The sequence below is a fragment of the uncultured Rhodococcus sp. genome (assembly GCF_963525155.1).
Classification (GTDB): Bacteria; Actinomycetota; Actinomycetes; order Mycobacteriales; family Mycobacteriaceae; genus Rhodococcus_F; species Rhodococcus_F qingshengii.
The window spans coordinates 1-57,095 of the sequence record NZ_CAURKP010000018.1 but is presented as its reverse complement, the minus strand read 5'-3'; the positions used below and the strand labels follow the sequence as shown (position 1 = coordinate 57,095).

At 62.4% G+C, this 57,095-nt stretch carries 52 protein-coding genes and 1 pseudogene (1 of these 53 running past the window's edge); 27 read left to right on the top strand and 26 right to left on the bottom strand.

The window, feature by feature from the left end; all coding sequences use genetic code 11:
* Together RWT78_RS06800 and RWT78_RS06795 are read left to right on the top strand one after the other, a co-directional pair.
* Positions 1 to 300, top strand: partial view of a class I SAM-dependent methyltransferase gene (locus RWT78_RS06800; protein WP_314674866.1) — the end only. 321 nt of this gene lie to the left of the window's left edge; the window shows 300 of its 621 coding nt (coding positions 322–621); its start codon lies beyond the left edge, outside the window; the stop codon is at positions 298 to 300.
* A 459-nt stretch (positions 301 to 759) separates the two neighbouring features.
* Entirely contained in the window at positions 760 to 2,049 is a 1,290-nt protein-coding gene (locus RWT78_RS06795; RefSeq protein WP_314674858.1) for an MFS transporter, read from the top strand.
* 347 nt (positions 2,050 to 2,396) lie between these two features.
* Here RWT78_RS06795 and RWT78_RS06790 read toward each other — a convergent pair whose 3' ends face one another.
* The 3 genes from RWT78_RS06790 to RWT78_RS06780 form a co-directional block, all read right to left on the bottom strand.
* Positions 2,397 to 3,095: a VOC family protein gene (locus RWT78_RS06790; RefSeq protein WP_314674857.1), complete on the bottom strand. Its 699-nt coding sequence runs from the start codon at positions 3,093 to 3,095 to the stop codon at positions 2,397 to 2,399.
* Positions 3,096 to 3,702: 607 nt separating this feature from the next.
* Positions 3,703 to 4,383 (bottom strand): hypothetical protein, encoded by a 681-nt coding sequence (locus RWT78_RS06785; protein WP_314674855.1) that lies wholly within the window; start codon positions 4,381 to 4,383, stop codon positions 3,703 to 3,705.
* Entirely contained in the window at positions 4,376 to 4,987 is a 612-nt protein-coding gene (locus RWT78_RS06780) for a TetR/AcrR family transcriptional regulator (protein WP_314674853.1), read from the bottom strand. Before RWT78_RS06780 ends, RWT78_RS06785 begins: the two co-directional genes overlap by 8 nt.
* Before the next feature lie 541 nt (positions 4,988 to 5,528).
* Between RWT78_RS06780 and RWT78_RS29180 the strand changes: the two genes are divergently transcribed.
* Positions 5,529 to 6,062, top strand: coding sequence for an SRPBCC domain-containing protein (locus RWT78_RS29180; RefSeq protein WP_399551433.1), 534 nt, complete (start codon positions 5,529 to 5,531; stop codon positions 6,060 to 6,062).
* Positions 6,063 to 6,088: 26 nt separating this feature from the next.
* Here RWT78_RS29180 and RWT78_RS06775 read toward each other — a convergent pair whose 3' ends face one another.
* From RWT78_RS06775 to RWT78_RS06755, 5 genes and pseudogenes are all read right to left on the bottom strand, one after another.
* Entirely contained in the window at positions 6,089 to 6,628 is a 540-nt protein-coding gene (locus tag RWT78_RS06775; RefSeq protein WP_314674851.1) for a phosphoribosyltransferase family protein, read from the bottom strand.
* Between the two features lie 114 nt (positions 6,629 to 6,742).
* The gene (locus RWT78_RS06770) at positions 6,743 to 7,108 is read right to left on the bottom strand and encodes a pyridoxamine 5'-phosphate oxidase family protein (protein WP_314674849.1); all 366 of its coding nucleotides are present in this window, start codon (positions 7,106 to 7,108) and stop codon (positions 6,743 to 6,745) included.
* Positions 7,109 to 7,280: 172 nt separating this feature from the next.
* Positions 7,281 to 9,761, bottom strand: a complete 2,481-nt coding sequence (locus RWT78_RS06765; protein ID WP_314674847.1) for a site-specific integrase — start codon at positions 9,759 to 9,761, stop codon at positions 7,281 to 7,283.
* Entirely contained in the window at positions 9,761 to 10,549 is a 789-nt protein-coding gene (locus RWT78_RS06760) for a tyrosine-type recombinase/integrase (protein WP_314674864.1), read from the bottom strand. The genes RWT78_RS06765 and RWT78_RS06760 overlap by 1 nt, the downstream gene beginning before the upstream one ends.
* Before the next feature lie 204 nt (positions 10,550 to 10,753).
* A pseudogene (locus RWT78_RS06755) lies at positions 10,754 to 11,044 on the bottom strand (site-specific integrase); the annotation flags it as partial.
* A gap of 205 nt (positions 11,045 to 11,249) precedes the next feature.
* Here RWT78_RS06755 and RWT78_RS06750 point away from each other — a divergent pair.
* Both RWT78_RS06750 and RWT78_RS06745 read left to right on the top strand, forming a co-directional pair.
* Positions 11,250 to 11,414 carry a hypothetical protein gene (locus tag RWT78_RS06750; protein WP_314674845.1) on the top strand — a complete coding sequence of 55 codons (165 nt, stop codon included), beginning with the start codon at positions 11,250 to 11,252 and terminating at the stop codon, positions 11,412 to 11,414.
* Positions 11,415 to 11,823: 409 nt separating this feature from the next.
* Positions 11,824 to 13,032 carry an IS110 family transposase gene (locus RWT78_RS06745; RefSeq protein WP_083059711.1) on the top strand — a complete coding sequence of 403 codons (1,209 nt, stop codon included), beginning with the start codon at positions 11,824 to 11,826 and terminating at the stop codon, positions 13,030 to 13,032.
* 97 nt (positions 13,033 to 13,129) lie between these two features.
* Here RWT78_RS06745 and RWT78_RS06740 read toward each other — a convergent pair whose 3' ends face one another.
* A complete protein-coding gene (locus tag RWT78_RS06740; protein WP_083059709.1) occupies positions 13,130 to 13,564 on the bottom strand; it encodes a MarR family winged helix-turn-helix transcriptional regulator in 435 nt (144 codons plus the stop codon).
* A 69-nt stretch (positions 13,565 to 13,633) separates the two neighbouring features.
* Here RWT78_RS06740 and RWT78_RS06735 point away from each other — a divergent pair, with 69 nt between their 5' ends.
* Positions 13,634 to 14,182, top strand: coding sequence for a hypothetical protein (locus tag RWT78_RS06735; protein WP_083059706.1), 549 nt, complete (start codon positions 13,634 to 13,636; stop codon positions 14,180 to 14,182).
* 122 nt (positions 14,183 to 14,304) lie between these two features.
* Here the strand turns inward: RWT78_RS06735 and RWT78_RS06730 are convergent, their stop codons facing one another.
* The 12 genes from RWT78_RS06730 to RWT78_RS06675 all read right to left on the bottom strand — a co-directional run bounded on the left by RWT78_RS06730 (position 14,305) and on the right by RWT78_RS06675 (position 27,060).
* Positions 14,305 to 14,646 (bottom strand): hypothetical protein, encoded by a 342-nt coding sequence (locus RWT78_RS06730; RefSeq protein ID WP_139799866.1) that lies wholly within the window; start codon positions 14,644 to 14,646, stop codon positions 14,305 to 14,307.
* A 97-nt stretch (positions 14,647 to 14,743) separates the two neighbouring features.
* A complete protein-coding gene (locus tag RWT78_RS06725) occupies positions 14,744 to 15,397 on the bottom strand; it encodes a TetR/AcrR family transcriptional regulator (RefSeq protein WP_242430871.1) in 654 nt (217 codons plus the stop codon).
* A 296-nt stretch (positions 15,398 to 15,693) separates the two neighbouring features.
* Positions 15,694 to 16,356 (bottom strand): TetR/AcrR family transcriptional regulator, encoded by a 663-nt coding sequence (locus RWT78_RS06720; protein ID WP_314674839.1) that lies wholly within the window; start codon positions 16,354 to 16,356, stop codon positions 15,694 to 15,696.
* Between the two features lie 80 nt (positions 16,357 to 16,436).
* Positions 16,437 to 17,531, bottom strand: a complete 1,095-nt coding sequence (locus RWT78_RS06715; protein WP_314674837.1) for a DUF2637 domain-containing protein — start codon at positions 17,529 to 17,531, stop codon at positions 16,437 to 16,439.
* Between the two features lie 98 nt (positions 17,532 to 17,629).
* Positions 17,630 to 17,917, bottom strand: a complete 288-nt coding sequence (locus RWT78_RS06710) for a hypothetical protein (protein WP_063316328.1) — start codon at positions 17,915 to 17,917, stop codon at positions 17,630 to 17,632.
* A 129-nt stretch (positions 17,918 to 18,046) separates the two neighbouring features.
* Positions 18,047 to 18,808 (bottom strand): ParA family protein, encoded by a 762-nt coding sequence (locus tag RWT78_RS06705; RefSeq protein ID WP_242430879.1) that lies wholly within the window; start codon positions 18,806 to 18,808, stop codon positions 18,047 to 18,049.
* Positions 18,809 to 19,056: 248 nt separating this feature from the next.
* On the bottom strand, positions 19,057 to 19,635 hold the full coding sequence (locus tag RWT78_RS06700; protein ID WP_063316330.1) for a hypothetical protein: 579 nt from the start codon (positions 19,633 to 19,635) through the stop codon (positions 19,057 to 19,059).
* Positions 19,632 to 20,831, bottom strand: a complete 1,200-nt coding sequence (locus tag RWT78_RS06695) for a replication protein (RefSeq protein ID WP_242430869.1) — start codon at positions 20,829 to 20,831, stop codon at positions 19,632 to 19,634. Before RWT78_RS06695 ends, RWT78_RS06700 begins: the two co-directional genes overlap by 4 nt.
* Before the next feature lie 334 nt (positions 20,832 to 21,165).
* Positions 21,166 to 21,366, bottom strand: coding sequence for a hypothetical protein (locus RWT78_RS06690; protein ID WP_128638045.1), 201 nt, complete (start codon positions 21,364 to 21,366; stop codon positions 21,166 to 21,168).
* 121 nt (positions 21,367 to 21,487) lie between these two features.
* Positions 21,488 to 22,462: an asparagine synthase-related protein gene (locus RWT78_RS06685; RefSeq protein WP_063316331.1), complete on the bottom strand. Its 975-nt coding sequence runs from the start codon at positions 22,460 to 22,462 to the stop codon at positions 21,488 to 21,490.
* A gap of 57 nt (positions 22,463 to 22,519) precedes the next feature.
* A complete protein-coding gene (locus RWT78_RS06680) occupies positions 22,520 to 26,158 on the bottom strand; it encodes a hypothetical protein (protein WP_399551421.1) in 3,639 nt (1,212 codons plus the stop codon).
* A gap of 485 nt (positions 26,159 to 26,643) precedes the next feature.
* On the bottom strand, positions 26,644 to 27,060 hold the full coding sequence (locus RWT78_RS06675) for a helix-turn-helix transcriptional regulator (protein WP_257216792.1): 417 nt from the start codon (positions 27,058 to 27,060) through the stop codon (positions 26,644 to 26,646).
* A 499-nt stretch (positions 27,061 to 27,559) separates the two neighbouring features.
* Between RWT78_RS06675 and RWT78_RS06670 the strand changes: the two genes are divergently transcribed.
* From RWT78_RS06670 to RWT78_RS06590, 17 genes are all read left to right on the top strand, one after another.
* On the top strand, positions 27,560 to 28,756 hold the full coding sequence (locus RWT78_RS06670) for an insoluble domain protein (protein WP_083059692.1): 1,197 nt from the start codon (positions 27,560 to 27,562) through the stop codon (positions 28,754 to 28,756).
* 220 nt (positions 28,757 to 28,976) lie between these two features.
* Positions 28,977 to 29,474, top strand: coding sequence for a hypothetical protein (locus RWT78_RS06665; RefSeq protein ID WP_314674827.1), 498 nt, complete (start codon positions 28,977 to 28,979; stop codon positions 29,472 to 29,474).
* Positions 29,474 to 31,561 carry a cutinase family protein gene (locus RWT78_RS06660; RefSeq protein ID WP_314674825.1) on the top strand — a complete coding sequence of 696 codons (2,088 nt, stop codon included), beginning with the start codon at positions 29,474 to 29,476 and terminating at the stop codon, positions 31,559 to 31,561. The genes RWT78_RS06665 and RWT78_RS06660 overlap by 1 nt, the downstream gene beginning before the upstream one ends.
* Positions 31,562 to 31,711: 150 nt before the next feature.
* Entirely contained in the window at positions 31,712 to 33,355 is a 1,644-nt protein-coding gene (locus RWT78_RS06655) for a peptidoglycan DD-metalloendopeptidase family protein (protein ID WP_314674824.1), read from the top strand.
* Between the two features lie 81 nt (positions 33,356 to 33,436).
* On the top strand, positions 33,437 to 34,084 hold the full coding sequence (locus RWT78_RS06650; RefSeq protein WP_050655181.1) for a hypothetical protein: 648 nt from the start codon (positions 33,437 to 33,439) through the stop codon (positions 34,082 to 34,084).
* Positions 34,081 to 34,695, top strand: coding sequence for a hypothetical protein (locus RWT78_RS06645; RefSeq protein WP_083059687.1), 615 nt, complete (start codon positions 34,081 to 34,083; stop codon positions 34,693 to 34,695). The genes RWT78_RS06650 and RWT78_RS06645 overlap by 4 nt, the downstream gene beginning before the upstream one ends.
* Before the next feature lie 50 nt (positions 34,696 to 34,745).
* Complete coding sequence (locus RWT78_RS06640; protein ID WP_088295439.1) at positions 34,746 to 36,149, top strand: hypothetical protein; 1,404 nt, start codon at positions 34,746 to 34,748, stop codon at positions 36,147 to 36,149.
* A gap of 44 nt (positions 36,150 to 36,193) precedes the next feature.
* On the top strand, positions 36,194 to 36,613 hold the full coding sequence (locus RWT78_RS06635; protein WP_050655179.1) for a hypothetical protein: 420 nt from the start codon (positions 36,194 to 36,196) through the stop codon (positions 36,611 to 36,613).
* A gap of 49 nt (positions 36,614 to 36,662) precedes the next feature.
* Positions 36,663 to 37,394, top strand: coding sequence for a hypothetical protein (locus RWT78_RS06630; protein ID WP_050655178.1), 732 nt, complete (start codon positions 36,663 to 36,665; stop codon positions 37,392 to 37,394).
* Between the two features lie 14 nt (positions 37,395 to 37,408).
* Positions 37,409 to 39,712: a hypothetical protein gene (locus RWT78_RS06625; protein ID WP_314674816.1), complete on the top strand. Its 2,304-nt coding sequence runs from the start codon at positions 37,409 to 37,411 to the stop codon at positions 39,710 to 39,712.
* On the top strand, positions 39,712 to 41,298 hold the full coding sequence (locus tag RWT78_RS06620; protein ID WP_050655176.1) for a hypothetical protein: 1,587 nt from the start codon (positions 39,712 to 39,714) through the stop codon (positions 41,296 to 41,298). The genes RWT78_RS06625 and RWT78_RS06620 overlap by 1 nt, the downstream gene beginning before the upstream one ends.
* 7 nt (positions 41,299 to 41,305) lie before the next feature.
* Positions 41,306 to 42,808 carry a hypothetical protein gene (locus tag RWT78_RS06615; RefSeq protein ID WP_064074504.1) on the top strand — a complete coding sequence of 501 codons (1,503 nt, stop codon included), beginning with the start codon at positions 41,306 to 41,308 and terminating at the stop codon, positions 42,806 to 42,808.
* Positions 42,805 to 43,059: a hypothetical protein gene (locus RWT78_RS06610; protein ID WP_314674813.1), complete on the top strand. Its 255-nt coding sequence runs from the start codon at positions 42,805 to 42,807 to the stop codon at positions 43,057 to 43,059. The genes RWT78_RS06615 and RWT78_RS06610 overlap by 4 nt, the downstream gene beginning before the upstream one ends.
* Positions 43,056 to 44,819: a TraM recognition domain-containing protein gene (locus RWT78_RS06605; protein WP_314674812.1), complete on the top strand. Its 1,764-nt coding sequence runs from the start codon at positions 43,056 to 43,058 to the stop codon at positions 44,817 to 44,819. The genes RWT78_RS06610 and RWT78_RS06605 overlap by 4 nt, the downstream gene beginning before the upstream one ends.
* Positions 44,816 to 45,085 carry a hypothetical protein gene (locus RWT78_RS06600; protein ID WP_064074506.1) on the top strand — a complete coding sequence of 90 codons (270 nt, stop codon included), beginning with the start codon at positions 44,816 to 44,818 and terminating at the stop codon, positions 45,083 to 45,085. The genes RWT78_RS06605 and RWT78_RS06600 overlap by 4 nt, the downstream gene beginning before the upstream one ends.
* Positions 45,085 to 45,711 (top strand): hypothetical protein, encoded by a 627-nt coding sequence (locus RWT78_RS06595; RefSeq protein WP_064074507.1) that lies wholly within the window; start codon positions 45,085 to 45,087, stop codon positions 45,709 to 45,711. Before RWT78_RS06600 ends, RWT78_RS06595 begins: the two co-directional genes overlap by 1 nt.
* A 218-nt stretch (positions 45,712 to 45,929) precedes the next feature.
* Complete coding sequence (locus tag RWT78_RS06590; protein WP_064074508.1) at positions 45,930 to 46,163, top strand: hypothetical protein; 234 nt, start codon at positions 45,930 to 45,932, stop codon at positions 46,161 to 46,163.
* Positions 46,164 to 46,236: 73 nt separating this feature from the next.
* On the opposite strand, the gene RWT78_RS06585 is transcribed toward RWT78_RS06590, so the two are convergent.
* Both RWT78_RS06585 and RWT78_RS06580 read right to left on the bottom strand, forming a co-directional pair.
* Entirely contained in the window at positions 46,237 to 46,557 is a 321-nt protein-coding gene (locus RWT78_RS06585) for a type II toxin-antitoxin system PemK/MazF family toxin (RefSeq protein WP_064074509.1), read from the bottom strand.
* Positions 46,554 to 46,865, bottom strand: coding sequence for a hypothetical protein (locus tag RWT78_RS06580; protein ID WP_314674805.1), 312 nt, complete (start codon positions 46,863 to 46,865; stop codon positions 46,554 to 46,556). Before RWT78_RS06580 ends, RWT78_RS06585 begins: the two co-directional genes overlap by 4 nt.
* A gap of 90 nt (positions 46,866 to 46,955) precedes the next feature.
* Between RWT78_RS06580 and RWT78_RS06575 the strand changes: the two genes are divergently transcribed.
* Together RWT78_RS06575 and RWT78_RS06570 are read left to right on the top strand one after the other, a co-directional pair.
* Complete coding sequence (locus RWT78_RS06575) at positions 46,956 to 47,138, top strand: hypothetical protein (RefSeq protein WP_083059660.1); 183 nt, start codon at positions 46,956 to 46,958, stop codon at positions 47,136 to 47,138.
* A gap of 101 nt (positions 47,139 to 47,239) precedes the next feature.
* The gene (locus RWT78_RS06570) at positions 47,240 to 48,034 is read left to right on the top strand and encodes a DUF5710 domain-containing protein (protein ID WP_314674804.1); all 795 of its coding nucleotides are present in this window, start codon (positions 47,240 to 47,242) and stop codon (positions 48,032 to 48,034) included.
* Positions 48,035 to 48,082: 48 nt separating this feature from the next.
* Here RWT78_RS06570 and mobF read toward each other — a convergent pair whose 3' ends face one another.
* On the bottom strand, positions 48,083 to 52,600 hold the full coding sequence (gene mobF, locus RWT78_RS06565; protein ID WP_314674802.1) for a MobF family relaxase: 4,518 nt from the start codon (positions 52,598 to 52,600) through the stop codon (positions 48,083 to 48,085).
* Between the two features lie 324 nt (positions 52,601 to 52,924).
* Between mobF and RWT78_RS06560 the strand changes: the two genes are divergently transcribed.
* Positions 52,925 to 53,371: a hypothetical protein gene (locus RWT78_RS06560; RefSeq protein WP_314674801.1), complete on the top strand. Its 447-nt coding sequence runs from the start codon at positions 52,925 to 52,927 to the stop codon at positions 53,369 to 53,371.
* A gap of 372 nt (positions 53,372 to 53,743) precedes the next feature.
* On the opposite strand, the gene RWT78_RS06555 is transcribed toward RWT78_RS06560, so the two are convergent.
* Both RWT78_RS06555 and RWT78_RS06550 read right to left on the bottom strand, forming a co-directional pair.
* Positions 53,744 to 53,977, bottom strand: coding sequence for a hypothetical protein (locus RWT78_RS06555; protein WP_314674799.1), 234 nt, complete (start codon positions 53,975 to 53,977; stop codon positions 53,744 to 53,746).
* Between the two features lie 84 nt (positions 53,978 to 54,061).
* On the bottom strand, positions 54,062 to 55,582 hold the full coding sequence (locus RWT78_RS06550) for a DUF6578 domain-containing protein (RefSeq protein WP_314674797.1): 1,521 nt from the start codon (positions 55,580 to 55,582) through the stop codon (positions 54,062 to 54,064).
* Positions 55,583 to 55,799: 217 nt separating this feature from the next.
* Between RWT78_RS06550 and RWT78_RS06545 the strand changes: the two genes are divergently transcribed.
* Positions 55,800 to 57,064, top strand: a protein-coding gene (locus RWT78_RS06545) for an IS3 family transposase (RefSeq protein ID WP_314674795.1) whose coding sequence is annotated in 2 segments (ribosomal slippage) — positions 55,800 to 56,103 and positions 56,103 to 57,064 — 1,266 coding nt in all. Because the reading frame shifts where the segments join, the coding sequence is not laid out codon by codon here.
* Positions 57,065 to 57,095: the final 31 nt, after the last annotated feature.

The window sequence follows — 57,095 nt, the reverse complement described above, 5'->3', positions numbered from 1 at the left end:
GGCTCCCTTGGCGGAGTGCTCACCTGGTACACGACCATCCATCATCAGCCGGACAATCTGCCAGCTGCACTCACCGAGTTCGCACGCGTAATCCGGCCTGGCGGCGGGCTCCTGGTCGGGTTCTTCGAGTGGCCCAACCTCGAACCGTTCGAGCATGTCGTTACCCAGGCGTATCGCTGGCCGGCACAAGAGATGCGTGAACTCATCGAGGCTGCAGGGTTCGACGCCCTGGAAACACACACCCGGACCGAGAAGGATGTGCGGCCACACGGCGCGATCGTTGCCCGACGCACGCTATGAATAGGTACACCTACGACACTCGCACCGGCGAGCCGCCTCCTCCTGGGCCGAGTCAGAGTGGGCTGCGCATCTACCACCTTGCGCTATCCGAAGGGTCAGCGAATGACGCTCACATTCATTAATAGCCGACGCTCTGATTGGTGGACACAACCACACAAGCGGTGATCGGAATATCACCGCCAGACTTGCTTCCCGCATCGAGATCCACAGCCACTCTCTGGCAGGTTGCGGAAACGGGCTCCAGTACAACCACCAATTGTCCATCGTGACCCTTCCTCAATTGGGCTGTTGCTCTGAGTCAGTGACGACCTGGCGGGTTGACTGGCGGATGAGCAGTGTCCGAAAACGTGTCAATCGTCAATCAAAGTCGTCGCGAGCTCGAATATTCGTTAGGTGTCGTCTGCGAGGATGGTCATTTCGTCAAATGGCATCCTCGAACAGAATCAGGTGACACCCCACGTGAGCGACATCGGCACGGCCACACGGCTCCCCAGGTTTTGGGGTGTCCTCGCCCAACGCGACTTCCGTCTGCTCTGGACCGGCGATGTCATCAGCGGGATCGGCAACGGGATCACCACCGTCGTGCTCCCGATCCTGGCCCTCACCAACCTCAATGCCACCAACTTCGAAGTCGGACTACTGGCCGCCGCCGTCTGGTTGCCGTGGCTGATCGTGGGGTTGCCCGCCGGCGCCTGGATCGACAGGTTGCGGCGCCGGCCGATCATGATGGCCTGCCACGGCGTATCGGCCGTCCTGTTCGCGAGCGTCACCGTGGCGTGGTGGTTCGAGGTGATGACGTACTGGCATCTACTCGCGGTCGCATTGCTGACCGGCACAGCCACCGTGTTCTTTCAAACCGCCTACCACTCGTATCTGCCTACGATTCTTGCTCGCGAAGATTTAACGGAAGGCAACGCGACGATTCAAGGGGCAGAGGCTGCCACCCGGGTGGCGGGGCCCACCATCGGCGGCGTGGTGGTCTCGGCGTTCGGGGCTGCGGTGGGTCTGTTTGTCGACGCGTGGACGTTCGTGATCTGCCTGGTGTGCATTCTGCTGATCCGCACCCGCGAACCCGCCACCGTCCGCGAAACAAGCCGAGAACCACAGGAGCCGCTGACACGTCAGATCGCGATCGGGATGCGGTTCGTCTTCCGCGACCCCTACCTCAGGCCGATAATCATCTACGGAACCGTGCTCAACCTCGGATTAACCGGCTTCACGACCATCCAGATCATTTTCCTTCTCAAGTCACTCGAGGTCGATACCGCGATCGTCGGCGTTCTCATAGCTGTCACCGGCATGGGTGGGATCGTCGGATCGCTCATCGCCCGCCCCCTGGGCCGGCGATTCGGCACCGCCCGGAGTGTCCTGGTGTGTCAATTGGTCACCGGCCCCTTCGCCCTGCTGGCCCCACTCGCCGAACCCGGAATCAGGCTCCTGCTGTTTTGTGTCGGTGGATTCGTCATGGTCGCCGGAGTCGTCTCCTGCAATGTCGTCCTCGGGAGCTTCCGGCAGACCTACTGCCCACCTGAGCTTCTCGGCCGTGTGGTCGCGACGAGCATGTTCGTCCTGCACAGCAGCATCCCCCTCGGTGCCCTCCTGGCCGGGTTTCTCGGCGACCGCGTCGGCCCCGCCTCAACCATGTGGATCATGGCAATGCTGATCGCCCCGTGCGGCCTCATCCTGCTGGTCAGCCCTATGCGAAAGCGACGAGACCTTCCGAGCCTGGCCCGCGACATTCACTCCTGAACGTGCGAGGTCTTCATTCTCAGCTCGGCCGAACTTGCGCCGCAATCATCCATAGCCGCTCTCGGACAGGTGGCGGAAAGGGCACCAGTACAGCCACCAATTGTCCGCAATGAACCTTCCTCAATTGTGCTGTTGCACTGACTCAGTGACGACCCGGTAGGTCGACTGGCGGATGTGCAGTATTCGAAAGGATGGGTGCCGCAGGCTGCCGCCGGTGAATACCGGTGGACGGTAAGTATTCGACCCCTGTGCTATTCGTTGGATTCTCGCGGCTATAGGCAGAGCGTCCTTAGATCACATGCCAACTGCTGACTACAGCCTCAGCCCGCCTGGCACCTGGATTCGGTTCACAGCCCGGCCTCAAGTTCCGCAGCTCTTCGCAAGTCATCGGCAAGTTCCGGTCCACCGATCCCCGCCTGCCCCACGCGACCCAACAGTTCTCGAGCCACGTCCAGCTCACCCTGCCGGACCGCCACGTCAGCCCGCAGCACCAGTAACTTCACGAGCTGCACGGCGGTCGGCTCCTCGTCGCTCCGATGAAGCGCCCGGTCGAGGACCTTCACCGCCAGACCCAGATCCTGCTTGGAATCGGCGAACAGAGAGCCCATATGAATCGCCCGATCAAAAGTCTCCTGCGGCAATGACCGGTGCCGTTGATCTTCACTGATCGGCTGGGCGATCTGGATGGTGTTCCCACCCGGATCGGTCATCAGAAACTGCCGAACCCCGTAGCTCATATCCTTCAACGCACCCACCCGCGGAACCCCCTGCGTGGGCACTGACCCGAAAGTCTCCTTAAGTCCCTGTGTGAAGACCGCGTACAGGTAGTCGACGTCATCGGTGTTGACCAGGCACCCATGCGAGGAGGATACCGGATCGAAGTCTTTGTCTCCGTAGAAGTTCAACTCGATACCCCCACGCTGCACAGTCAGAAACTGGTACGGCGCACTCTGCCGGAACGTGATCTCAAACCCCAAAGCCGTGTAGAAATCGGCCACCGGATCAACCGAGCGGGCCATCAACGCGGGAATCGTCTTCTCAGTCATGACCCCGACGGTAGAGCTCGAATAGTCCTGGCGCACATATTAGTGAGAACCCCAACTTTCCCTGGTCATCCGCTGATCAGCGCTATCTAGCGGACTCCGGCACTGCCGACCACTACATCAACAATTCGTCGATTAGTAGCACCTGTTCAGATTGGTACGTAGACCACGACAATCTCGGGGAACGATCCGCTGATGTTATCGCCGATGCGTGACCACAGAAACGGGAACGTGAAACTTGGTGTAGCTATAGCTCTTTGGCCAGCGCATTTCGACTCGAAGGCCCTTAACTGCACTAGGCAGAGAGCATCTGCCCTTGGTGAAAGCCTTCAAACGACAAGACATCGTCAGAATCGGCAACACTGCGGGACGCGTGCCCGCACTCTGGTAGCGAAGCTGCCACTCGATACTGACGATGCACTTCGCATGTGAACATAATTCGTTGCAGTGCAGCGCATTTCATCGACTATTGGCAACCCTGCGTACCAAGACTCGTCGTATTGCCCAACCGGCGTGGACAGTACGTCCCACCCGGCCGCAGCGCTGCACGTCGCGGAAATTCGAGACTGGCAAGCCTGTGATTGACGTGAGCTCGAATGAAGCACAGGCTTCACGGAATGGCCCGGTACTGCTGGGTGTCGTGGCGGTCCCGCACTGCGATGCCGAGGTCACAGAGTTCGTCTCGGGCGTCTTCAGCGGCGCCGGGACGTTTGTCGGCCAACGCTCGCTGCCGGGTGCGCAGGAGATCGTGCGCACGATCATCCAGAGACCCACTTCCATCGATCCATGTCTCGAAGGCATGGTCGCGGGGGTCTCGTGTGCCCTGCCAGGGGTACGCGAAGTGCTCGAAGGCGGCGCGCAGTCTGCCCACGAGAACCTTGTCAGTCGGGACGCGAAGCATCTCGTTGGAGGCGCTGTCGATGACGACAAGGTCGCGGCCGTCGGTGAACACGCCGCCGATGCGTCCGCGGGCGACATGACGGCTGCTCCCGGCACGGTGCACCGTCACCCCTTCCGAAGTGATCGCGGTAGTGCCATTCTCCTTTTGCCACACTCTGGAGAACCAGGCCCCGACACCGAGCCCGACCAGAGTAAGTACCGGGATCGCCCAGACGAGGGGTAGTCCTGCTGCCAAGCGCAGCGGACCGGGCGCATCGCCGGCGAACCCGAGTAGCCAGGTCACGAGCGGCCCGATGAGGAAGGCGGCGCCGAACCCGAGCAACGCACCCGACACGTGCATGCCGACGATCCATCGTCGCGGGATCGAGACGTTGATGGAGTTTTCAGCCATGACGTTCCTCCTGACGGTCTCGCGGGGGCTCGAGGTAACCGAGCACGGTGCGGTGCAACTCGGTATGTGGGGAGTGCCCTGGCCGGGCATTGAGATAGGTCGCATCGACGATCGCCAGCAGCCAAGTTGCTGTCTCGGTCGCGTCCAGGTTCGAGTCGATGGCGCCGTCGGCGATCCCGCGAGCGATCAGAGCGGCAAGTCCTTCACCGAGGACGTCTGCGGTACGCTCCACCACCGCCAGCAGCTCGGGGTCATCCCCGACGCGGCGTAACAGCTCGATCAGCATGCCCGAGGCCGAGGGGTCGGCAGCGTCTTGGGTCAGGGCGTCGAGTATGTCCAAGATCGCCGCCGCCGAGTCGGGGCCCGCACTGTGCCGGGCGATCAACGCCTCGGCGGTGGGCAGGTCTCGTTCGAACACAGCTCGGAACAAAGAGGCCTTGTCCTCGAAGTAGTAGAAGACACTGGCCGGACTGGTGCCGACCGCCTTGGCGACCTCGGCGACGCTCGTGCGGTCGTATCCCTGAGCTGCGAACAGGCGACCAGCCTCGACGGCGATCTGCTCCCGCTTCTGCGCGATCCGTTCCGGATCAGCCCGTCTCGACACACCGCTCCTTTATATTGTCTGATCAGTCAATCAAATAGTAGGCCTCAGTGGTGCCGCCCGCAAGAAGCATGCCTTGCTGGAACCGGCCTGAACGTGCGCGAGGTCTCGACGTTCCCGGTCGCCGAGGAAATACCGGACCTAGGACAACGCTGGGGTCATCATGAGGATGACCACCATCAAATATTCTCGTAAGCTACTGCAATATAAGAGCATTCAGATCAAGAGCGACAGCGCACGCAAATGATGTCGATGTCTGTCTGATTTCATCAGATGTAACATGCCGATGCAGAAACTCGGACACAATGCACCGAAGCTGCTGCGCGCATCAATGAGCGGCCGGCCCCTGGGATGATGTTCCCGAACGAGTAGCCTCCTGCGATGGAAATCCCAGCAATCTCCGTCATGAGATCGCCTTCGTCGATCCCCTCCTAGGCGGTTTGCCCGGCTGGCCGTGGACGATCGACTGGAGGCGCGGCGGAAAGATGACAGGTGACTCAGGGCTGTGCGATTACTTTCTGCTGTGCCGGGAGTCAGTATCAGCATGACGTCATCACCCATCATTCGCGACACCTTGACTTTCGAACGAAAAATTTCGGCGACACCAGACGTCGTATGGAGGGCTTACATGGATCCCTCCGCACGGGCCATGTGGTCGGCGCCAGCTGGCGAAGCACTGGTCTTCGACCGTACCGATTTTCGCCCAGGCGGGCGGGACGAATACCGATGCGGGCCGGTTGACTCACTACCGTTCCATGGAGTGCTTGACTATCTACACATCGAATCTCCAATGCTCATCGTCCACACCGACACAGTGACCACGAACGGGCACCTGCTGGCCGCCGCACTGCTGACGTGGGAGTTCGCGGACGATCACGACGGCTGTACGACAGTCAAAGTCACAAACCAGGTCACCTCATTCGTTGGGAACAGCATGATCGACGGACACCGCAACGGTCACCTCAAAGCACTCGGCCAACTCAACGATTTCGTACTACTCAACCCAACAGAGCCCCGCACTGGCCCGGCGAATCATCGAAGCGATGAGTCAGCTCTCAACTCGCCGTCGGGCCCCTGACCGTGGCCCTCGGGTCACTAGGATTCTCACTCGCCCGCGAGTGCCGAATCCAGGAATTCTTTCGTGAATACAGACTGAATACTCACGTCGACATCCGCGAGTGCAGTTCCGTGCGAACCTGATCGGTCGATCGCACACAGCACTACCGAAACATCAGCTCCCAGCTCCCGGAGCGCGAGGGTTGCGTTTCGAACAGCGCCGCCAGTGGTGATCACATCCTCGACCAAGGTGATGACCTTCCCCTTGACGTCGATGCCCTCCGCCAATTTGCTCGTCCCGTACTCTTTCGATTCTTTCCGGACAAAGACTGCAGGGAGCCCGGTTGCCTGGCTGAGCATCGTGACGAGGGGAATGCCTCCCATCTCGAGACCCCCGAGGACCTCGGTCTGATCCGGAATCAACGGAACCATGCGTTCGACGATGCGGCGCAGAAGGGCTGGATCGGTCTCGAACAAGTACTTGTCGAAGTACTCGGTTGCGGTGATCCCGGAACGGAGCTCAAATGTGCCCGTCAACCGACATTTTCGGTCCACGTCGCGGGCTAGATTCTGCAATTCCTCGGCCATACTGACCATTGTTTCGTGTACTCGCCGACCGCATTCGACCGGCCATCATTTCCGTCCGGCCGATCCGGTAGCAGCCGGAACCAGCGCTCCTGCGTATCCACTGCGGGTGGCTGATCAGTCTGGTCGCAGAAGCCACCGCTTGACTGCAACTTCGATGAGCACGCGCGGGCCGTCTTGAGTCTCGTCCGTGGCGTCCCAACCGTCGTACTTGTCCGCAAATAGCCCGATGAGGTCACCATATCTGTCGAGGTCGTGATGAATCGTGGCGAGTCCTTGGGCGACCCATGGGTCTCGAGCGGTTCCGTCGACCGCGAGTGAGATCCGCGGTTCCCTCAGCATGTTGCGGACCTTCAGGTTCACAGTCGAGCTTGCAATCCAAAATGTGTTGTCGCGCAAGAGAAACCAGGCGGGCGTGGTGTGCGGCGATCCGTCTCGGCGAAGGGTCGTCAGCCACACACAGCGAGCGTCAGCAATAGTCACAAACCCAGTATCGACCTACCCGCCGGGCGTCGGAGGAAACGCGCCCTTCGCCACCGCTCGGATCACGGACCAGCGTGGGCGCCTTTCAACTTGGCTCACGGTGGCGCGCTAAACCGCTAAACAGTGACTGTAATGAGGAGATGATGCGTTCGAACTTCGATTACAAGGTGATTCAATCCGATTTTCTGGGGTGGGTGCGTACGGCGACGGCGGGGAAGCTGGGCATGTTGAGTTGAACGGCACGACGAGCTCGCCGATCGATGTGGTCAAGTTTTTCCTCGGTAGCCGCGAGGCTCACGCGGAGTCCTTCTGCTTCACCGATCCAGCCTTCGCTGTCCGCCTCGGCAATTCGGGCAGCAAGGTTGTCGCGTATCTCGACCAGTCGGAAACGTTGGGCGGGATCCACACGTAAGACGGGGCACCGGATGCAACTGTGTTCATGCTGGCAGCTGGTGCCGTAGGCGCGGCCGCATTCGCCGAGGGCGAGTTTGCGGCGCTCGAAGTGTCCGAGAAACTCATCCCATTCGGCATCTGTCGGGGTGCGGTATTCCTCGCTCGGGCGGAGGGCGCGTCGGCGCGAGATGAAGGCGCGGTGTCCGTTGATCGCTTCCTCCGGGTAGATGGCTTTGTATCCCATGGTTGTGTTGATATCCTTGTGCCCCAACAGAACTTGAGCGATATGCGGAGGCATGCCGTTCATGATGGCGTCGGTAGCGAAGATTCGGCGCAGATCGTGGGGCTGGAAGTACAGTGGTTCGCCTGCTGCGTCCTTCACTCCTGCCGCATCGATGAGTTCGGTCAGTGCATTGCGGATCAGGCCTGCGGATACCGCGCGGTGGTGGCCACCGCATTTCCATTGGAACAAGAGTGGGGCGGGTGCTACCCAGATACGTTCGTTCCGGTCGTAGAGAGGCACAAGGGGCACTCCTCCGTCCGCGCCGCGTATTCGGGACACGATTGTCGACAGCATGTCGGCGAGGTCCGGACTGACCACAAGTAGGCGTTCCTCGTCTGTCTTCGAGGGCGCAATCTGCAGTAGCGGGATGAGCTCTCCGGTGGTGGGTAATCGATATTGGGTGATGCTGTGATGGCTGATTTCGAGCATCTCTTCGATTCGAACGCCTGTGTGTCGCAGGACTTCCACAGTTGCCAGAGCCCAGAATGCCCGGTTCTCGGCTTCTCGGAGCCGGATGGGTCGTCCCTCGGAGTCGTAGATCACCGGAATGCCGTCAGCGCTTGCTTTCAACCATGGGTCCGACTTGGTGTAGGTCTTGCCGAGGACGGTGAATTTCGAGCCCGGCGATGCCGCAATAGCAGCCTCGAGGAGCATCTTGGCGTCATGGGCTCGTTGTTCGGCGATCCGCACCAGTTCAGGCAGTCGAGGTAGTCGCTCTCGTGTGCGCTGATCCATGCGTGCTTTGCGTCGGCGTCCGATTTTCTTCGCGCTCGTCTCTCCTGGGCCGATCGGACACGGCACTACCCACCGCGCCCACCGTGCGGGGTCGAGTGCTGCCCACGCCGCCAGGTCGAGATAGAACGCGCGCACAGCTGTCAGCATGTCGGTGTAGTTCATTCGTGGACTACGGGTCTCGGCGTACGTTCCGTCGGGGAGTCGGCGGCGGCTGACCTTCCAATGCATGCGTTCTTTCCACGCCTGGGCTACGCCGCGGTCGAGCTCGAGCGAGTTGATTCCCGGATGGGTGGTCTCCAGGTTTTTCCAGAAATGCAGCGCCAAATGTCGTGAGAGATTGTCCAGCGTCGTGTAATCCAACGAAGGGTGACGTTCGGACAGATAGTCCACGAGGAGATTCCGGACGTCGGAATTTGCGATGTCGAAGCGATCGACGAGTTCCGCGACGGTGCTCTGCCCTCGATACACCGTGACGAATCGTAAAGTCGGTGGCGCGTCTGGTGGGAAGATCCCGATGTCGTGGAGAAGTTTGTAGAAGAGGTAGCGCGTTTTACCTCTCGAGCAAACGGCGAGCTCCGCCTGGCGAAGTTCGACGCAGTCGCCGACGGTGATGTCGGAGAGGCCGCCGCCTTTGGACAGGATCAACATGGAGATTTGCCATCGTGCAGTTCGACCTTGCATTGCTTGGGCAGTCTCTGCACCGGCCGCGGTCTCCAGTCGCTCGAATCCTTTCGGATCTCGGCTGATTGCCGCCCAGTCGCGCCAGTAGTGCGACCGGTGCAGTTGGACTACGAAACGTAAATCGGGGCGAATCAGATCCGCGACGAACAATCCGATCAGGGCATGGGTCAGGACTGTGGAGCGGACCGATGGCACCCCCTGTTCGTCCAGCCACGTTTCCGGTATCGAAACCCATCCGAGACCGTGTTCGGCGACGCCACTGCCGTTCCAGCGGTCTTGCCAGCTCTTTCCCGGAAACGAGTTCAGCCACCGCAGAAGCTGCCCAGCACCTCGGACAGCGTCGCGCTGAAAGCTCTCACTACCCTGAGCCCGGATCATGAGTGCTTCCACCCGCTTCAGGGCGGCCGCTCGGCCGAGTTCGGTCGTCTTCCACGACGATGGCACCACACGCGGTGGATACCGATCGAGGAGGGTGTCGATGACACTGCGATTCGCACCTTCGCGGGCATCGACGTTCAGGCTCCAACTGGCAGGCACTTTGGAGACACGTGCAGAAACCATCAGCGTCGACCTCCGAAAAGTACGTCCAGTACCGCCGGGTTGTAGCCCGGCGCTGGCGGTGCGGGCATCGCTTGGGTGTTGCCAGGGTATCGAGCGTGGTGGGCTCGGACGTGTGCGAAAACTTCGTCGCGACTCGGAGTCAGATACAGCTGAGTGGTTGTCAGGTGCACGTGGCCCAGGATCCACTGCACATCGGACAACGGCATGTCAGGATCGCTCGTCATCCGAAAGGCGGCGGTGTGGCGCAGGTCGTGAATGGTCCAATTGGATCCCAACATCGACTGCGCCCGTGAGAACATCGCGCGCGCTCCCGAATATGTCAGTTGCCGCCACGGCCTTCGCAACGTCATCCACAAGGGATGATCGCAGCCGCGAGGGGCATCCTTTCCCCATGCCTCTTCTTGATAGATCCGCAACCACACGAACGCATCTGGCGACGCCGGCAACTGTTGGACCTCCCGGGTCCCCTTCCTTGTTACCGTGATCAATTGCTGGCCCGGGTCCGCGCTCTTCTGGGACATCGACAGGAGTTCGTCGGCGCGGGCACCGGTCGAGACCCAAAAGGCCAACATTGCCCGATCTCGGTTAGAGGACAACGCCGCGAATAGTTCGTTGAAACGGTCGTCGGGAATGCGCTTGGGTATCCGTTTCGGAACCTTGGGTCGGTATCGGCCCTTCCGCTCGTTACGAAACGGATCGTGCGGATCGTGATGCGCGTTCGACCGAAAAGCGCGGGGCGAGCGATCCACCGGGAACGGATTGACGACCGGCCCAGCACCGATGCTCATCTGAAAATCGTAGAACGCCCGCAACACCGTTTCCGCATGCGCTCGAGTGGCCGGGGAGAATTTCTGTCCCTGTCGCGGCTTGCCGGTGACCTCGTTGACCATCCAATGACCACTCTTGGCCGCGTTGCCCCCTACAGGTGTTGTGCCGGAGACTTTTTCGCCCCGTCTCCGCCAGTGTTCACGCCTGGGTTTATCCGCAATCTTCATCCAACGCGCAAAATCACGGCCCTCCGTGGGAGTGGCTCTCTCCCATCCCACGTCGACCGCTGCGAGAAATCTCCACCACCGCAACAAGTCATGTCCGTACGATCGGATCGTCGCCGATGACCGGTCACACGCGTGAAGTTCCTCGAAAAATATTGTCGCAGTGCCGATTACCTCACCTGTCGCATCGAGCAACCTGTACGGCTCTGCTTCGGAACCTGTCGAAATCAGCCGCCCGACATCGGGAACGACCAGCCCTGCAAGATCAGCCCGGCGCGTCTCGCTGCACATACTGAGGAAAGTATCAGCACGCACCCTGACCTGCAATGATGCGATTCGTTAGTTCAGTTAATACGCCAGCGCTCCCCCGTTGGGGGATGCCCGAGTGTGGCGAGCATCGGCGGCACTGGTTTTCCCGTGGCGGCGCTCATGCCTTCTACTGTGCGCGGGTTTGTACTGGTTCGGGCGGGTTTTCGGAGGTTGAGACAATAGCGAGATGAGCGAGAATGCAGAACCCGATGAGGTTCGAGGGTGGAGTCCGGCCCCGGACGACGGCCAGGCCGGCACGGTGATGACGAAGGATGGTCAGTGGGCCTACCGGTACAAGGACGGCGCCGATTTGATCATCATGAAGATGCCCGAGCGCGACGCTCCGGAGTAGATCCCGAACATTGCGCGGTCTCGGCCAATCGGGGCTATCACTCACAGCCACGGAGCTACACACGAAAGAGCACCAGGTCGCCACAGTTTACCGATCTGCAACGGTTTATTGCAGGTCAGGACGTCGGCCTCCGCTTCGGTCTGGTCAGTGTGGCGACCTGGTGCTCGTCGCGATTGCAAGGATAGCTCGTGGGTCCGACAGTGATGATGTTCTTAGTTTCTGACCGCCGTGCCTCTGGGTCTGACTGTCGCCCTGCTGGGTTGACCTTCACTTGGTTTGGTCGGCGGTCAGGGACCCTGTTCGCTGGTCGGGTGGACATGACTTCATAGGAGCCTGGCCATGCCTCGTCACTGTCCTGTCTGCCACCCGACCGGCGTCGAATCACAACCGACACGGAAGGCAGGACGTCATGACGGCACTCGCTCAGGAGGAAGTCCGGATCATCGGTGGTGCCGACACTCATATCAACACCATCCACGTGGCTGCGATCGACACGGTTGGTCGGGTGCTCGGTGATCGCGAGTTCCCTACAACCCCTGCGGGTTATAGCGATGCTCTGGCATTTCTGGGTGCGTTCGGCGTCGTGGAGTGTTTGGGTGTCGAGGGCACAAGTTCGTATGGTGCCGGGCTGACGAGCGCTGCTCGCAGTGCTGGGATCACGGTGCGTGAAGTCATTCGCCCTGAGCGGTCGGTCCGTCGTTTACAGGGTAAGTCTGATCCGATCGACGCGTTACAGGCTGCGCGGGCAGTGCTGTCTGGCCGTGCTGCTGTGAGCCCCAAGGACGCGGGAATCGAGGCTCTCCGGGCGATGCACAACGCACGTAAGTCGGCAGTGAAAGCTCGCACGGCGGCGATGAATCAGATTCATCAGATGCTTGTCACCGCACCTGTGGAGATTCGTGAAAAGTACCGGCAGTTGAAGGAGAAGAAACTGGTGTCCGCGCTGGCGCTGTGTCGGCCTGCCGCGAAGAGCGGCATCGGCGGAGTGGTGCTGACTGCCCTGAAATACTTGGCACAGCGGCATCAGTTCCTCACCGCTCAAGCAGAAGAGTTGCTGGTTCAGGTTCGGGACTTGGTTGCGGCTGAGAATCCGACGTTGCTGTCGGCGAAAGGCGTCGGCCCCTCGACTGCGGCGCAATTACTCATCACGGCAGGAGGCAATCCAGAACGGCTTCGTAGTGAGGCGTCGTTCGCTGCGTTGTGCGGGACCGCCCCTGTTCCGGCGTCGTCGGGGAAGACGGTGCGCTATCGGTTATCGCGTGGTGGTGATCGGGATGCGAATTGCGCGCTGCACACGATTGCGTTGGTTCGTATGTCCAGTGATCCCCGTACTCGTGAGTTCGTTGTTGCTCAGCGAGCTAAGGGCAGGGAAACTCCCGAACTCATCCGGATTTTGAAGCGTGCGATTGCTCGCGAGGTTTTCCGGCATCTCACCCAACCGTTTGCCGTCGCCGGGATCGAGGACCTGCGACAAACCCGGCGCGAGAAGAATATCCCATTGCGCACGGTCTCCGCCGCGCTCGGCACCTATCCCATTCACGTCAGCAGGATTGAGCGCGGCATCTACCACGACAGGGAGTTCACCGACCGATACCGCATCTGGCTCGACGCTGCTTGAGTGCGTCGCGGTGACCCTCCGCCTGTCCCCTAGTTAGCTGCAATTCCCCGACACGTTGCGAACGCGGAGGGCACGAGATGGGAGCGGCCATCTTTTGTCAAGAGTGAAGGGCTGCGTGTCGAAGGAGTTCTGCGGCGGCGGCGAGGTGTTGGAGCAGCGTCTCTCGTTCGGCGGTCGTGAGTTGGGGTGTGTGGACGGCCAGCGCCGCGCCGAGGGTGTTGTTCGCTCGTTTCAGGACGGCGTCGCGGGTTGACCCGGACAGTTCGACACGGACCTTGCGGCGATCGCGCTCGTCGGGGGTGACGGCGAGGGCGCCGGCAGTGGCGGTTGCGTGCACGATCCGAGAGACCAGACTCTGAGCCAGGCCCGTCCGTTCAGTGATGTCGCGAATCGTCGAACCGGGGTGGTGAGCGACGTCCTCGAGGACAGCGAGTTCGCCAGCATTGACCCTGTCGGCGCCGGTGTTTCCCGTTGCTTCGAGGGCGATCTCGCGCAGAGTGCGAGCAAGTCTGTGCAATTCGGAAGCGCGCATGCCCCCAGTCAATCACAAGTGATACATTCAGAAATGCATCACTTGTGATTGATAATGGGAGGTTAGACGATGCCGTGGGACTGGAGTGCAGTGAATCAGGTGCTCGACGATGTCGTCATCCTTGCCGGGATCGGGTGGATGATCGTTCGCCAGTTCATCTGGAGGTCCACAGATTTGTCCAGGATGCTACGGCTACCGGCGCTCATCCTGGCCGCAGGCCTGATCTATGTCGTCTTCGAATTCTGGGGCGACTTTCGATGGATGGTTGCAGACTGGATCATCGTTGGAGAGTTTCTCCTCGTCGCGGTCACCGGAACTGTCATGGGGCACGTCACCCGCTTCCGTAGCGTGGAGAATCGTCTGCAATTCAAGCTCAACTCCGCCGGCCTCTGGTTGTGGGTGATCTTCGTCGGCATCCGAGTCGGCTCGTTCTATCTGGCCGCCGCTTTGGGGGCGAGCCTTGCGGGCACTACTGGACTTGTCCTGCTGTCGTTCGGTATCAATCGTCTCGCCGCGATCGTGGTGGTGAGACGCCGTGCGCGCGATCTTTCCGGCGGAGCCGTGCAGGTTGCGGAAAGCTCGCCACGAGGGACACGAACGCACCATTCGCGGCTCTGAGAAGGCGACGTTTCGCCATACTGATCGTCGATCGCAGGCTAAGAAGACCTTCCGGATGGCTCTGGCTCCGCGCTACACCGTTGACAGCCATAGGAGCATCATTTGGTGAGGGTGTTCGGGGATCAGTGCTTGCCGTGCGAGGTCGCGTTCGCCTGGCGCTGCTCGCCTTCGAGTCGTGCCAGTTTGTAGCGCTGGATGTTTGTCTCGGACTTGTGCCTTGCCCAGGGGCGTAGCGCGGCGGCGAGGCCGGCCACGACGAGGGGGATGGCGGCGAATGCGAGGCCTATCTGCCATGTTGCGATGGAGGCGGGGATGACGAGGGAGTCGGGTATCGAGATTTCCATTCCCCCGCTACCGGTTTGAGGCCGGAATACGGTGCCGATCATGATTCCGGAGACGAATGCGAGGCCGACAGCTGCGAGTAGTGCGATCACTCGGATCTGGATTTCATTCTTTCGGCTCATGGTGTCTTCTTCCCCCTGGTGGTGCTGTGGTTGTGCAGCTCACTCCGATTGTTTTCGAGTATTGCAGTCGACTGTGACAGGGACCTGATCAGCGATGTCAGTGGTCAGGTCCCTGCACGGTCGGTTCGGTGTTGCGCAGTTGTCCCGCAACTGCATCCTCGATGCGGGTTTCGAAGTCGACGTCTTCTCGAAGGATCGCTGAGGCGTGGGTGGCTCCGATGGTGCCGGCGCAGAGGTTCCATGCGAGTCGGTGCGCGGTGGGGGTGTCGGGGATTTCGCCTGTGGTGATGGCGGTGTCGACGATGTCGCTAACGGAATCGACCCAGCGTGCGAAGGCTGCATCGTTGTCGACGGCTGGTTCGAGGATCAGTTTCATCCCGGCGCGCAGATTGGTGTCATCAGCGATCTTGTGTGCCAGGGAAGTGAAGATCGCAGTCAACCGATCGAACGTGGTCCCTCCAGCGGTGCGTTCCGATGCGTCGCGGATGGACTCGTCGACCGCGAGATTCCAGTCTGCGATGAGCTGTTGCGCAATCGCCTCCTTGGATGGGAAGTGGTAGTAGACCGCACCTCTCGCGAAGTGGCCAGCGTCGAGGATTGTGTTGATGGTGGCGTTGCCGTACCCGTCGATGTCGAACTGTTGGGCAGCGACCGCGATGATCGCTTCTCGCGTTCGGATCGCGCGATCTTGCATTGCGGCGTTCTTGCTGCCGTGGTTTCGGCCGATGTGGGGGCGAATAGGATTGCTCATGGCTACAGGTCCTGTCTGTGGCTCGGTCCTGGTGGTGTTGCGAGCACTGCCAGGACCTCTGTTTGTACTGTTGGTTCGGCTGAGGCGCGAGGCCTCTCCATATGCACTGTCGAACGATCATGGCGGTCATCGGTTTTCAGCGTGGCTGGCATGACTGTGCAAGATCGCAAGGGTTCAGCGTCGAGCCTGTGACTCGGTCAGGGCTGTCGGTGGTTCTTGAAAGTCGGAGAACAACTTTCGGTGGATCTTTTCGGTGTACGAGTCGGGCCGGGGCGTGTGATCCGGCGCGGAAGTGTTCACAGCGTCGCTCCTTCGATCATGCGGACGGACGCCGGGTCGGTTCCGCGCCACATCATCAGCAGATCATCGACACGCCTGGTGATGGTGTCGTTCTCGCTTCGACTCGCCGAAACTTTTACCGCGCCGACGAATCCGGCGCAGAGAGTGTCTGCGAGCCTTGACATGCTTTCGGCGCAGTCGAGGGCGCCGGAGCGGATCGCGTCTATGACGATCGGCGTGACGGCTTCGGTCCATGTCTCGTAGGTGGCACGGGCATCACTGAGCGATTTGTCGACGGACAGGATGAGTCCGGCTCGGGTGATCGCTTCTGTTTGGGTGCGGCGGGCGAGTTCGCGGTAGATCATCAGCACTTGCCGGTCGGCGGGTTGACCTGTCGCTGCGGCTTTCTCGACTGTTTCGGTGACGGCGTCGGACCAGCGGCGGAGCATTTCGCTCGCGATGGATTCTTTCTTCGAGAAGTGGAAGTACAGCGCGCCTTTGGTGGTCTCGGAGATCGCCAGGATGTCGTTGATGCTGGTGCCCGCGTACCCGGTTTGACTGAACAGGGTGGCGGACACCTCGAGGATCGCTTCTCGGGTGATTTTCGCTCGTGGCTGCATAGGTGGTCGGCCGGTTTTGCCGTGGTCGATGCCTTCGGATCGGTCGGTATGATTGTTCATGGTCACAGGTGCTTTCTGTGGTCATCGGCCCTGACGGTGTTCGAGCACTGTCGGGGCCACCCTTTTGTTGGTGGGTTGGGTCAGACGGTGGTGAGTTCGTGGTCGGCGGGGCTCTCGGCGGACCGGAGGTCGGGCAGTGGTGGGCTCGTGAATCCCGCTTCTCGTGCTGCGTTATCGAACTTCACGTACCGGCGCCATGCGGTCGATATTGCGACGGGGGGCTTCGACTCCAAAGCGATGGTTTCCCATGTGAGGTTCTGGTTCGTCAGCTTGCGGACCGCTGTGTCTTTCACGTTCTTCGCCAGATCCGAGCTGGCGATGAACGCCATGAGGTCGTCTATGCCGGGGTCGGTATCGGCATGGGCTTCTTCGGCGTCTTGGCGGTGAGGGAACTCCGCAATGGTGTCTTGGGTGTCAATGTCGTCGAGGCCGTCATCCGTCATTTCGTCGACGAAAAACGGCTCCGCAAAGTCCGCAATAAGCTCGCCCTGGTCGGTCTGTGTGTCCGCCGTTGTGGCGTCTTCGTTTCGTTGCGCTTCCGCCGGCTCCGCCATATTGTCGGAGATCTTTTCGCCGGAGCGAGGGTCGCGGGTCGGTTCGTGACCGGCGGCGAGATCAGACGCAATACTCGTTGCAACCTCACTGGCGGTGGCATTTTCGACGATCGCACGGTATGCGGCGTAGGCCATTCCGACTGCCTTCACCAGGATTGTGATTCCGTGGGTGAATGCCAGGACCAGGGCCGGTGGAATGATCGCTATGGCGGCTGCAATGGCGGGCGCGAGTGGAGTGAACCCGAGGTCTCCCCCACCGTCGATCGACTTCTGCGCGGCGATTGCTGCGTGATAGGCGTGGTAGGCGTTTCCGAGGATGCTGATCACGACGACGCTGACGGCGAGTGCGATGTAGAAGCCTCTGTCGCGTTTGTTCATGTTGAGCTTGCTGATGATGACGATGGCGATGGTGGCGCCGAGGATGGCGCTGTCGACGATTGCGGGGAAGATCCAGGTCAGGTGTTCGGGGATCAGTGCTTGCCGTGCGAGGTCGCGTTGTACGGCGAAGGAAAGTACGAATGCGCCGGTGGTGATACCGAGGGCAATCACGATCGCGAGTGCGAGTGCGGCGAGCAATGCGCCTAGCTGAATACGGGCAGCTCTGAGGCTAAAGTCGGTCATGACTGGGTTCTTTCCTTCAAGTGGTTTCCCGGTCTGGAGCCTCGCCGGGTGCATCCGGCGGGGCTCCTTTTGCGTTTTCAGATCAATCAGCGCGCTCGCTATCGGGTACTGCGGCCGTGCTTTTTGTAGTGCTCGGGGTAGGTCGACTGAATTGCCTGCTCGATGATCGAACGGATGCTGTGTCCGGTCTCGTCTTCGACGGCGTCGATAGTTTCCCGGAAGCTCAAGCCGAGTCGGGTTGAGAACTGGATGACGGGTTCGGCTTTTTCCTTCTTCGGCCGCCCTACCGGCCTGCGTGCGGCTGGAACCTCTGCCGAATCGACAGCCTCGTCGACGGCCGGACGCGGCCCTCTCCGTGGGGCGCTGAGGTCAGGTTCTTTGCTCATTAGTCCATTCCTTCGTTCGGTAACTCATGAGTTCATGCATTGCTGCATTCGTTACGTAACTCACGCATGAGTTAGTGCATTCACTCATTATTGCACGCGTGCATGAATTAATTAAGTCGACTCACGCACTCATGCGTTAATGAATGCGGAAAATATTTGCTGGTAAGCGGCAAAAACGGGCTCACCCTTGTCGAATTTTCCGTACCACTCGCCGGTCATGCGCGACTGGTCGACGATGGTGCGATTCGGAATGATTGGCGTCAGAACGAGGCCCGTTTCCCTTAGTTGCTCCAGCGCTTTCACTGAAACTTTCGTCATCACTGTCTCCTTGACGGCGCCGACGACGATGCCTGCCTCACTGAGACGGCAGGGGGCACCGATCGCTTCGCGACTTTTGCGGAACTTTGCGACGGACTCTTGCGCACCTTCGACGCCGTCGATCCCGTCTTGATTCGCGGTTGCGGCGTAGATGACCTTGTCGCTGGCGGCGAGCGCATTTTGCGTGAGCGTTCCACCTTGGCGGTTAGGGCAGTCGATGATGCGAATTTCCGCAGTGTGCCCTTCCAGCGCCGTTGCGAGCCTCAGTTCGGCGTGATCCTCGTAGTCCCTCTCACGGTTCGAGAGCGACCTCGAGGACGGAATGATGCGCAGATTGTCGTCCCACCCGCTGTCAATGGCGAGATCTTCGGCCCACCCTTCCGGGTTTTCGTCGGCCAAGATCGCGCCCACGTGCTGCCACGATTCCTCCGGGTAGCTGCCGATCCATTTGGTGGCTGCACCTCGGGGATCTAGGTCGATGAGGGTGGTCTTGAACCCCGACAGGGCAGCCACCATTGCAAGGGAAACTGCGGTCGTCGTCTTGGTGACTCCACCAGCCTCGCTGTACACCATGATTGTCGTCATGCATGAATGCTAGCACTCATGCGTTAACTCTGTCTGTAGTTAATGAGTTCATGCATGCATTAATTAACGCCACCTTGTCGATTGCTTTTAGTCACGGCATCACCGCTGGTGAGGAAGTTTTGCGGTCCGCTGCACTTCCGCTCCCACACCACTGTCAATTCGAGGCAAAGACGCAAAATGCGCAAAATGTGGAGCGTTCCTGGCGTTGCCTGACTCATCCCACTGTCGCAAAGGTCTTATATCCGGGGGCGAATATTTCGCCGTGCTGGGCCGAAGACTGTCACTCCGCGTTCGACGTCGGCCGGCGTGGAGCTGTGGTGAACGAGAGAAACCCGGTCTGTTGCGTGCACTGCGGCTTGGTCGTAGGAGTGCACGGTCGCGTTGTCGTAGGCATAGGTGGTGGTGTCTTCTCCGACGTCGCCGAAGGAGTCGTCGACGAGGTTGCTTGTGGCTCGGTTGGTGGCGCGGACGCGTGTGGTGTCGAATGCGTCGGTATGGGCGTTCCCGTAGGCGAAGAGAGTTGTGTGCCCGAAGATTTGGGATCGTGCGGCGTCTGTGGCCACGATCTGGGCACTGCGCTTCGTTTCGGGTGTCAGTCGGGTGATGATGACCCGTGAGACGCCGACGATGCGGATCGTGATGCCGTCGGGCAGCTCGGCGTCGGTGAGTTCTAGAGGTTCGTCGTTCCGGTGGTCGATGACAATCGTCTTTGCGCCGGTGCGCAACCGTTCGTGGATCTGGGTGACGGTCTGGCATGGGGAGAGCGGCCGGCGCTTGACGGGCGGCCGCTTCGGGGACTGGCGTTTTCCGTTCATCGCTTACCCCGATCTGAGAGATGGGTGATCCACACGGGCGAGGTTTCATTCTCGCGCGCGGATGCCTGGGTCTTTCGGATGCGGGCGCTGTCGGCGGCTCGGCGGGCGACGAAACGGGCAGCTTGGCGGCCGGGGGAGTCCTCGGATGCGGCCGATGCGTAGCGGTTGCGTTCGGCCTCGAATGCTGCTGCCTGTCGTTCGCGCTCGGCTTTTTCCTGGTCTACGGCTATCTGAGCGAGAACGTGTGGTGCGAAGGCCAAGTCCTGCTGCTTCATGAGCCAACGGATGAACGCTATGGGGTGCTTCGGGGTCGGTGCCATCCGCGTGGCCTTGCTCCAGGCGTCGATCGCGTCGTTCAGATCGGCGGCCGTCCAACCGTGTGCGGCTGGGTCGGTCAGTGCGGGTGCCCACCCTCGGGGGGTGTGCCGCCGCGCCCAAACGGGAGTTCGTGGATTGCTGAGCCATTTGGATGCGAGCAACAAGCCTTTCCGGACGACTTCGGCCTTCTCGACATCGGCCTTTGACTCCTTGCGCCGCGAAGCGGCTCGTTTATCCACAGATCGTTTTGTATTAAGTACCTCTCTACGAGAGGTAAAGCTCTTAAAGTGACCGCTATGCGGGTGGGGTGCCATCTGTATGGAACCGGCGACGACGATGCGGGTTTTATCCACAGGCTTGCTCGGGTGCAGTGCCCAGACAGACGCCCAGCCGCGGGCCTTGTCGTTGAACCTCCATGAGGCATACCGCTCGTCCTTGGTGCGGAGTCGCCCGCGGAGAACCTCGGTGGCCACGCGCAGGAGCTTGAGGGCTTGGCGTGCTCGCTGAACAGTCCGCTCTTTCTTGCCGGTGCGTTCGACGATGGTTTCCACGGTCAAGCGTGAGTTGCGGCCGGTGTCGAAGTCCGCGGCTTCGGCCATGACGGTAGCGACTGCCAGCAAGGACTTGAGGCTGATGCCGCCGCCAGACGACCGAACCAGCGCCGGTCGAATCCGTGTGTATTCGGCGGTGAACGCACACCGAACGACGATCTCGACCCAGTGCTGGGCGCCTCGCCATCGAGCGATGCCGCCGTATGCGCCGTCTTCGAGGGCGAGTGCGACCTTGCAATAGCGCCGGCACGCGGCTTCCTTGCCGAGCGTTTTGAGCAGCATCGGGGTCAGGGCATGGCACTGGTGCCCGTACAGGTGCCCCTGCATCCTGCGGGGTGTACGAGCGGTTCCGTAGCGGCGCCGCGTAGGGCTGCTACCGCAGTACGGGCGCTGTATGGGTGCGGGCGTGTGCTCCATCGCTGAGACACGCGAAAAATCGGTTATGGATTTTGCATCAGGACGCGATGTACCCTGAGACCTGTCGCGCAAGACAGTCCCTTCGGGGAAAGCAGCAAGACCCTAAGATCCGAGCGTCAACTCGTTTCTTACGACATCCGAATCCCCCGGCCCGTCAACCGGGGGATATCGTCGTTTTAAGGGCGATCAACTGCGCATATGAGACCGAAGCGGGGTTTCCGCATCTTCGGCGTTGTGGTCACCATTAGGCGGTCATCGTCAGCCTCTCTGTGTGGACTGCGGCCGGGTCGAATCGGGTTACCGCAGCGCTGAGGATGTCGGCGACGAGTTCGCTCTCAGTCAGTCCCCGAGCTTCGCGCATCAGGGTGAGGCGGTCTTTGACATCCACGGGCACTCGCGTCTCGACACGACGCCGCTCGCCTTTACTCGGACGACCTCTCGCCATGACAAGCCCCTTCCAGTTCGTCCGCGCGGTGGCGCGGGCATTGTGTTGCCTGCAAATACTCCCGCAGAAATGTCGAGATACGCAGCCGACACGCCGGTTCAATTCGTTCGCTCTATATGGGTCAGTGTAAATCGGCTAGAAAAAGCCTGACTGCGACGGACTCCATCGGTTCCGTGAGCGGATTGCTGTAGGTCGTTGCTCCTGGAAGCTGCGCGGCACGGGCACGCGCTGCATCAGCGAGCGCATCGAAAAGGCCACTGGACCGTTGAATAGGGGATTTACGTGTCCAGGCCAGGTGCTGCGCAGTTTCCGGAAGCAGGCGCTCACATGCCAGCCGGACTGCGAGTTTGTCGTGCGCTGCGCCAGTGACGTAGCCGAAGAGAGCGGGTGGCGCTAGTTGTTCAGCGAGTTGCCAGAACCGTTCTGTCTGGAATACATGGATGAGTGCTTGGGCGTCGTCGCCTAGCAGTCGTTCGTAGAAATCCGGGACCAATCGATCGCGAACGAAGTTCGTTCCCGTCTCGGTGCGAACTACTTCGTCTAAAGCCTGGTTCGCTGCGGCGGATTCGATCGGGTGCTCGATCACCCGGCCTCCTGCAAAAATTGCATCTGCACCGCTGCCGGTGAGAACAGCTGCCGGCGCCGGGGACGCTGCGCTGAATCGGCGGATCAATTCTGAGGCAGCGAGGATCGGGATAGCGGCTGCGACCTCCCACAGTTCGTTGACTCCTAGAGCGACGACTGCCGATTTAGCGAGGCTGACGACGTCTGATGAGCTCAGGACAACAACTTCATGCCGCAGTCCGAGTGCTTCGGCAGCGGCTATCGCGGGTGCTCGATCGACGGTTTCCCCGTCGACGACGATCGTGATCGCTCGCGGTGTGGTGCCGAGGGCGACTGCGGTCGCTGCGACGAGGATCGAATCAACGCCACCGGAAAGCAACACGATCGGATCTGCGGGGTAGCTGTCGAGCACCACTCGTATTCGATCGAGGGTTTCGGCGGCTATTGCCTTCGCCGCGATGTCAGGGTCTGTGGTGGTGCGGAGGCTGGAACCATCGACGTCGAGTGCGTGATCGTCTGCGACGAACTGCATTGGCTTTGCGGTCTGGAGTGCAGTCGGTGAGCGCACGGTGCCCTTTCCAAGGATGAGTTAGCAGGTGGTTCGGTAGGGGAGTTCAGGGAATAGTTGGTCCCACGTCGCGTCGGTAAGAACATTGTTCGTGTTCTTGCACACTCGGGTTTCCGCCGCGCGCTGGGTGAGATTCCATAGCCGGACAGCTCCGCCCTCTCCACCTGCCGCGAGGTGATTGGAAGTGGGGCTGAATGCGATGTACCAGCGGGTGGCTCCGATGGATGCGATGGAACCGCCGAGTTTGATGGGAGCTGCGATGTTTGTGGTGTCCCAGAGCTGGACGGTTCCCTCGTCACTGCCCGAAGCCAGAGTCCGCCCATCGGTTGCGAAAGCGACGGACCGGATCGTGCTTGATTGGCCGATCAGGGGGTCGCCGATCCCTTGCGCCTCGCTTGGTTTCGCTACGTCCCAGAACCGAATCGTCTGATCGTCACCAGCGCTGGCCAGGGTTTTCCCGTCCGGCGAGAAGACAACGGATTCGGCCTGCTTCGTGTGCCCGGTCAGTGGTTGAAGCATCTTGGGACGGCTCGGATCTGAGCTGTCGAGGAGCGTGATGTCGTTGGTACCCGACGCCGCAATCGCGAGCGTTCGGCCGTCCGGTGAGAAGGCCGCGTTGGTGAGCAGGTCGCCGGGGACCGGCAGCGGCTGCCCCAATGGGGTGGGCGCAGAGATGTCGGTGATGTCCCAGAACTGGAGCGAGTTGTCGCTGCTACCGGTGACCAAGGTGCGGCCATCTGGAGTGATCGACATCAGATACGCGTATCTGGTCTCGAGTTCGAGGCGGCCGAGAGGGCGGATCGTGTCGGAGTCTGAGGCATCCCAGAGCCGTACTGCCCGATCGTTTCCGCCCGTTGTCAGCACGGTTCGGCCATCCGGTGACATTTGCAGGTTGTCGATTTGGCCGTTGGGCACTACGACTCGTCCTCGCGCGATCGGGTGATCGGGATCAGAGGTGTCCCACACTTGAAGGGTGCCGTCGACAGAGCCCGTGGCCATGTGAGATCCGTCCGAGCTGAATCTGGGGGTCATGACACGGTCGGTGTGGGCGTCGATGACGGATGTAGGGCGGTTCCACATCCTGAGGACGCCGTCCTGGCTTCCTGTTGCCATAGTTGCGCCGTCGGGAGCGAAGGCGACTGTGATCATGCCCCCGTTACTGCCGGCAAGGGGCTGTCCTAGGGAGCGCGGGCGGGAAGGGTCTCGGAGGTTCCACAGTCGGGCGGTGCCGTCCCAGCTTGCGGTTGCGAGCGTTTGACTGTCCGGCCCGAACGCGATGGACCACAGCGCACCGGTGTGACCAGTGAGAGGCGGCCCTTCCAAGGACGGCTGCGCGGGGTTTCCGATGTTCCAGACTCGGGCAGTGCGATCGTCGCTGCCGGCGGCGAGAAGTTGGCCGTTTGGACTGAATGCCACCGAGTGCGCCGCTCGGGCAAATCCTGTGAGCGGGGCTGTTGCGATTACGGGGTTGGACGGGTCGCTGACGTTCCACAGCCACACTGTTTTGTCGTCGCTGCCGACCGCGAGCAGGTTCCCGTCCGGACTGAACGCGCTTGTTCTAACCGGGCCTGCTGGCCCGGCAAGTGGGGGAGTGCGGAGAGACGCCGCTTCTGGGTTGCTTACGTCCCACAGCCCTGTGGTTCCGTCGTCGTTCGGTGCGGCGAGGGTGCGTCCGTCTGGGCTGAACGACACCACGTACACGGTGCCGCCGGCGGATTGCAGAGGGCTGCCGATCGCCTCGGGCGACAGCGGATTGCGTACGTCCCAGAGTCGCACTGTGCCGTCGCCGCTCGCGGTGGCGAGCATCCCGCCGTCAGGGGACCAGGCGGCTGAGGTGACGAAGCTCGTGTGCCCTTCCAGCGGCGATCCGATCGGTGTCGGGGCCTGCGGATTGCTGACATCCCATAGTCGCGTTGTATGGTCTCCACTCGCCGTCGCGAGAACTTTGCCGTCAGGCCTGTATGCGGCGGTGTAGATCGCATTTTCATGCCCGGTGGCCGGCGTCGCCATCGGTGCATCTTGTGTGGCCAGGACTCGGGATGTCGTGGCAGTCTCGGCAGGCTGCATATCGCGAGCTGCAAGAACAAGCTGCGCCGACAGAGACGGATTGGACTGTTGCAGTCGGTCCGCTGTCGATAACACTTCTCGGAATTGTGCACTCGATGCAAGGACCTCTGAGCGCGCACTCGCTCGGAACGCAAAGACGGACACAACCATCAAGACCGCGACAAAGGCAGCGATCGCGGACACGGCTCCCCGTTTTTGGAGCTTCCGTCGTTCTTGCTGTCTTATTGCATCCCGCCGAAAGCTGTACGCCATCGTTGTCAGTGGGTGATCGTCGAGTTGCGCGATGACATCGTGCAACCTGTCGTCTGCCCACAGGTCGGCGGACTGTCTACCTCGACGGTCCCATTCGGCCGCGTCGCGTTCAAACGTCTGCCGAAGCATGTTGCTCGCCCTGTTGGCGCTGATCATGTTGTGCAGGCGGATCCAGGAGTCGATGACCACCTCATGAGCGAAAGCCACGAGACCGTCGTCATCGACTGTCAGTAGTCGAGCGGAGGTGAGCGCTTCGATGACTCGGCCATTGCGGGCATCCGCACCGCCCACACGTAGCAGCTCTGCCCGGGGGACAGCCCTTCTCGTATCGCGCGCGCCATCGCCGATCTGAACCAACCTCAACAGCAAGGCCGGCGCCACTGCACGATCGTCGTCGTCCAGCACCTTCCAGGCGTTTTCAGCGGCTCGATTGACAGAACCTTCGATTCCTCCGGCCGCTTCATACGCTCGAAGCGTGAGGTTTCCGGCTGGGTCACGGTGCAACCACATGCTTTCAAGCACGTGGGACATCAGGGGAAGAACGCTCTGATTGTGCCCTACTCGTGTGGCGTCGAGATCACTGATGATTCGTTCGGACAAGCCTGGTTCGAGGTCAGCGTTCGCGGCTGCTGCCGGCAGTTTGATCGCCTCTGCCAGCTCTTCGGAGCTCATAGGCGCGAGCACGATCTGCCTGTGTTGTAGAGCGTCGGCAAGGGGAGCGTGTTGCAAGCATTCGGGCACGAAGTCCGCTCGTACGCCGATTACAACTCGTATGGTGCTCGTTGAGCTGACCACGCGAGAGAGACGGTCGAGTCGATCTATGAACTCGTCGCGGGTCGCGTCATTCGCACCCGCTGTGAGTACCTGTTCAAACTGATCGACGATGAGTAGTAGGGCATCGGTCTCGGAATCAGCGAAGTAGTCATCGAGCAACTCCCGGTAGTCGTCGCTCGACTCGGCTTCGCGTATGCCTGGGAAAATGCGGGTAAGCGCGCCGAAGGGGTCCGGGCCGGGGTCTACGGTCTCAATGCTCCACGGTTCCGTGGATCCCCATGTCAACCCGTGAGTAGCTGCACGCCCCGCGATGCCGGCGTGAAGAAGCGAAGATTTACCAGTCCCGGAGGCTGCATATAGGACGAACAACCCGGGGGTAGTGGCGCCTTGGAGGGTGGAGACAGCTTCGTCGATGCTGCGTTCGCGTCCGAAGAAACGGTCACGATCTGTGATTGTGTACGAGGCTAGGCCGAGATATGGGCAGGCAATTGGCGCTGTTTTCGACGCGTCCGGGCCTTGCCTGCTACCGGTCTGCGCCTCTGCCCACCATTCCCTCCACACCGCCATGTCATACAGACCATGCTCGGAAGGCTGTATCGATTTCGCCCTCGCCGCCGATATAAGTACCCAGAGGACAGGCTCGAGCGATTCGAACTTTTCAGGGACACGGGCTCCGCGCCGCCAATCGCTGATGCGCTGGTAGCTCGGCCCCTCGGAGCTACGTTCTTTCGCCCTCGCTGCTACTGCCTTGAGCGTCGGATTATTCGCGGCCGCCCAGAGTGCACTCAGTCTTCCTGCGAACTGGTTCCGGTCCGTCACTTGAATCCTCGCGCCACTGTTTTCCTGCCGTTTCCCCAATTCCGCACCCAGCAAAGTTCCGCGTGCGGAATATTTGTCCGAAGTGCCCGGACCTGCAAACTTAGCGTGTTGCTTGGTGCGGAATCGAACCGTGGTGTGGAAAATCGGGAAAAGTTCGCCGCATGACGGTAGAAGACGCGCCTATCGCGGCGTGCGATTCGTGCGGTGCATCGAGAATGCGATCCGCGCACTCTTCACACAGGGGTGTGCGGAGGTCTGCTTCTCGCGCGGTTGAATGCGGAACGAATATCGCTCAGGGAGTAGTCGAGTTCAGCGGCGAGCATCTCCGCGACATCCTCGCTGAGGTTGATCTCACCGCGCTCGAGGGCACCCATCATGGTTTGGGAAAGACCGATCCGCTCGGCAAGTTGAGACTGTGTGATCAGCCGCAGGGTGCGAAGGTCGCCAAGGAAGGTCTCTCCTTTGGGTACGGAAACCAAAGCGGAAATATCGATATCGAGCACGCTAGGGTCGACCAATTTAACGAGCGTCTCGATTTTGGGCGTGCCTCTACCCGCTTCCCATGCTTTGACTGCGCCGGGCGTCAAACCGAGAATGCGCGCAAGTTCGGCTTGAGTGAATCCTCGCTCCAACCGTCGATCACGGAGCACGTTGGGTTGAAAGCCGCGAACGGATCTCCTGCCCACTCATCCCCCGTCCACTCGTGTTCGGTGCGATTCACCTAGGCGTGAAGATTAGCCATCGTGGGATTACCCCTACTGTCTAGCCGTTTTAAACTGACTGTTATAGACTGACCCTCATAGGTTGATCTTGTGTCCGGCTCGGGCCGTCACCTGGGCCGGACACATCCAACGAATCGGGGGAGCTGTGAGAACGAAAGAGTGGGGTGAACTCCAAGTTCGAGGCCGAGCGGGTTCGCTGTGTGCCGGCAGGAGCCTGGGCCACACATGCATTTCGGTTCGTATTCCCGGCGCCCGAGTCTGCCCCGTTGGCCATTCACTTGTTCCTCACCATCGGTCCTCGCTGCCCTCGGCGCAGGACCCCTCCCCGCTTTCTGATGCCAACGCATCGGAAACAGTGGCCGCGTAAGCGCCACCTCAGTCCGCATCAATTCCCCGTATTTACAACCCAATTGGAAGGTTCCACACAATGAAGCACCACAAGTCTCGGACTACCGGTCGCCACCGCGCACCGTCCGCGCCTGTCATCGCCGCCGGCACCCTCACAGCTCTGGTGGTGGCCACTTTCGCGACGGCGGGAATAGCGGTGGCAGCTCCGCAGCCAGGGGTGACAGGGCCTGCTCCGGGGCAGCCCGGAGTGACTGCCCCGTCACCCTCGCCGACGCCAGCGCCCTCGGTAGAACCTGAGCCCACCCCGTCTGAGCCTGCACCTGAGCCGGTCTACTGGGTGCCGCCGCCCGCCGAATACCAGAACATTCCGCAGCAGCCTTTGCCGAACTGGGACTACGATTCCGGCACCTACGACGCACCGGCCGACTACAGCGTCGCCCCGGTGGACTACAGCAACATTCACTTGCCTGGACCAGTCGAGATCGTCGCGCCGATCATCGCCCCGAAAGCCAAGGGCCGCATCGGGGACTTCGTCTTCGAGCAGAAGACCTGGATGAGCGATCAGGATCTCGCCCGCACCAACAACACCTCCGGCGTCATCGAAAGTCAGGTGGCGACGTTCTACAAGTCGATCGGCATCCCGGTCGATCGCGCAAGTCGCATCGCCGCAGCCCAGCTCGGCGGCGGCGCAGCAGGAACCCTTGCCGGAATCGTCGCAGTGGGCGGTCCCGCCAGTCTTGTGGGGTGTGGAATCGGCGGAACTGTCGGCGGTACAAGCGCTCTCGGACTTTTCAGCCCGATCGTGACCCCCATCGGAGCCGTGCCCGCGGGGGTCGTGGGAACGGTGACCGGATGTGGAGTCGGGGCTCTCGCGCTCGGCGCTCCTCTGGGAGCCCTCGGCGGTTTGGGTGGCGGAATCGCGGGCGTTGCAGCCGCAACCGCTTACGGCGCAGGCGAATTGGGAGAACCCGTCGACGTCAGCGACCAGATCCCCGACATCGATCAGCCCGCCGTGACCACCCAGACGCAGAACACCCTTACCGACTGGGAGAACTCCGGGCCCGTCGGACAGGCAGTGGCCACCACCGTCCGCGACACCGTCGCCGCCGCACCGGCGATCGACCAGCAGGCCCGCGACTTCGTCGCGGCCCAGCCCGGAGGCGAGCAGATCATCGAACAGGTCGACACCGCCCTCACGGACTTCTTCACCAACGCCAGCCCTGGCCTGGCATCGCAGCTGATCAGCGATGCAATCGGAGCAGGCACACAGGCATAGCCGGATTGGCCGGGACGGGCACGCCCGTCCCGGCCATCTGACATGGATTGCCTGGTCGAAGAAGGAGTTTGTAACGATGTTTGGTTCGAAGGGATCTGCCACCAAACCGGCGGTACGTAGCGCGACTGGCGGAACTGGCGGAACTGGTACCCGCACAGCCCGCCTCCCAAGTCGCCCTCGTATGCCGCATGCTCGGACACCTCGCCGTCAGGTCGCGGCCGTGACGGCACTGGCGATCGCGGTGCTGGTGCTGTTGGTCGGGGTCGTCGTGGGCGCTGCGTCGGTCATCGGCCGGGTCACCGACGACGAGCCGTCGAACATCAGCGAGATCGTCAATTTTGCTGCAACACCGTCGACTACACCTTCTCCGGAACCTGCCGGATGTCCCGTATCTGCCGGTGATCAGAACAGCGGCGAGGGTGTGATCGCAGCGTTCGAGCACGCGTATTACACGCTGCGCTCTGCCGATGCAGCGATCGCGCTACTCACCCCCGGCGCAGCTCCATTCGCAGCAGATATGCAATCGGCGATCAATGCGACGCCGGAAGGAACGACCTACTGCATGACGGTGACCGGCGTTTCGGCCGGGACGTACGCGATGGAGCTGACCGAGTCCCGCCCCTCGGGTAAAGGCGCTTCGCTCTTTCAGCGCATCACCACCGCCGAGATCGACGGTCGGCATTTCATCACGTCCATCACTGATGCAGAGGGAAACTGATGAACATCTCTTCCACCGCCCGCTTCGCGTCGGCGTTCGCCATCATTTCGACGCTGGTCGCGGGCCTCGCGGCCGCACCGCTCCTCGCCAACGCCGCACCGTCCGCTGCGGCGGGCTGCACCAAGTACATCGGTGTCTTCGCTCCCGGAACGACCGAGACCCGCGCCGACGCCGATCCGTCGAAGCCTGCCGGAATGTTGGGCCAGGTGGGGGAGAAGCTCGAAACGATGTACGGGCCTAACACCTTCCGTGCCATCTATCCGTCGTACCCGGCCGAAGCGTTTTTGCAGTCCGGCATGACCTACTCCGCATCGAAGACCGCCGGTGATCAGGCAATGGCGACCGCGATGGAGCAGTGCCCGAACTCGAAGTTCGTCATCGGCGGCTATTCACAGGGGGCACAGGTCGCCAACGATGTCGCCGTCAACATCGGGGCAGGCAGCGGTCCCGTTCCCGCTGCGTCCGTTCTCGCTGCGGTCATGCTCGCCAATCCGAAGCTCGGCACCGCTGGTTCGCAGGTCGTCGGCCCCAAGCTCGACGGACAGGGCATCGCCGGTCCGGCAGCGGAAGGCTACGGCGCCTTGTCGGGTCGGGTCTTCGACATCTGCCACCCGGAAGACAAGTACTGCAACACCAACACCGGCAAGGATTCGTTCCTGGCGTCGTTGGGACGAGTGCTTGCCAACCCGCCCGGAACAGTCGCGCCGACCACCGCGACTGCTGTCTCGGCAACAACGACTCCGTCTGTCACTGGTCAGACCACGCTCACCCCGACCGAAACCGCATCGAAGCCGGCATCGACTCCGGCGGCCGCCGGAACTGCGAATACCTCGGCAGGCACCGGAACCGCGAACGCGTCGGAGTTCTTGGGCGCGGTGACCTCGAACTACGGTTACGCGGATCTCGCGGCTGCTCCGGGGGCAGCGTCCGCGTTGGCGACCTCGGTGGACAAGCTGCAAAGCGCGGGCGCTCCCACCTCGACGTCGGCGGCGGTCGATGTCGCCGCGGTTCGTCAGCAAGCGCAACTGCTGGCCGGAACCTTCAAGCCGGTCCAACAGACACAGACATGGATGGCAGCCAACCCGGCCGCTCGCGACGGATTGCGCAACGCTCCGGCTGATTCTCCTGAGGCCGCCACGAACTCGGTCGTCGACGTGCTCGACAAGGTCGACGTTCCGCAGGTTCTGGGTGCCGCTGACCAGGTGGTGAGCTTGGCGAACAGCATCCTCTCGGGCGGTGGCACCGGTACCGGCGGCACCTACGCGGGCCTGACCGGTCCCGCACAGAGCTTGTCGAACGGTGTGGCACCGCTGGCGGATACACCGACCGATCAACTCACCACCGCCACGTCGATCCTCTCCGCGATCCAACCGGTGACGATCATCAACCAGATCCTCGGCGTCGTCTCGGGTGTGACCTCGGTGGATTACAACGCCGTCGCGGCCAACCTGCAAATACTTCCCAGCCATCTGTTGGCCGGCAACGTCAAAGAAGCGCACCGGGTCGCGGGGGAGCTCAACAACCAACTCTCGCCTTTGGTGAAGATGGCGGCCGGGGTCGATCTGAAATCGGTGTCACGGATCTTGGCACTGATCCCCGATCCGTCCGGCACAGCCGCCTCGGCGGCGCTGGTGGCGAACCTGCTGGGCAACGTCGACATCATCCGCCTCGCCCGCGACGTCGGGCAGCTCCAGGAAGTCGCGTGGCAAGTCGCCGAAACCGGGAACGTCCTGGCCCTCGGTCAGCTCCTCCCGATCGGTGTGGACCTGGCGAACGTCGCGCTCGGCGTCCTGACACCGGGGCAGAAGATGACCGCCGATCAGCTCCACGAGCCGGCTGATTCGATGACCACGTTGATGGGTGCGCAGGCGCAGAACTCCGACTTCGTCGGTCTCGGTAACTCGGTCCTGGCGACGGTGACCTCCCAGGATGCGCAAGCACTGACCTCGGTCGTCGATGCCGGATTCACCGCCGCGAGTTTCCTCGGTTCCCGCGTTCACGAGTCCTACGGGCAGTGGTTGATCGACGGAAAACGAACCGCTCTGGACGCGATGGTCGACATCTACCGACAAGCGATCGGCGGCTAGCGCGCGGCGGCGGGTGAGCCGAAAACGCTCTTGGGCGAGAGCTTTTGACGTTCACCTTCCCACTCCTCGAACCACGGCCCTCGCGGCCGCGATAGGTCCCCACACGTTGCCCAGGCGGGCGCGGCACGACACAACGACAAGGACATGACGATGGGTGATTCACCCAGCTCGACGAAGACCGGCCTCAAGGCCACTGGCGGCGTCATCGTCGCAGTGGTCCTGATCCTCGGTTTCGTCATGTTCGGTACCGACAACAACCCCAAACCTTCCAACGATTGCCTGCCCACAACCGCAACTACCGGATCCGTGGCACCAGCTCCGGGAACCAAAACGCAGCCGCTCAAGGCCGGTACCTACCAACTGACGTCGGGTTTCGGTCCTCGCGGTGGTTCCATGCACCGCGGTACCGACTTCGCCGGCCCGCTCGGTACTCCGATCTATGCCGCTACCTCCGGTGTCGTCGCGGCAGCCGGCCCGGCGAGGGGGTTCGGGAGCTGGGTCATCATCGACACCGATGTCAATGGGCAGCGGATTTCCACCGTCTACGGGCACATGGCGGCCTCGACGATCAAGGTCAAGACCGGTGATCAGGTCACCGCTGGTCAGGAAATCGCAGCCGTTGGGAATGAAGGCGAATCCTCCGGCCCGCACCTGCATTTCGAGGTCTGGGAAGGCGGCCGACTTCCCGACGGCGCCGGAACGCCAACCGATCCCGCACCGTGGCTCGCCGGTGCTGCCGAGCCGTCCGGACCCGCGCCCGCTCCCGCACCCGGCACGGGTGTTCCGTCTCCCGCGATCGTCAACGCTGCCGCTATCACTCCACTTCCGACAGGTGCCGGGTGCGGTGGACCGAGCCTGGGCGGCGGGGGACTCAAGCCGGGCAGCGTGCCTGCGGAGTTCGAACCGTGGATCCTCAAAGCCGCCGGTACCTGCCCCGAGATCACCGCTCCGCTGCTGGCCGGGCAGTTCAAGCAGGAAAGCGGCTTCAACGTCAACGCCCACAACAACGACTCCGGCGCGGACGGCCCGGCACAGTTCCTTCCCTCAACTGCTGCACAGGAAGGCGTGGACGGGGACGGGGACGGAAAGCTCGACATGCGCTCACCGGCCGACGCTGCGATGTCGATGGCGTCCTACGACTGCAAGATGCTCGAGCTGACGAAAAAGGCGATGGCTGACGGCCGCCTGCACGGTGAGCTGATTCCGCTGACGTTGTCCATGTACAACTGCGGCCCCGGAAACACCTTGTCGCAGGGCCAGGTCTGCCAGAACGAGGAAACACGCGGCTACGTCACCAACATTCAGAAGTTCGCGATCGAGGAATTCACCGATACGTCCGCCCCGGCGGGTCCGATTCCGGGTGGCCCGTCCACCGGCTCGGCCGTCGTCGATGCCGCTCTGCGGTGGCTCGGCACCCCGTATGCCTGGGGCGGCGGCGACGAGAACGGACCGACGCGCGGCGTCCGTGACGGGGGAGTGGCAGACAGTTTCGGCGACTTCAACAAGGTCGGGTTCGACTGCTCCGGATTGGTGAAATACGCAGTCGCGCAAGCGACAGGCGGCCGAACGGTTCTCCCTCACCAGGATCAGATGCAGATAGGCGACTCTCGCGGAACCTCGATCACCAACCCTGCCGACCTGCGACCCGGCGACATCATCCAACCCCACAGCGGCCACATCTTCATCTGGATGGGCGGCGGCAAGGTCGTCGAAGCTCCGCAATCGGGCGATGTCGTCAAAATCTCCGACTGGACCCCACCATCCTCCGGGTTGGCAGCGAAACGCTTTGCCTGACAGAACAACCCAGACCAGAACATCGCAACCCGATGACCACCCCGGAATGAAGTTTCACCCGAAGAAAGGTAGATCCCAGAAATGACGGTATCCGCAGCCACCGAATGGGAACAGGCCGCCGACGCAGTACGTACCGCCGCTGACGAGTTGCGCACCAGCGACTCCTCAGAGATCCGCGCGTGGGCGAAGAAGAACAAACTGCTCTCGCGCAGCATGTGGCCGAAGGTCAAGCGCGAGTTGGTCAAACAACTCGATCTCGACTACGACGTACTCCGCGACGCGGAAGCGACCAAACGCAAGAAGGAGATCGCCGAGGCCGCCGCCACCGCACCGTTGGTGGAACTGTTCGCCGCAGGTGACGAGCGGGGTAGCTTCGCTGTACTCGGACCGGTCGACGACGCGGCCTGGTACGGGACGTTCCACAAGAACGACACGGTCTTCAAGGAAGGCAACCAGCGCTCGGCAGACGACTCCGCAGCCGGTAAGGCGGTATTCCTCGCCGGCAAAGCACGGGAGGACGCGAACGTTCCCGCGGTGCGGTTGCTCCTGCACATCTCCAATCCGGAGATCGACGGGAACTCCCTCGCCGGTATGGCAGCCAAGCACGGTGTTGCACTCGACCTCGACATCACCGACAACAACCGGGCCGTGGACTGGTGCGAAGAGCCTGGTTACCAGGCGTGGCAGGCGATTCGGTTGTCGGATCTGTTCATCGAGGACGAGTCGTGAAACGCCACCTCGCCGCGGTCGCCGCTGCATCTGCCGTCGCTATTGCCCTGGCTGGGTGCTCCTCGGGCACGGAAGGCACCGCAACCGGCCCGTCCACCACGACGACGGGTGCACGGGCGCAGCAGTGGTCCCCGAACGAGACATCCGCCGTCGAGCCCACACGGCCCGCGGCCACTGTTCCGGAACACGCTCCCGAGCAGGTCGCCATCGTGGACCGCAGCGATCCGGCTGCCGTTGCCGACGCCGTGGTCACCACTTGGTTCACCTGGAACACCGCTGACGATCGCGGACCCAACGACGCGGCCGCCCGCACCGGCGACCTGCTCACCGAACGCTTCCTCGGCGACGTCACCGGAACCACCCCGACCGGAAGCCCCGGCGGTCAGTGGCTCGAATGGGCCGCGAAGGACGCGCAGGTCTGGCCGACGGTCAGCTCTGTACCGAACCAGGGCGCCGTGGACACCTCGACTGCGGTGCACCGGATGTATCAGGTCGAACAGACCGCGATTGCGTCCGATGGCTCCATCGTCGGCGTCGACACCGCAATCGTCGCCGTCCTGGTCGTCAGTCGCGGCGGTCTGTGGGCCGTCGACGACCTCAAAAAGCTATGACCAGCGAGAAGAACGTCCCCGGAACCACCCCCTCCCCGAAAGGAACTCCCGTGAGCGCTCCTGACCCCTACGACGAGCACCAGGACACGTACACCACCGAAAAGGCCGTTGACCTGCGCGGCCAGCGTCTACGCCGGCAATCTCGGCCCGAAGCCGAGACCGCCCCGATCGAGACTCCTGAACCAGCCCCGCAGATCGAGTCAGCCACCGAATCCGGCGATACCGAGTTGGTCGACGAGTCGGCAGGATACGACGACCCGTATGCGGTCGGGCAGGACGCACTGGCAGAGAACGACGAACCCGAATTCGACTACCGGTTCGAGCGGGAGACCAGCGAAGTCGACGACAGCCCCGCAACATGGGGCTGGCGCGGACGTGTCAACGCGGCGGTCGGCATGAAGATGGCGCCGAAGCCTGACTCGGCGGAGGTGCGGTTCCGCCAATCCGTCACCCGAGTTCAGCAGCCGCTACCCGGTTGCATGGTCGTCTCCGTGATCAGCCTCAAAGGTGATGCCGGAAAGACTTCGACGACCCTGACCCTGGCCAACACCTTCGGTTCGCACCGCCACGGCGTTGTCGCGTGGGATGCCAACCAGTCCACCGGGACCCTCGGAGACCGCGCGGCGAATCCCACCGATCCCGACGTCGGCCCCTGGGATGTTCTCGAGAACGCCCGCGATCTCACCTCGGCGGGAGCCGTGTCAGGTGCGCTCGGCAGGTTCTTGCGACTTCAACCCACGCACGACGAAGTCCTCGGAGCCGACACTTCGACCTCACGCGATCATGGCATCGGCTGGGACGAGTGCGCGGCGATCATGGCTGTACTCCGCCGTCATCGGGACCTGATCTTCATCGACACCGGCAACGAACCCGTGGCCGCGAATTGGCAATGGGCCGTGCAGCACTCGAACCTGTTGGTCGTTCCCCTGCCACTGCGCCTCGACATGACCAAGATGGCGTTGCGGATGTTCAAGGGGATCATCGCCCGCGGCTTCGGCCATCTGGTGTCCTCCGCGATCGTGCTGACTGTCGTGACACCCGGCTCCGATCCCACCCTCGAACCTGAACTCGTCGAGGGACTGGCTCGACTGGGCCTTCCGGAAGAGAACGTCATCCGGGTTCCCTACGAGCCGTCGTTCGCGACTGGAGAGCGCATCGTCTACGACCGGCTCCTTCCGTCCACGATCGAGGCTTACACCAATGTCGCCGCCGAAATCGCGGATGCTCTCGCTGCCAGCGTGTACGGCCGCGCTGCCGAGTACGCCGACCCGTACACCCCCGAGCAGATCCAACGTCCTCCGGAAGTTATTCGACGTACAGCCCGACCCGAACCGGTCGCGCAGTACGAGGACCGATACGCGGAGTACGAGCCGGAACCCCGGCCGAACCCCCGCCCCCTCCGTCCTCGCCCGGTAACTCCACCCCACCCGCGAAGTCGCGGGCGCCTGGATTGAAAACCACTGCACCACAGCCGAACACCACATCGAAAGGGAACACGATGAACGAACAGAACACACCGGTGAGCCCGTCCACCCGCGGCGGCCGGCTGCGTCGAGCGGCAGCCATCACCTCCGGCACCATCGCCCTGGCAATCATGACCGCCGCTCCTGCCGCAGCTCAGGACGCGCCGAAGTCGAAGAACCCATTCGAAGGGGTCACCCCTACCCTCGAGTTCCTCGGACCTGCGTTCCAGAACGTCTGGGTCCGCGTGCTCGGCACCATCTGGGCACTCGCAATGGGCGGTGTCGGCGTGAAACTGATCTTCGCGCTGTACAAGATGCGAGCAGCGAAGAACGGCGGCTACGCCTCGGAGATGACCGACAACGCCGCTGAGGTCAAGACCGCAGCCACCGCCTTCGGCGGCCTGACACTTCTGACCGTCATCATCGGCGCCATCATGTTCGTCACTCAAGGCTGAGACGAATTCCGTTCCATCTCAGCATTGTTCACGAGAAAGAAGAGAACTCATGGTCAAAGATTTTTCTCAGGTAGGTACGGGCAACCGTCCGGTCGCGGCGACTGGATCCACGGGTGGCGGATCGGGGTTCTTCTCTGACCGTAAGCGCGTTATCGCCACTGGTGTCGTCGCAGTGGTGTTCCTCGCGTTGGTGATCGCGCTCCTCACCTCCGGTGGTGGTGATGACAACAAGGGGAGCGGGGCCGATGCAATTCGTGCAGCCCACGGTCCGACGACGACCATCGACGGTGTCCCGGCGGGATACACCCGCGATCAGGCGGGAGCGCAGACCGCGGCGGTGAACTTCATTCAGGCCGATGGTCAGACGTACCAGGGCCGGATCGACGTCGCGAAGCTGCGGGAGGTCGCTGTAGCGTCCGATCCCAGCCCTTCCTTGCAGAGTGTTCTCGATATCTCCAGCGGCCGAACTGATCTGGGAAAAACCGTCAACAACGTGCCGCTGATCGTCACCGTCACCGACTTCACTCAGGACTCGGCCACGGTGTCGGTGTGGGGCATGGGCGTCGGTCAAAGTCCGGTCAGTGAGGGCAGCGACAAGGTCGGCATCCTCACCGTTTACTCGACTACCACCGTCACGGTGAAGTGGGAGAACGGGGACTGGAAAGCCCAGGACTGGAAGTTCGTCAGTGGCCCGTCCGCAGATGATGCCCAGTTCCCGGCGGCTGATTCACCGCTCTCGAAGCCTGGCGCGAACGGCTTCTACACGTTCTACGTCAACTAGAAGGGGGCCGACTGATGTGGCGCAAAATCATTCTGACCGCGGTCGTGGCATTGTTCGCGATGCTCGGACTGGCGTTGCCGGCGGCAGCGGAACCAGTTGCTGTCCCCAACACCGACCCGGCTCCTGGCGTGCAGAATGCCACTCAGTCGGGCAAGGAACTCCCCAAAGGATTTCCCGATGATCTGAAGAAGTTCGTCGCCGGCACAGACGAATTCAAATCCGCCTCGTGGTTCACCGGCGTCTGCAAGGACAAAGGCGGCGACATGGGCCAGTACTCGACACAGGTCATGCACAACGAAAACCGGTTGATGTACTGGACGGCAAAAGAATCCGAGCGGATCGCCATGTGGGCGCCGCAGGTGATGATGTCGAAGAATCCGGCTCTGATCGACGCTCTGGTCGCCGCCGGCGGTGCCGGTACTCAGATGTCCGGAGTTGACATGGGCGTGGAGGCGAACCAGAAGGCCGCCTTGAGCATCACGGACGAGTCGATCCTCAAGGGTGTCTATCCGGATACGTATCCCCTCGACGAGGCCGCGGACATGTACCCGCCGTCTCCGACGTGTGCGCAGGATCTGGCCCGGTGGACGACGAAGACGACGAGCACCTGGGGTTTCGAGTGGAGCCCGACACCGGACGCTGCCTCGCTCGCGGTGATGAAGAAGCAGCCGAACGCCGACAAGGTCCCCGACGCTGCGTGGACTTCTCCCTGCGCCGGCAACGGTGTTCCCAGCGTCCTGTGCATGCACGCGATGTTCGTCAACTGCGAGCGCGCCAACGAGAAACCAGATGACCTGTTCGCGTGCACTGAATGGAACACCAGGGTCGGGAAAATGTTCGGCGGCACCATGAACTGGATCGATCAGAACACCAGTTTCAGTGACCGCCTCGGCGAGACCCTCGGAGGGATGATGAGGGCGACGCCTGCCTATATGGGCGGCAAGATCTTCGTCGACAGTTTCACCTTCGCGTGGGATACCGTTGCCGGTCCGCTCGGTGATCTGGTCGCGTTCGTCAAAGACCCGTCGGACGTGATCGATTCCTGGGCGAACAAGTTCAAGAGTTCGGCGATGTCGATGACCGATTCGGTCCTGCCCGGTTTGGCAGGAATCGGCGAATTCGATCCGTTGGAGCCGCAGTTCTTGACGGTGTACGCGATGTCGACGGGGTTGGGGCTCCTAGTGCTGGCTATCGCCACGATCTTCGCGCTCTACAAGTCAGCCGACGGAAGCCGCCCAGGCGAAGAACTCGCCAAGGACTTCTTCGGATACTTGCCCGCTGGGATCATGCTGATGCTCTTCGCTCCCTCTATCGCCCAATTCGTCATCAGTCTCGCCCACGAGATCTCGGTCGCGTTGGTAGGCGCGATCGGCACCACCACCGACGAAGTGATCAACAACGTATCGACCTCCCTGGGCGCTCTCAACGACGAAACCTTGGTCGGTGGAGCCGTGGCCGGCATCATCGGATTCGGGTTGATGGTTGTCGGTGTGCTCTCGGTCTTCTTCGGCTTCTTGATGCATGCGGCCGCGCTTCCCGTTCTCGCAGTGGTCAGCGGTATCGCATTCGGCATGTGGGTGCATCCCACCTGGCGAAAGAAGGCGCTTCGGCCGGTGATGATGTTTCTCGGTGTCGTGCTGTCCAAGCCCATGTTGTTCGTTCTGCTGGCCGCGGTGTTCGTTGTCATCAACGTCTCGGCGCAAGGATCGGTCGCCGACGACGGCAAATTGGAATCACTGGGCCAACTCGCCCTGATCGCCGTGTGTTTCGTGATGATCGGTCTGGCACCGTTCGCGTTGCTCAAGTGGTCACCGATCCTGCCGACCGCTGCGGATTCCGCCGACTTCGGTAGCTCGGGCTCAGCCTCGGGCGAGATGATCGGCTCGTCGGCGAGCATGTACCAGCAGCAAGCCGGAGGCGGCTCGGGCGGCGGCGGCGACGGGGGAGCTGCGTCCCGCAATGCCGATGTCGCGACTTCACCCGGACGCGGCACCGGACCGTCCGATCATCTCGGCGGTCACAATTCCTCCCCGGACGCATCGTCGGCGTCATCCGATCACGCGTCCAGTCGATCGGGCCACGGAGGGCAAACCTCGTCCGGTTCCGTCGGGATCGGTGGCAAAGACTCCGGCAAGGGCGGAGCCAAAGCGGGAAGCGCCGAATCGAAATTGATGAGCGCGGCGAAGACAACCGCCGGCGCAGCGGCAGGTGCAGCGACAGTGGCGGCGCCGTTCGCGGTGGCTGCTGCCGGTGCAGCGATGAACAAGGCGGGGGCCTCGGCCCAGAACGCTCCCGAACACGCGGACGGAGAACACTGATGAGCGAACAACGCACGTCGATCCTGGGGCGTCAGATCGCCCGCAAAGGAAACTTGCCTTTCGCCGAACCGGTCTTGATCGCCTGGAGCGCGACACTCGTCCTGGCGCTGGTCCTGATCTTCGTCATCGGTCAGAACATCTGGGTTCTCGGGTTCGACTTGGCGCTGATCCTGGCCGTCATCGGTGCGACGTTCGAATTTGGGCAGCGTGAGTCCTACGCGGCAAGCAAAGCCAAGCAGATTCGAAACCGTCAGCGCCGCAAGCGCGGTGAGCACGTGTACGTCAGCGCCAGGGACGAAAACTTCGGCGATCCCGACCACGATCCAGGGTGGGAGTTCCCTGTCCCGCTCTACCAGACGAAGCCGGTGGATCTGGCCGGTACCGGGCTCGACGACATGTTCATCCTCGAGCACACCACACCGGGCGACAACAACTACTACTCCGTGATCGTGGCGATGCAAGGTTTGGCCGAAGGTCTACGCGGTGATGCGGAGTGGGCGGTGACCTCAGCTGCGTTCGGTCGTATCCTCGCCGGGTTCGCGAAACGGTCCTCGTTCGTTCGGGGTGTGGCGCTGCTGCACCGCAGTGTCCCGGCCGACATGGCGCCGCACGAGAACTGGATGATGCGCATGATCTCGGCCGCCGGTGAATCCGTGCGGCGCATCGACGAAGCGATCCGTTCCTACGGTCAGCTCCTCGACCGCAACGCCCCGTATGTCGAGGAACACCGCTCGTACTGCGTACTGATCATTCCGAAGTCGCCGACGTTCCTCGCCGAAGCTGCGCGCATCGCGCGCCGCAAGGATGCTGCCCTGGTCGGCGGTATCGCTCAGGTCATTCGCGACGAAACGGAGAAGGCGCAGCATTCCCTCGAACGCGCCGGTATGGGCCGGGTGGAGGTCTACGGCGAACAGCGAGCCTGCGCGGTGATCCGCGCATTCCAAGACCCCACCTTCCCTCTCGACGCGCACAAGGGTGTGCGGTGGAACAACTGCTGGCCCTCCTACATCGGCCGCGACGAGTCGGTCGAGGTTGCGGGAGCGTGGCACACACGGGCCGGGGTGATTCCCCCGCGGGCGATCGAACCGCGTGAACTCGGCCCGTTGTGGCTTGGTCCGTTCCTGACCGGAGTCGAGCCCGACGTCGGAGACGACGAGATCGCCGCCGCCCCGACCATCCGCACGGTGATGGTGCGCATGGATTTCGTGGAAGCCTCCCAGTCCCGCGAAGCCGCGAAGAAGGACGTCACCCGCGACGAGGCCAAGCGCATCGAGGAGAGCCGCAAGGGAAAGACCACCGACGGCGCCTCCGACGTGGCGATCACCGAATCAGCTCGCCGCCGACAGGATCTTCTGCCTGGTAGCGGCCACCACGGCCTGATCTATTCGATGGCCGTCTCGGTCACCGGCCGAAACGAAGACGACGCACTACGCGCCGGTACACGCGTGGAGCAGGCCGCCGACAACTGCGGCATCGGAGAAATCGTGTGGCAGGACAACCGCCACGACGTGGCCGCGTTCTTGACGTTGCCGCTCGGCCGCGGACTGGCGGCCACCAAATGGACTCGAATCAAGACAAGGGGCTGAACCGGCGATGACGAAGACAGAACAGACCACGGCGCACCGTCGCGGCCACAAGAAGTCCAACCGATGGACCCTCGCACCCAGCCTCGGGAAGAAGAACGTCCAGGTCGAGAGCGCGGAGGAATCCGCAGTCGCCCAGGCGGTCCACTCCTCCGACCGGATCACCACCCGCCGGCCTGCCCCCAAACGCAACCGATGGTTGGACCGGTGGGGCTGGTACGAGGTGCGGGCGGAAGGTGCGTGGACCACCACCCGGCAAGGTGAAGCGCTGAACCTGGCCACGATGCGCCGCTCGGTGCGTCACGAAGGACTCATGACCGGGCTGAACAAGATCAACCAGTCGATGGTGATCACCGATCCGTTCGCGCTCTACGGCTCGGAAATCGAGAACATCAACGTCGCTATCGTCGGTGACATCGGCAAAGCGAAGTCGTCGCTGATCAAAACCGCGTTCTGCATCCGTCAACTCGCCCTGGCGAACAACCGGCAGTGCGTCGTCATCGACAAAAAGCGTCAGGGCAACAAGGGCGGCGAGTATTCCGGTATCGCGCAGGCGATGGGCGCCCGATCGATCCGATTCCTCGCCGGCGGTGACGGTGTCCGGATCAATCTGCTCGACCCGGCTATCGCGAGCGGAACCCAACGTACGGACGGCGTTTCCCCGGCCGGCCAGGAAGCACTGGTCGGTGCCGTCATCGAAGACACGATGGGTCGTTCCCTCGTCGAGACGGAAAAAGCAGCTGTGCGCCAAGCACTCAAATCCGTCAACGAACGAGCCGATGCGGAGAACCGCGAACCGACCTTGCGCGAACTCGCCGCGGAACTGCTCGAAGCGAGTCCCGGCAGCGGCAACATCTTCGGCTCACTGCACGCCGAGGACTCGCGCCGCTGGGGCCTCAATCCTGGTCTCGCACTGCAAGAACTGTGCGAAGGAGACCTCAAGGGCCTCGTCGACGGCGCTACCTCCCCGGAGGTCCGCGAGGCACTCGATCATTCGTTCGTGCACTTCGACGTCTCGGCCCTCCCGAACAAGGGACCGGCGTTGCGAGTGATCATGACCGTGATCAACACCTGGCTCGCGAACGTTCTCGCAACCCGCTCCGCCAAGCACATGCAAACGCTGCTGCTGATCGAGGAAGGCTGGCACGTCGCCGACGGCTCGACCGGAAAGGTGTTCCGGGAGAACATGAAACTCTCTCGCGGCCTCGGACTTTCGACCGTTTCGGCGTTCCACCACATCTCGGACCTCCCCGTCGACTCTCCCGCGCGGGCGCTGATGAAAGAAGCCGGAATCGTCTTCTTGTACGGGCAGGACCGTGTCGAGGATGCGGAGGAAACAGCTCGCATGTACCACCTGCCGGCCGGGTCGACGGAAATCATCATGTCCCTGGCGAAGGGACATTGCCTGGTCAAGTACGGCAGCGCCGACCCGATTCTCATGCAGCACGTCCGTTCCGATCTGGAAATCGAACTGACCAACACCGACGAAGTGATCAAGGGGGAGGCAGCATGATCCCGACAGACGCTCCGGAACGCCTGACGACGCTTCCTGTGCCGCCGCTCGTCGCCTTCACCATTCTGGTCGTCGGGTCGGTAGCGGCCTGCGCGCTCATGATGTGGGTTCTGATGATGCGGCGCAGGTCCAGCGGCCGTAGGACGACCCTGTCACCGCGTGGCCGGCCATCCGGCATGGCATCCACCCGCACCACACTCTCGCGGTCCGAGCTTGTGATGCCCGACCCGATCGAAGGAGACAAGTCGTGAGTACAACTCAGCGTCCTACGCAACCGATGGCGCCGCCTGGCGTGCTTCCTATTGTCGGTCTCGTTGTTTCGGTCGTCACCAGCGTCGTTGCCGGCGGATACATCTCGGGTGTCGTGTCCGGTCATGGCGGCGCTCTCCCCACCGGTGTGTACGGAGTTCTCGACGTGTTCGAAGGGCTGTTCCGGAATCCGGGCGACCCGGCACTCGCGTGGCCGGAAGGTTCTCGGCCGGGCGGACCGGTACTGACGTGGGTTTCCATCGCGATCGTTGCGGCGTTGTGCCTGTGGATGGGGCTGTTCGTTTCCGGGCAGCAGATGAAACGCGCCGCCGCTCGGCGGGTGCGAGAGTCCGGATTCGCTGACCGCACCGAACTTGCCCGAACCGGTATCAGCGAAAAGGCGGCCGTCCGGAAGGCGAAAGCGACCCGCCTCTCACTCAAAGACGTTCCGGTGCGCCGCATCGATGCCGCTGTCGAGACCACCCGAGTCGCGGAGCTGTACGACCACAAAGGCGAGGGCGTGTTCCTCCAGTACCGCGACGGGCTGACCTGCACCGGACCGACCGGTGCAGGTAAGACGTGGCGTGTCTGCTGGAAAGGTGTCACCGACGCCGTCGGCCCGGTCGTCGCTACCTCGACCCGCGGCGATCTGTTGCGCTCCACGTGGGCGCAGCGCCGGGAAGTCGGGCACGTCGAGGTCTTCGACCCGGAGGGGCTGACCGCGATCCCCAATCCGATGCGGTGGTCGATCCTCGACGGGTGCGAGGATCCGGAAGTCGCCAAGCGGCGTGCAGAAGCACTGGTCCAGGCCATGCCGATGGACGACACCAGCAATTCCGGCTATTGGAACGGCAAGGCCGCGATGCTCATGCGCGGCTACCTCTACTCCGCGGCCGTCAAGAACAAGAACATGATCGACCTGCGGATCTGGGCGTCCTCGCGCAACGTCCAACTGGTCCGCGATGTTCTCGAGCAGGACCTTCCGGACTGGCACGCCGAACTCGAGCAAGCCTTGGACTCACAGTCCGATTCCTCCGATGACGTGGTCAGTGCGTGCGCGCGGTTGCTCGAACCGTTGGCGTCTCCGAAGTTGATGAGCGCGATCAACGTCCCCCGTAGCGAGTCCGCGGATCTGCATGCGCTGATGACCGAGGGCAAGAACACTGTGTATCTGGTCTCGGAAGGACACAGCGCTTCGGCGGCCGCGTTCACCACTGTGCTCTCGGCCGAGCTCTATCACATCGCGAAGACACACGGGCTGGGCAACGAGGACGACAAGATTGATCCGCCGTTGCGGATGGTCCTCGACGAAATGAACAATGTCGCGGCGATTCCGCATATGCCGGATCTGATCACGGACTCGGGCGGCCGCGGAATCCAGATCTGGGCGTTCGTGCACAGCGCCTTGCAGAACGAGAAGCGTTGGGGCCGCATCGACGGGCAACGGTTGTCGAGCGATTCCCCGGCACGGATCTACTTGCCAGGCCTAGGTGACGAAGGCGAATTGTCGGCGCTCTCACGGTTGATGGGTAGCCGCGACGAATACATCAGCCTGGACCCGCGTTCGGCACCGCGCAGCGTTCCGGTGATGGCACTCAACGAAATTCGTGAAATGCCGGAAGATCAAGCGTTGATGATCTACCGCAACGCCAGGCCGATGAAGGTGCGGCTGCCGTCGGTGTGGGATGTTCCGGATCTCTCGAAGCGGGTGCGGGCGAATCAGTCGGCGTTCGACGCGTTCTGCGCGAAGGCCGAACTATGAGCTCCGAATCTGCGGCCTCGCCGTGGGAGTGCGCGGACCACTGGGCGCCCGGGGATTCTGCGTTGTGGATTGGCGTCGGCGCCAGCGGGGTGTACGAGCGGCCGATCATCGTCGTCTCCCCGGCCGGCGCCCTCGTTCGGGATCCGGAAGTAACGTACAACGACGGTATCTTCACTCTGTCCGACGGATTACGGGATGTGCGGCACCGTGATTCGTGCGAACCGTGCGCAGCTTCGGTGCGCATGCTCCATCAAGGAGGTGTGTGATGAGTATTCCGGTATACCAACCTGGCCCGGCTGATTGGCGCCACCTGGATCGCGAGGCTGCTGCGGAGCTGTGGCTCGAGCTCGGGCAGTGGGTCGAGTGGCTGCGCCGGCGGTACAACGTCGGTGGGCAGCAGATCCGATCGTGTTGGTACAAACATGATCCAATGGTCGAAGAGCTGACGGCGGCGATGTGGGCGCACCGTGAGGTGTACCAGCAGCTGAAGAAGAACCCGTATCACGGCGGTATGGCAGCCTGGCACAACCATGTGCTGTGGCCGATGATCTCTCGGCTGCCCAAGATGGGCTTCAACGAGGAATGCCGTGGCGGAGAGTGCGGCTACCAGCCGAACGACCCCAAGATCGGCACGGATTTCGCGGAATTCGTCGCCGCCGACACCGACCCTCGACCCGAAGCCGCGGACGCACCGCTGATCGATCAGGTCCTCGGGTTGGTCGATAGCGCAGCCGGGAAGGTGACTGCGCTGACGATGGATCAGGTTCTCGAGATGATCGACGGCGGCCGCGCGACCGCCGAAGATCCTTCTGACGATTTCACGGCCGTCGAGATCGACGGCGACCGGTGGGAATTCGACGACGACACCGAAACATATCGACCCGTCGAATAGCCCTCACAAGCCGAAGCCTCAACAGCCCCAGGCCCTTCGGGCGGTCTCGCCCACCGTTCGAGATACGGGACCGGGGTAGTTGATGCTTCTCGTGTCCGCCACGGCTGCGGCGATCGTGGGTTGTCCCGCCTGGGACCTGCGCGCCGTGCTGTGGCGGACACACCCCTTTTTTCATAGGATGCTGTGCAACACAACTCGATTCGGATTGGTGGACTGCCATGCAGGAGCACGACCCCCTCGGACGGATGGATTTCCCTTTGATCCGGTCACTCGCGCGGATGAGTGGAATGTTCATCCGGTCCGGATTGATTTTTCTCGCCCTGTTCGTCGCAGCATCGCTGATTTCTCAGGAGACACCGGGCCAGTGGGCGGTCGGCGCATTCGTCGTGCTCTGGCTGGGTTTCGGGCTCACGCTCCGGTGGCTCTCGGTATCGCGATTTACCGACCTGTGACAGTTCCCGCCGCTTGCCATGACTGTGGCCCTCGACCTTTCCGGTCGAGGGCCACAGTCGTACAGCGAGTTCGTCAGGGCAGCCCGAGTGCGATCGCGAGTGCTTTGTTCAGTTTGACCACTGTTGCGGGGGAGAGCGCTCCCGCCGGCCTGCTCGCGGCGAGCTCGTCGTCGAAGAGCTGGATGAGGTCGTCCGCCAGGATCGAACCGACAAGTGGATCTGCGGCACCGAGGGGGACGGCCGTCGGAACGCCGGGCTTCGGTGTGGTGGTCACGCGTGCGGCGAGGACCGTGTTCAGGTTGCGGTTACGGACGTTGTTGGAGACCACCACCCACGGCTTCTCGCCGTGTCCCATGTCGAACCAGTAGATCTGCCCGCGGAGCGCGGCCGTCATTCGCCGTAGGCCTGGTCGACGCGCTCGGTGTAGCTTCGCCGCCGCGCTCGTTGTTCCGTTAGGCCTTCTTCTTGATCCTTGGCGAGTTCGGCATAGCCGGCTTCGAGAGCCTTCTCGCGGAGTGCTTCTGCACCCACACGGAGAAGGGCGCGCGCGATCCCGGACTCGGAGTTGTCGCGGATGGTGATGTGCTGCTGCTGCGCCCATTCCCGCAGGATTCCTGCTTCGAGGCGGTCAGGGTCGGCGAACACGGCGATTTCCGCTTGATCGTCGCTGTCGAGTGTTACAGGTAGCCGTTTCACATCCATGTTTCACAGTGTGACTCACTTTGTGTGTCACGGCAATGAGTTTTTCGACACGCCGTCGATCCTGTCGGCGGGGTTGGCGATACTCGTCGAATGAAACTGTTTGCCCGGAAGCGGGATGAATCGGAATTCGTGGAGTACGGCTTCGGTCTCGTGAGTGAAGTCGGCATCGATCGCGTCAACACTGAGGACTCGACGCTGGTCGATCTTTACTACTGGAGCGAGGGAGTCCGCGAACCGCTCCGGGAAGTCCGCTACTTTAAGGTCACGGACTGAGTTCGGCGTTTCGCACTCACGTGCACGCCTCGTCGAGCGCGACAGGCACTGTGCGATCGGTAGGGTCTAGCTCGTCGAGCAGGCTGAGGGGAGCAGCGACGATGGGTCGAATATGGCTGGATGTTCCGTACGTAGAGAAGGATCTGGCGAAGGCCGGGGGCGCGAGGTGGGATCCGTCAGCCAAGCGATGGTATGCGCCCCGAGTTGAGATGGCTGATTTGTCGCGGTGGGTCGCGATCCCTGACATTCCGGAGTTCCTGCCGGGTGAAGACCGGTCTCTCGGTCAGGGTCTGTTCGTCGACCTCGTCCCTGATACGTGTTGGTTCACCAATGTCCGGTACTGCGTCGAACCGAAGGATTGGGAAAGACTGCGCCGAATGGTCACGCGGCGCGCCGGGATGCAGTGCGAGATCTGCGGTTTCCCGGAAGACAGAGCGTCGCAGCGGTGGCTCGAAGTGCACGAGAGATGGCAGTACGACTGGCCGACCAAAGTGCAACGTCTGGGCCGGCTCATCTGTCTCTGTACGCCCTGTCACCAGGTGACGCATTTCGGATTCGCGCAGATCAAAGGCAATGAAGAGCAAGCTTTGCAGCATCTGATTGCGGTGACCGGAATGACCCGTCCGCAGGCGCGGCGCCATGTTGCTGCCGCATTCGATGAGTGGCGAGCTCGCTCCGTTGGGGAATGGACTCTCGATCTGAGCATCCTCACCGACGTCGGGGTTCAGGTGCGTCGACCTCCTGGCGCGGCTGATCGCCGGATCATCGCAAGCGGCCGGCCCACCTCGACACAAGTCCAGCAACCACAACCGGTGGTTCCCCCGCTCAGTCCTGCCCCTGCGATCGCTGCACCTAGATGGCGCGATCGGATCGCGGGATGGTGGCGATCACGCTGAGATCGCCCGCCCCCTCTGTCGTCTGACGAAACGCCAGGCCGTCGGCTGTCACAGGCGCGGTCCGCGGCGTTTTTGTTCGTGTTCCACGTGTTGGGCGATGGTGTGCTGGTGCTCGAGCGTCGCCTGCTGGCGCTCGGCGCGGCGCTGTTCTTCGCGATGTTCTTGCATGCGGTCGTGCAGGGTGTCGATGTCGCGGTGAACGGTGTTGAAGGGTGCGATGTCGGCTTTGTTTTCGGGTCGGTCGCCGGCCGCTGAGGTGGTGTCGGTGATGTTGTGGCGGTCGCGGTATGCCTGGATCTCGGCGGCGGTGCGATCCCACTGCGCTGCCAGCTCCGGGTCTTCGGGACGCGCTTCGAGGTGCTCGGTGAAGCGCAGTTCGGGGTCGTTGCTGCGCTGGTCGTCGGTGCTGATGCGGCGGGTGTTCGCGGTGTGTTCGGCTGCGATGTCGGTGTAGGTGGCGTCGAGCTGCTCGGCGAGGGTGGGGTCGACGAGGTGGGCGTCGAGGTCGGGGGAGGGCACCCAGTGCGGTGCTGCGGGGTCGGCGGGCTCTGATGCGGCCGGCGCGATGGTGTCGAGTGCGTCGGTGATGCCGGTGACGTGTGCGGTGGAGTGCGCGGCGGTCTCGATCGTGCGGCACAGTTCGTCGACGTCGAAACCGGCGTGGGTGACGAGTTCGCGGATACGTCCTACTGCTGCGTTCCACCTCGGGTCTTCGGTGCGTTCGGCGGCGGCGACCGCGAGAGGGAAGTGCTCGCGCAGGATCTCGTCGTGGTCGGCTGCCCAGCGGGTGTTCGTCTTCTCGGTTGCTGCGGTGATGGCTGGTGCCATGTCTTTGATCAGGTTCGCTGCGGTGACGTCTTCGCCGCGCGCTTCGAGTTGCTGTGCGTGCCAGGACAGAACTGCCTCGGGTGCGATCCCGGTGAGCGCTGCTTTGCGCAGGTGGCGGCCCAGTCGCTGCACACCGGCTTCGGCGAGGATCCGTTCGGCGATCTCGGGTTCGAACGCTTCCCGCACGGGTCGGTGGATGCGGGTGGTGTCGAGTTGCGCCCGCGTCTCGTCGTACCGGCGGATGGTCGCGCCGATGCCGTCGGTGCGCTCATGTTCCGGTCGGGCGGTGGCGTAGCGATCGGCGACGATGCGGGCGTAGTCGTCGAGTTCTTTGTCGGTGCTGGTGGTGCGCGGTGGCAGCGGGGGGAGCGCTGTGTCGGAACGCTCGGCCGCCGCTTCTGCTGCGGCCTGAGTGGCTTCGACGATGCGGGAGTTCAGGACACGGGCGACATCGCGGGCGGTGTGGAGTTCGCCTGTTGCGAGTGCGTCGTTGAGGATGCGCCGGGCGCTGTCACCGCGGTCGTGCGCCTGTCCGAGTGTGGTGCGCAGTTCGGCGAGGCTGCCGGGGTTTTCGGCGGCGATCGTCGCGAGCAGTGCTGCGGGCAGCGCCCGGTCGAGGACGTCGTCGAGCCAGCGATCGCGCAACCTGCTGTGTGCGGCGTGGTACGCCTCGCGGAGTCGTTCGGGACTGCGGGCGTGCTCGAGCGCCTCACGGATCTCGGTGATGGCGGCTTTGTGGCCGTTGTCGTTGGCGAGGATCTTTTCGAGTACTTCACGTGAGGCCGGGTTGTTGATGGACCCCAGGTGCATGCCCTCGGTGTCTTGGGTGACGCCGGGTTCGACGGGGACGTACAGGTGGTTTTCGGTGCGGCCGCGGGTGGTGGCGACGTAGAGGCCGGGCCGGTTGGTGGTGTGTCCGACGGTGGTGTGGGAGGTGTCGACGGTGATGCCTTGGCTGCGGTGCACGGTGGCGGCGTAGCCGAGTTCGGTGTTCCGTTTCACGTACCGGGCAGGCAGGGTGATCGTGCCCTCGTGGGTTTTGCTGCGCAGGTTCAGTGAGCCGTTCTCGTTGACGGCGGTGACGGTCCACAAGTCGCCGTTGCGGACGAACATGTTGCGCCGTTTGCCGCCCTTGGTGCGCAGACGGCGCTTGTTCTTGCGGGTCAGAACGATGTCACCGACTCCGGCGTCGAGTTCGTCGGACAGGGTCACTGTGTTGCCGGATTTGGCGGTGCCGGCGACGCGGTAGTGCGCTTGGATCGCGAGGTTCACTTCGCGGACGTCGTCTCGGGTAGAGAGCATGACGATCGAGGTTTTCCCGGCGTCGATGTCGGCGAGGTAGGCGGTGGCGGCGGCGTCTTTCATCTCGGCGGCGGTGCCCTCGTGGACCCATCCGCGGGCGTAGAACAGCTCCAAGCTGCTCTCTTCACCGTGCCGCAGGGCGAGGGAGTTCTCGGCTTGTTCGGTGTCTTTGCCGAAGCGCACGACGACCGTGAGTTCGGGTGCGTTGGTCTCTTCGGCGAGCAGTCGCAGCGCTCCACCGGTTTCGACGGCGTCGAGTTGGTTCGGGTCACCGAGTAGACGGACCACGGCGCCCTTGGCGGCGGCGATTTCGGTGATGGCGGCGAGGTCTTTGGTCGATGCCAGGGATGCTTCGTCGACGAGCAGCATCGCCCCGGCGGGGATCTCGATGTGCTCGGGGAGGCTGCGTGGTTCGTGGCCTTCGAGGCCGCGCCACGGGTACGTCAGGGTCGCGAGGGTGTGGGCAGTGACGTCGATTTCTTCGCCCAAGGTTTCGGCCGCGACGGCGGATGGTGCGAGCGCAATGACCTCGTGTCCGGTTGCGCGCCAAGTGTCGGTGACCGCTTTCATCGACGTCGTCTTGCCGGTGCCGGCCGGGCCGACACCGACGGCGAGCAGTGTTCCGGAGCCGACGAAATGCTCGGCTAGTTCGCGCTGTCCGGCGTTGAGTGGGTGATCGCTGGTGCGGGCGATCTTTTCGACGACCTTGTCGAGTCCGGCTTGTGCCGCGATGTAGGCGGTCGGTGTTCGAGTGGCGTCGAGCATGAACTGTTCGGCGGTGATGATGCTCGCGGAGGTATGTAATGCGGTGCCGTGGTTGGTGAGGATGAACTCACCGTCGCGGCGTCTGAGAGCCTCCGGCGCGGGGGGTAGCTCCGCCGCCGGGAGGTGCACGGACGCGCCCAGTACGTGTTCGGTGACGGTCTTCACTGCGGCTGCGCGGGCTGCTTCGTCGGGGAAGGAGACGGCCGCGAAGTTGGCGTCGACGGCGCTGTGTACGTGGGTGATGGCCCACGTTGCGCGTCCGTTCTCGAGGTGTTCGACGACTCGTTTCGCTTCCTCGGCCGGTGTTCCGGCCTTGCGCATAGCCTGGTGTTCACGCACTCCGGCGGCGTGTTCGCGCTGCACGCCGCGCCATTGCTCGGCGAGGGTTCCTACTGCTGTGTCGTCGCCGAGGATGTGCGCGGATCGGGTGATCCAGTTGTTCTGCATTTCGCGCAGGGTTTGCGGTTCCTGCTTCCCGGCGCGGGTGTCGAGGTTGGCTTGTTGGTAGAGCGCGTACATCGCTTTCGCGCTGGGCATCCGGTCGTGTTTTTGGCGGTATTCGGCGACGAGCTGATCACGTCGGGTCTCGATCTGGGTGCGCCGTGAGGAGAACATTTCACATAGCTGCTGCGGCACTTCGGCGATCTCGACGACGTTCTGCCGGCCACGTCCGGTGCTGCGTTCGGTCAGTCCGAAACCGAGCTCGGTGTGCATTTTCGACATGATCGCCGCGTTGTAGCGCTGGGAGGCGGCGACGGCGTAGCGGTGCAGGGTGGCGCCGTCGAGAGCTCGCCACTTGCCGTCCTTTTCGGTGCAGACCTTGATGGACACGACGGCGTGGGTATGCAGGTTCGGGTCCCCCGCGCGGGAGTCGTAGTGGTCGTAGAGGGTGGCGACCATGCCGGTGGTGTCCTGGTGCTCTTGGCTCGTCGCACCGGTGCGGGTGAAGCATGCTTCCTTCTCGATCCAGCCGAGTGTGCCCTTGACGGTCTCGTGGTGGATTCGTTCGATCTGGCGGCGTAGATCGTCGTCGGCGAGAGCCCACATCGTCGACACGCTCTTGGGTGGTGTGAACACCAGATCTTGTCCTGCGACGGGTTGCCGGACGCGGTTCTTCTGCGCCGAAATCCAGGACCACAGCTCTTGTGGGTTCTGTGCGGAACGCTTGTGCGTCTCCTCGAACAGTGCGGTTCCGACCTTCTCCATCAACGCACCGGACTCCGCTTTCGATGGCCGGCGGGCATTGTCGACCGCGAACTGCTCCAGGGCTGCGCGGTGGGCTTTCAGCAGGGGGATGTCATTGGCGAAGTCCGGGAACTTGCGGCCGAGTCGAGCCTCTTTGACGGCCTTCTTCGGGTCCATCCCACTCTTGATTGACGCCTCAACCATAGGGTCGGCGTTGGGGTGCATGCCCTCCCCGAAGAGTGCCTTCATCTGCGGTTCCGACACCGTGGCGCCATCACTGATCCGATGCTCGTCCGCGATCTCGGTGTCGGCATCCATTCGTGCGAGATCTTCGAGTCCGCCACCGAACCACGTACCGGGCGGGGTGCCGTGTGCGGAGTAGTAGTCGGTCAACTCCTGCCCGTGCTCGCGTTCGCGGTCAGCGGTGGCAACCTGACTTGTCAGGTACTCGTAGCCATCGCCCGCGTGCAGCACGTGGAGCGTCATCACAAGGCCACCTTAGCCGCTTCCGGCGGCACAGAAAGAGCACCACACCCCCAAAGTCTGAAATTCAGCAAGAGGTGTGTCTGAATTTAGGGATTTGGCTGAGTGAAACGAAGTGCATTTGGTGAGGAACGAACTGCTGGTGCTGAGGAAAGCGAAGTGTTTGAAAATATGGATGAGCTGGATGGATAGATGGTTTGACATGGTGATGTGTGAAAAGGTTCAGTGGAGTTGTGATGGTTGGCCCGAGTTTTTGAGCCGGGAACCGTTAGGTGGGCGGGGAACAGTTGATGGCCGATCGCCGCTGCCGGCGGTAAGGTTTGCGGCATGGCGTCCTCAAACACATCTACGATCAGCGCGAGGGAACGGGCACGCGCAGCGAATGCCGCCCGTCTCGCGGAAGAGCAAGAGCGATTGAAGAAGGTCGAGGACGATCTCGTCCGATTCTTCAAGGCTCAAGAGTTGCGGGAGAAGATCGCGGACGATGCGCGAGTGCGTATCGAGCGCATCCGCGAAGAAACCGAGACAAAGATCGCGGACGCGGATCGTTCCGGTGCGGCTGCGATTGCGGATCTCAAATCTCGCGGCGAAACGGTGGCGAGCATCGCGCAGCTGACCGGCCTGACGACAACTGAGGTCAACAAATTGCTGCGGTCGACCAAACCGAAACAGAAATCGGAAAAGGCTCCCGCGGACAAGACTGCGTCGAAGGACGATCCTTCGTCCGCACCGGCTTCAACTTCGTCGACTGATTCTGCCCCGCTGGCGTCGTAGAAGCGATCAGCAAATCAATGCCGGCCTTCGCGGTTTTCCCCGGTTGGGTGTCAGCGACCGATTGTGCGTTGCCTGAGATCGAGCGGAGCGGGAACAGAAATCTCGGGCATCCACATGAGGGATATCGCTGTCCCCGGTTGGGGGAAACCGCCGCCGATTCGTCGGCAACTCTCACAAGCGTTAGCGGCGCGTTCCGATGCCAGACGTCCTAACGCTTCCGGCGCTCGGCGATCCGGAACGGGAACGACCCTCGCTCCGCGCCACGAACCACAACACTGCTGCGGTGCAGTCCTGCTCTGGCGCTGTTACCCGATCCGGAAGTTCCGTGCCGAGTCCGCTCTCGAAGAGCGAGTACGCGACACGGAGGAACTTCTAGTCTGCAGCGGCAAGATCGTCGTCGTGAGCGAAGATCAGTCGTCCGTCATCGAGTGCGATCGCCCACCGATGCACCGGAGCCCAATCCCGTCCCACCGACCCGGAATCGATGACCATGTCCGCGTAGTCCTCGATCACCACACCCGCATATGTTGTGCTCCCGTCGGGGTCGGGAACCGTGACTGTGACCCTGGAACCCACACTTATCGTGCCGCCGGTGTTGTCGGTCATTCCTGTGATTCTGGCAGAGCAACCCTGTATTTTCACGCGGGCTATCGGGCCGCGTGCCCTCGTGCAGTAAATGCGGGTACAGGTTCACGGATGAGGGTGTGTGCCGAGGAGGGCGGCCACGTCCAGGCTTGTCGGCCATTGCATCGACTCTTCGGGAACGCTCTGCAGTCCGTCGGCTATCACCCACACGGTGCCGGCGGAGTCGATGCTCACAGCGGGGTTGGTAGTGAAGATCGGTGTGCTTTTCACCGGTTCGAGAGTGCGGGAATCAAGCAGGGTGAACAGCCAGAACTGACGGGTGCGGTCGTACTCGACAGGCCCCTGTAGCGGCCACCATCCCGTTCGTGATGTCCCACGTGGGGGATGCCCGATAATCCACACGAAGTCCCCGACCTGCCCACCGTGAAAGGGGTCACCGTCGAGTTGTTCCATCGCACCGAGAGCGAGATCGGGAAGAACCCTCGATGCAGTTCCACTGTGGAAGATTCGCAGCGGCGCCCCCGCAAGATATGGCGATGCCCCTCGTCGACCTGGGACGGTCGCCAGTTCTGGGCCCACGGTTGTTTCTCCGGTCACCGTCACCCGAACCAAACGGTTACTCGACCCTACGTCGGCGTGAAGCTGCTCGATCAGAACGACGAAGGACTCACCGTCGACGGCTATCGATCTGACGTATCCATCCGCCACGTCCACCACAACTGGCTCGTTGCCCTCGGAGTACAGCGACCAACTCGTTCCGGACGGGCAGGCCAGGAAGTGCTCGCCGATCACAGCTCCCTGATGCACTGAGCGAGGATTGGCTCTCCGAGGCTCCTCACCGATCTCGCACCGGTACAAGCCTCCTTTGCCGCCCACCCAACATCCCGTCAGGGTGGCCCACACGTGCCTCGACGAGTATCCGATCGGACCGGGCAGAACATGCTCGCGCGCAACACGATCGGAGTCGATGCTCACCACGACCGGCAATTCCCTGTCCACGACCCACAACGTCTCGCCCGACGCCGACACGTCACCGGGGACGATCGACGGGCGAGCAGGTACGGGTGGTACGTGGTCGAGATCGAGATCGACGACGACACCCACTTCACGGTCCACCTCGAACAGGTCATCGTGCATGAACATGTCGTGGTTGAAAAAGCGTGGCGCCACCTCAACGTCGCGAAGTTCGCGGTGGCCGGGCACGATGTGCCATCCGTGATTTTCCGGCGGACGCCGGTAACGTTCGGTGACCAACTGAACTCGGGTCACCCGCCCACGCACATTCGTCGGGGTGTCGTACCCCATCACTCCGTAGAAGCGGCCGGTGAGTTCGACGTACCCGGTACGCGGTGTGAAGCCTCGCCAGGACGCCGTCCACCCGTCACCGCGCAGGACGCCGTTCCATTCCCACCTGCGAGGCGAATCCGGTCCGGTGTACTGAAAAACCGGGTCGCGATTGCTTGCTTCGAGGAGAGCGCGAATTGTCACCGTGCCGGCATCGGATGCGGGTTGTTCGGCGAAACGAAGAGGGAATTCGATCACCGCGCCCAGTTTCGGCGGCTCGATTTGGCCGTCCTCGATCGCGATTTCGTCGATCTGCACGATAATCGTGCGTTGGCGCGTCATGCGCCTTTCTGTGGAGTCATACTCACGACCGTACCAATCCGTGGCGCTGTCGTGTCTGTTTCTGGATGTGTACGTAGAGAGGCACCTCGAACCAGTTGTCCGCTGAGCTTGCGACTTGTCTGCGTTGCTGGGGTTCGGATCCAGACACGCGCAAACCACCATCTGAATCGCTCTGGGTTCGGTGGAGACTTCTGGCCTTGGAAACGAGGATGGAAGCATGCCGAATGAACGGGTGTCAGGGAGGCCGACGATGCGGCGGTATTCGCCGGAGGAGAAGGCCGGTGCGGTGCGGATGGTCCGGGCGTTGCGGGCCGAGCTGGGGACCGAGCATGGGACGACAGCGCGGGTTGCCTCGCAGTTGGGTTACGGGGTCGAGTCCGTCAGGTCGTGGGTCAAGCAGGCCGATATCGATGACGGTCTGACTGTGGGAGTGAGCACCGCCGAGGCCGATCGGATCAAGCAACTCGAGCAGGAAATCCGAGAACTGCAGCGCGCCAACGAGATATTGAAGCGTGCGGCGTCTTTCTTCGGGGCGGAGCAGGGCCGCCAGCACAAGAGATGACCGCGTTCGTCGATGCCAATCGCGGCGATGTCATCGCGGGTCGGAGGCTTGGGGTCGAGCGTATCTGCAAGGCCTTGCAGATACCTCCGAGCAGCTACTACGCCACCAAAAGCCGACCGCCGTCAGCTAGATCGGTCTCCGATAGCCGGTTGCGGCCGGCGCTACGGGGGTTGTGGGAGGAGAATTACCAGGTATATGGGGTGCGGAAGCTGTGGAAAGCAGCCCGAAGATCGGGCATCGATGTCGGCCGTGACCAGGTCGCGCGGCTGATGCGTGCCGAGCAGATCGCTGGTGTGCGGCGAGGGAAGAAGGTGCGTACCACCCGAGCAACGGCCGGGGCGGATCGGCACCCCGATCTGGTTGGGCGGGATTTCACTGCGACTGAGCCGAACCAACTGTGGGTCACCGGCCTCACCCACGTCCCGACCTGGGCGGGAATGGGCTACGTCTGCTTCATCACCGACGCTTACTCTCGGATGATCGTGGGCTGGCGCGTCGCGGCGAACATGCGCACCCAGGTAGTGCTCGACGCCATCGAGATGGCCCGCTTCAGTCGCGGCACACGGTTGACCGGGCTGCGCTGCCACAGCGATGCGGGCAGTCAATTCACCTCGGTCCGCTACGGCGAACGGCTCGCCGAACTCGGTGCAATACCGTCGATCGGGACCGTGGGCGATTCCTACGATAATGCTCTCGCCGAGAGCGTGAACGGCTACTACAAGTACGAACTGATCTACGGCCCAACGCATCCTGGTCCATGGCGCAGCATCGACGACGTGGAACTGGCGACACTGTCGTGGGTGCACTGGCACAATCACAGGCGGCTGCATGGTCACTGCGGCGACATCCCGCCAGCAGAGTACGAGAAGACGTTCTACGCTACTGAGCAGGGTGAGCAGGCCTTGGTTGAAATCAAATAGCCAGAGCCTCCATCAGACCCAGGGCGATTCA

Excerpts from the sequence above, each read along its gene's own strand:
- RWT78_RS06790 (WP_314674857.1), bottom strand. The coding sequence starts at position 3,095 with ATGACTGAGAAGACGATTCCCGCGTTGATGGCCCGCTCGGTTGATCCG.
- RWT78_RS06785 (WP_314674855.1), bottom strand. The coding sequence starts at position 4,383 with ATGGCTGAAAACTCCATCAACGTCTCGATCCCGCGACGATGGATCGTC.
- RWT78_RS29180 (WP_399551433.1), top strand. The coding sequence starts at position 5,529 with ATGACGTCATCACCCATCATTCGCGACACCTTGACTTTCGAACGAAAA.
- RWT78_RS06775 (WP_314674851.1), bottom strand. The coding sequence starts at position 6,628 with ATGGCCGAGGAATTGCAGAATCTAGCCCGCGACGTGGACCGAAAATGT.
- RWT78_RS06765 (WP_314674847.1), bottom strand. The coding sequence starts at position 9,761 with ATGGTTTCTGCACGTGTCTCCAAAGTGCCTGCCAGTTGGAGCCTGAAC.
- RWT78_RS06760 (WP_314674864.1), bottom strand. The coding sequence starts at position 10,549 with ATGAGCATCGGTGCTGGGCCGGTCGTCAATCCGTTCCCGGTGGATCGC.
- RWT78_RS06750 (WP_314674845.1), top strand. The coding sequence starts at position 11,250 with ATGAGCGAGAATGCAGAACCCGATGAGGTTCGAGGGTGGAGTCCGGCC.
- RWT78_RS06745 (WP_083059711.1), top strand. The coding sequence starts at position 11,824 with ATGACGGCACTCGCTCAGGAGGAAGTCCGGATCATCGGTGGTGCCGAC.
- RWT78_RS06740 (WP_083059709.1), bottom strand. The coding sequence starts at position 13,564 with ATGCGCGCTTCCGAATTGCACAGACTTGCTCGCACTCTGCGCGAGATC.
- RWT78_RS06735 (WP_083059706.1), top strand. The coding sequence starts at position 13,634 with ATGCCGTGGGACTGGAGTGCAGTGAATCAGGTGCTCGACGATGTCGTC.
- RWT78_RS06730 (WP_139799866.1), bottom strand. The coding sequence starts at position 14,646 with ATGAGCCGAAAGAATGAAATCCAGATCCGAGTGATCGCACTACTCGCA.
- RWT78_RS06725 (WP_242430871.1), bottom strand. The coding sequence starts at position 15,397 with ATGAGCAATCCTATTCGCCCCCACATCGGCCGAAACCACGGCAGCAAG.
- RWT78_RS06720 (WP_314674839.1), bottom strand. The coding sequence starts at position 16,356 with ATGAACAATCATACCGACCGATCCGAAGGCATCGACCACGGCAAAACC.
- RWT78_RS06715 (WP_314674837.1), bottom strand. The coding sequence starts at position 17,531 with ATGACCGACTTTAGCCTCAGAGCTGCCCGTATTCAGCTAGGCGCATTG.
- RWT78_RS06710 (WP_063316328.1), bottom strand. The coding sequence starts at position 17,917 with ATGAGCAAAGAACCTGACCTCAGCGCCCCACGGAGAGGGCCGCGTCCG.
- RWT78_RS06705 (WP_242430879.1), bottom strand. The coding sequence starts at position 18,808 with ATGGTGTACAGCGAGGCTGGTGGAGTCACCAAGACGACGACCGCAGTT.
- RWT78_RS06700 (WP_063316330.1), bottom strand. The coding sequence starts at position 19,635 with ATGAACGGAAAACGCCAGTCCCCGAAGCGGCCGCCCGTCAAGCGCCGG.
- RWT78_RS06695 (WP_242430869.1), bottom strand. The coding sequence starts at position 20,831 with ATGCAGGGGCACCTGTACGGGCACCAGTGCCATGCCCTGACCCCGATG.
- RWT78_RS06690 (WP_128638045.1), bottom strand. The coding sequence starts at position 21,366 with ATGGCGAGAGGTCGTCCGAGTAAAGGCGAGCGGCGTCGTGTCGAGACG.
- RWT78_RS06685 (WP_063316331.1), bottom strand. The coding sequence starts at position 22,462 with ATGCAGTTCGTCGCAGACGATCACGCACTCGACGTCGATGGTTCCAGC.
- RWT78_RS06680 (WP_399551421.1), bottom strand. The coding sequence starts at position 26,158 with ATGGCGGTGTGGAGGGAATGGTGGGCAGAGGCGCAGACCGGTAGCAGG.
- RWT78_RS06670 (WP_083059692.1), top strand. The coding sequence starts at position 27,560 with ATGAAGCACCACAAGTCTCGGACTACCGGTCGCCACCGCGCACCGTCC.
- RWT78_RS06660 (WP_314674825.1), top strand. The coding sequence starts at position 29,474 with ATGAACATCTCTTCCACCGCCCGCTTCGCGTCGGCGTTCGCCATCATT.
- RWT78_RS06655 (WP_314674824.1), top strand. The coding sequence starts at position 31,712 with ATGGGTGATTCACCCAGCTCGACGAAGACCGGCCTCAAGGCCACTGGC.
- RWT78_RS06650 (WP_050655181.1), top strand. The coding sequence starts at position 33,437 with ATGACGGTATCCGCAGCCACCGAATGGGAACAGGCCGCCGACGCAGTA.
- RWT78_RS06635 (WP_050655179.1), top strand. The coding sequence starts at position 36,194 with ATGAACGAACAGAACACACCGGTGAGCCCGTCCACCCGCGGCGGCCGG.
- RWT78_RS06630 (WP_050655178.1), top strand. The coding sequence starts at position 36,663 with ATGGTCAAAGATTTTTCTCAGGTAGGTACGGGCAACCGTCCGGTCGCG.
- RWT78_RS06625 (WP_314674816.1), top strand. The coding sequence starts at position 37,409 with ATGTGGCGCAAAATCATTCTGACCGCGGTCGTGGCATTGTTCGCGATG.
- RWT78_RS06620 (WP_050655176.1), top strand. The coding sequence starts at position 39,712 with ATGAGCGAACAACGCACGTCGATCCTGGGGCGTCAGATCGCCCGCAAA.
- RWT78_RS06615 (WP_064074504.1), top strand. The coding sequence starts at position 41,306 with ATGACGAAGACAGAACAGACCACGGCGCACCGTCGCGGCCACAAGAAG.
- RWT78_RS06610 (WP_314674813.1), top strand. The coding sequence starts at position 42,805 with ATGATCCCGACAGACGCTCCGGAACGCCTGACGACGCTTCCTGTGCCG.
- RWT78_RS06600 (WP_064074506.1), top strand. The coding sequence starts at position 44,816 with ATGAGCTCCGAATCTGCGGCCTCGCCGTGGGAGTGCGCGGACCACTGG.
- RWT78_RS06595 (WP_064074507.1), top strand. The coding sequence starts at position 45,085 with ATGAGTATTCCGGTATACCAACCTGGCCCGGCTGATTGGCGCCACCTG.
- RWT78_RS06590 (WP_064074508.1), top strand. The coding sequence starts at position 45,930 with ATGCAGGAGCACGACCCCCTCGGACGGATGGATTTCCCTTTGATCCGG.
- RWT78_RS06585 (WP_064074509.1), bottom strand. The coding sequence starts at position 46,557 with ATGACGGCCGCGCTCCGCGGGCAGATCTACTGGTTCGACATGGGACAC.
- RWT78_RS06580 (WP_314674805.1), bottom strand. The coding sequence starts at position 46,865 with ATGGATGTGAAACGGCTACCTGTAACACTCGACAGCGACGATCAAGCG.
- RWT78_RS06575 (WP_083059660.1), top strand. The coding sequence starts at position 46,956 with ATGAAACTGTTTGCCCGGAAGCGGGATGAATCGGAATTCGTGGAGTAC.
- RWT78_RS06570 (WP_314674804.1), top strand. The coding sequence starts at position 47,240 with ATGGGTCGAATATGGCTGGATGTTCCGTACGTAGAGAAGGATCTGGCG.
- mobF (WP_314674802.1), bottom strand. The coding sequence starts at position 52,600 with ATGACGCTCCACGTGCTGCACGCGGGCGATGGCTACGAGTACCTGACA.
- RWT78_RS06560 (WP_314674801.1), top strand. The coding sequence starts at position 52,925 with ATGGCGTCCTCAAACACATCTACGATCAGCGCGAGGGAACGGGCACGC.
- RWT78_RS06555 (WP_314674799.1), bottom strand. The coding sequence starts at position 53,977 with ATGACCGACAACACCGGCGGCACGATAAGTGTGGGTTCCAGGGTCACA.
- RWT78_RS06550 (WP_314674797.1), bottom strand. The coding sequence starts at position 55,582 with ATGACGCGCCAACGCACGATTATCGTGCAGATCGACGAAATCGCGATC.